The sequence below is a fragment of the Pseudomonas sp. NPDC090752 genome (assembly GCF_055584805.1).
Genome location: NZ_JBVJLI010000011.1, coordinates 147,252 through 197,723, shown reverse-complemented (window position 1 = coordinate 197,723; position 50,472 = coordinate 147,252). Strand labels below are relative to the sequence as shown.

Sequence of the window (50,472 nt, the reverse complement as noted above, 5' to 3'; positions counted from 1 at the left end):
GGCTACACCTTCGCCAACGTCAACGGCGTGCCACAGCCCAATGACGAAGATCACACCGTCGACATCATGTTCGTCGTCGACCCGGGCAAGCGTGCTTACGTCAACCGCATCAACTACCGCGGCAACACCAAGACCGAAGACGAAGTGCTGCGCCGCGAAATGCGCCAGATGGAAGGTGGCTGGGCCTCGACCTACCTGATCGACCAGTCCAAGACCCGTCTGGAGCGCCTGGGCTTCTTCAAGGAAGTCAACGTCGAAACCCCGCCGGTGCCGGGCACCGACGACCAGGTCGACGTCAACTACAGCGTCGAAGAGCAGGCTTCCGGTTCGATCACCGCCAGCGTCGGCTTTGCCCAGAGCGCCGGCCTGATCCTCGGTGGTTCGATCAGCCAGACCAACTTCCTCGGTACCGGTAACAAGGTGTCGATCGGCCTGACCCGCTCCGAATACCAGACCCGCTACAACTTCGGCTTCGTTGACCCCTACTTCACGGCTGACGGTGTCAGCCTGGGCTACAACGCGTTCTACCGCAGCACCGACTATGATGACCTCGACGTTGACGTGGCCAGCTATGCGGTCGACAGCCTGGGTGCCGGTGTCAGCCTGGGCTACCCGATCAGCGAAACCTCGCGCCTGACCTACGGCTTGAGCGTACAACAGGACAAGATCAAGACCGGTCGTTACACCGTCAACGAGATCTTCGACTTCCTCGATGAAGAGGGTGACAACTTCCTGAACTTCAAGGCCTCGGTCGGCTGGTCCGAATCGACCCTGAACAAGGGCGTGCTGGCTACGCGTGGTCACTCCCAGAGCCTGACGCTGGAGTCCACCATTCCGGGCAGCGACCTGTCGTTCTTCAAGCTCGACTATCGCGGTCAGCTGTTCAAGCCAATCAACAACGACTACACCCTGCGCCTGCACACCGAACTGGGCTATGGTGATGGTTTCGGTGGGACTTCGGGCTTGCCGTTCTATGAAAACTACTATGCGGGTGGCTTCAACTCCGTTCGTGGCTTCAAAGACAGCAGCCTGGGCCCGCGCAGTACGCCGAGTACCGGACCAGATAACCCAAATCATCGACCCGGTACTATCGAGGACCCGGATCAGGATCCGCTGCCGTTCGGCGGTAACGTACTGGTCCAGGGTGGCGTCGAGCTGCTGTTCCCGCTGCCGTTCGTCAAGGACCAGCGTTCGCTGCGCACCTCCGTGTTCTGGGATGTGGGTAACGTGTTCGACACCAATTGCGGCAGCAAGCCGGATTGCGAAAAGGTCGGTTTCTCGGGCATGGCGAGCTCCGTCGGCCTGGGCGTCACCTGGATTACTGCCCTGGGCCCGTTGAGCTTCAGCCTGGCAATGCCGGTGAAGAAGCCGGACGATGCCGATACTCAGGTGTTCCAATTCTCTCTGGGCCAGACCTTCTAAGGTCGGCCCTAGCTTAACGACAACGGTTTATCCAGGAGTGCATCGTGCGTAAATTGGCTCAACTGGCCGTAGTGGCCGCGGCGCTGGTCGCCACCCCGGCTTTCGCCGAAATGAAGGTTGCCGTGCTGAACTATCAGATGGCCCTGCTTGAATCCGATGCCGCCAAGAAATACGCGGTGGATGCCGAGAAGAAGTTCGGCCCGCAGCTGACCAAGCTCAAGGGCTTGGAAAGCAGCGCCAAGGGCATCCAGGATCGCCTGATCAAGGGCGGTGACAAAATGGCTCAGCCCGAGCGTGAGCGCCTGGAACTTGAGTTCAAGCAGAAGGCCCGTGACTTCCAGTTCCAGTCCAAGGAACTGAACGAAGCCAAAGCTGTGGCCGACCGCGACATGCTCAAGCAGCTCAAGCCGAAGCTCGATGGCGCTGTCGAAGAAGTGATCAAGAAGGGCGGTTACGACCTGGTTCTCGAGCGTGGTGCGGTCATCGATGTCAAACCTCAGTACGACATCACCCGCCAAGTCATCGAGCGCATGAACCAAGCCCGTTGATATGACCGTGACCATGACGCTCGGCCAGTTGGCCGAGGCCCTAGGGGCCACGCTGAAAGGCTCCGAGGCGCAGCAGATTACCGGGCTGGCTACCTTGCAGGAGGCCGGCCCCGGTCAATTGAGCTTCCTCGCCAACCCGCAGTACCGCAAATACCTGGATAACTGCCAGGCAGCAGCGGTGCTGCTCAAGGCTGCGGACGCCGAAGCCTTTGCCGGCAACGCCTTGATCGTGCCCGACCCGTATCTGGCGTATGCGCGGATCTCCCACCTGTTCGACCCGAAACCCAAGGCTGTGGCGGGAATTCATCCCAGCGCCGTGGTGGCCGAGGACGCACAGGTCGATGCCAGCGCCAGCATTGGGCCGTTTGCGGTCATTGAGAGCGGCGCACGCATCGGTGCCAACGTCAGCATCGGCGCGCATTGCGTGATCGGAGCGCGTTGCGTGGTCGGTGAGGGCGGCTGGTTGGCGCCGCGGGTCACGCTGTATCACGACGTGACCATCGGCAAGCGTGTGGTTATCCAGTCGGGCGCCGTGATCGGCGGCGAGGGCTTCGGCTTCGCCAATGAGAAGGGTGTTTGGCGCAAGATCGCCCAGATTGGCGGGGTCTCCATTGGTGATGATGTCGAAATCGGCGTCAACACCGCCGTAGACCGTGGCGCGCTGTCCGACACGCGGATCGCCGACGGGGTCAAGCTCGACAACCAGATCCAGATCGCGCACAACGTGCAGATCGGCGAGCACACGGCCATGGCCGCCTGCGTCGGGATTTCCGGCAGCACGCGCATCGGCAAGCACTGCACCATTGCCGGCGGTGTCGGCATGGTGGGCCATATCGATGTGTGCGATAACGTATTCGTTTCCGGAATGACCATGGTCACCCGTTCGATCACTGAACCGGGTGCTTATTCTTCCGGTACTGCCATGCAGCCACTGGCTGACTGGCGCAAGAGCGCCGCGCGTATCCGCCAGTTGGATGACATGTCCAAGCGTCTTCAGCAGCTGGAAAAACGTGTCAATACCGTGACCTCAGGTGGCCAGCCGACATCAGAAGGCTGATACCATTTCCTGAGCGAGAGTGAACAGTCGCTAGCTGGCTCCTCTTTGGATTGCAAAAGGAGCGTGTGTTCAGCACCTGCGCTCCCTATTCTTATTACAGGCTTCCCCCCGAAATGATGGACATCAACGAGATTCGCGAATACCTGCCTCACCGCTACCCGTTTCTGCTGGTAGACCGTGTGACGGATCTGGACTTCGAGGCCCAGAGCATTCGTGCCTACAAGAATGTCAGCATCAACGAGCCATTCTTCAACGGGCATTTTCCGGAACACCCGGTAATGCCTGGTGTGCTGATCATCGAAGCCATGGCCCAGGCCGCAGGCATTCTCGGTTTCAAGATGCTCGACACCAAGCCGGCCGACGGCACGCTTTACTACTTCGTCGGCTCCGACAAGCTGCGTTTCCGTCAGCCGGTATTGCCGGGCGACCAGCTGGTGCTGGAAGCCAAGTTCATCGGTCGCAAGAAGACCATCTGGAAATTCGAATGCCGGGCCCTGGTCGACGGTAAGCCTGTGTGCTCGGCCGAGATCACCTGCGCGGAACGTGAGCTATGAATTCGATTGATCCGCGGGCGATCATCGACCCGTCGGCCAAGCTGGCCGACGGCGTTGAGGTCGGTCCGTGGTCGATCGTTGGTCCCGACGTTGAAATCGGGGAGGGCACCGTCATCGGTCCCCACGTTGTGCTGAAGGGGCCGACCCGGATTGGCAAGTACAACCGCATCTACCAGTTTTCCTCGATCGGCGAAGACACCCCTGACCTCAAGTACAAGGGTGAACCGACGCGCCTGGTGATCGGTGATCACAACGTGATCCGCGAAGGTGTGACCATTCACCGTGGCACCGTCCAGGATCGCGCTGAAACCACCCTGGGCGATCACAATCTGATCATGGCCTATGCCCATATCGGCCATGACAGCGTGATCGGCAACCATTGCATCCTGGTCAACAACACGGCGCTGGCCGGGCACGTGCATGTCGGTGACTGGGCGATCCTGTCCGGCTTTACCCTGGTGCACCAGTACTGCCATATCGGTGCTCACGCGTTTTCCGGCATGGGTACAGCGATCGGCAAGGACGTTCCGGCCTTCGTCACGGTATTCGGCAGCCCCGCCGAAGCCCGCAGCATGAACTTCGAAGGCATGCGCCGCCGTGGCTTCAGCGACGATGCGATTCGCGAACTGCGCCGTTCGTACAAGATCGTCTACCGCCAGGGCCTAACCGTGGAAGAGGCGATCAAGGAACTCGACGAACTGGCTTGCAAACACCCTGAGGTCGAACTGTTCCGCCAGTCGATCGTGAATTCCGCTCGCGGCATCACCCGCTGACATGGCCCAGCTTTGCGTAGCCCTGGTCGCGGGTGAGGCCAGCGGCGATATTCTCGGTTCCGGTTTGATGCGCGCCTTGAAGGCGCGCCATCCCGATGTGCGGTTCATCGGTGTCGGTGGCCCACTGATGGAGGCCGAAGGCCTGCAGTCGTATTTCCCTATGGAACGCCTTGCGGTCATGGGCCTGGTCGAGGTGCTGGGGCGCCTGCGCGAGCTGCTCAAGCGGCGCAATGCACTGATTCAAACCCTGATCGCCGAGCAGCCCGATGTGTTCATTGGCATCGACGCACCCGATTTCACCCTTAATATCGAATTGAAGCTGCGCCAGGCCGGCATCAAGACGGTGCATTACGTCAGCCCGTCGGTCTGGGCCTGGCGGCAGAAACGTGTGCTGAAGATCCGCGAAGGCTGCGACCTGATGCTGACGCTGCTGCCCTTCGAAGCGCGCTTCTACGAAGAGCAGGGCGTGCCGGTGCGATTCGTTGGTCATCCGTTGGCCGATACCATTCCACTGGCCGCTGATCGGCAGGCTGCACGCGCTGTGCTGGGCCTGGGTGCCGGGCCGGTGGTCGCGCTGATGCCCGGTAGCCGAGGTGGCGAAGTGGGGCGCCTGGGTGCACTGTTCCTCGACGCTGCCCAGCGCCTGCAGGAAATGGTGCCTGGCGTGCGCTTCGTACTGCCCTGCGCCAACGCGGCGCGGCGTGCCCAGGTCGAACAGATGCTCGAAGGACGCGACTTGCCTTTGACGTTGCTCGATGGTCAGTCGCATCAGGCCCTGGCCGCCTGTGACGCAGTGCTTATCGCCTCGGGCACCGCCACGCTGGAGGCCATGTTGTACAAGCGCCCCATGGTCGTGGCCTATCGCCTTGCACCGCTGACCTACTGGATCCTCAAGCGTCTGGTAAAAAGCCCCTACGTGTCGTTGCCGAACTTGCTGGCCCAACGTGAGCTGGTGCCTGAGCTGCTGCAAGACGCCGCCACCAGCGAAGCCCTGGCGCAATCCCTGGCGCCGCTGGTGGCCGATGGCAGCCAGCAGACCGAGCGTTTCGACGAGATCCATCGTACCCTGCGCCGCGACGCCTCCAACCAGGCGGCAGACGCGGTGCTCGCTTTGCTGAAGGACCGCTGACATGCAGATAGGACTGGACTTCAACCTGGTCGAAGACCTGGTTGCCGGCGTCGACGAAGTCGGCCGCGGGCCACTGTGCGGTGCGGTGGTCACGGCGGCGGTGATTCTCGACCCGGCACGGCCGATCCTGGGTCTGAACGATTCGAAGAAACTCACCGAGGCCAAGCGTGAAGCGCTGTTCGACGAGATCTGCGAAAAAGCCCTGAGTTTTTGCATTGCCCGCGCCGAGGTCGAGGAAATCGACCGGCTGAATATCCTTCAGGCGACGATGCTGGCCATGCAGCGCGCGGTGGAGGGCTTGAGCGTCACGCCCAAGCTTGCGCTGATCGACGGTAATCGTTGCCCTAAACTGACGGTGCCGGCCGCGCCGGTAGTCAAGGGCGATAGCCAGGTACCGGCCATTGCTGCCGCGTCGATCCTGGCCAAGGTCACGCGTGACCGCGAGATGAGCGCGTTCGAGTTGATCTACCCGGGATACGGCATGGGTGGGCATAAGGGTTATCCGACTCCGGTACATCTTGAAGCCTTGGCGTGGCTTGGGCCAACGCCCATCCATCGGCGCTCATTCGCACCGGTGCGCGCTGCCTGGGAAGCCCGTGAGGGTATTACGGATTCTCTGATCTGAAACATTGGGGCCGCTATGCGGCCCCAAATGCTTTGCGCATTTACGTTACAATCCCGCCCTTGTCGTTCAGCACTGCTACAGGATCTTCCATGTCGGTTCCCTTCGTTCACCTGCGCGTCCACTCCGAATTCTCGCTGGTCGACGGCCTGGTGCGGATCAAACCGCTGGCCAAGGCGCTGGCCGGGATGAACATGCCGGCGGTGGCGATCACCGACCAGAGCAACATGTGTTCGCTGGTGAAGTTCTACAAGACCGCCATGGGCGCGGGCATCAAGCCGATCTGCGGCGCCGACCTGTGGCTGGCCGGGGCGGACCCAGAGGCCCCGCTGTCGCGTATCTGTTTCCTGGCCACGAATCCCAAGGGTTATCGCAACCTCACCGAGTTGATTTCGCGCGGCTGGACCGACGGCCAGCGTAACGGCCTGGTCATTCTCCAGCGTGAGTGGATCGCCCCGGCCAGCGAAGGGCTGATTGCCTTGTCCGCCGGCAAGCAAGGGGACATCGGCATGGCCTTGATGGCAGGACGGGCCGACGAGGCTGAGGCGCTGCTGCATGATTGGCTGGGCATGTTCCCTGAGCGCTTCTACGTCGAAGTACAGCGCACCAACCGTGCTGGCGACGAAGAATACGTCCACGCCGCTGTAGCGCTGGCAGACAAAGTCGGGGCGCCGTTGGTGGCGACCAACGATGTGCGATTCATCAAGCAGTCCGACTTCGACGCCCACGAAAGCCGCGTTTGCATCGGTGAAGGCTGGACGCTGGACGATCCACGTCGCCCGCGCCTGTACAGCGACCAGCAATACCTCAAGAGCGCTGAGGAAATGGCCGAGCTGTTCAGCGACCTGCCCGACGCCATCGCCAACACCGTCGAGATCGCCAAGCGCTGCAACATCCAGGTGCAACTGGGCAAGCACTTCCTGCCCGACTTCCCGACACCCAATGGCATGGGTATCGACGACTACCTGCGCCACGTGTCCCACGAAGGCCTGGAGGAGCGCCTGGCGGTACTGTGGCCGAAGGAAACCACGCCCAATTACGAAGAGAAGCGCCAGGTTTACCTGGACCGCCTGACGTTCGAGCTGGATATCATCATCCAGATGGGCTTCCCCGGTTACTTCCTGATCGTAATGGACTTCATCAAGTGGGCGAAGAACAACGACGTGCCTGTTGGCCCGGGCCGGGGGTCGGGCGCCGGCTCGCTGGTGGCCTACGTACTGAAGATTACCGACCTCGACCCGCTGGCGTACGACCTGCTGTTCGAGCGCTTCCTTAACCCTGAACGTGTTTCCATGCCCGACTTCGACGTCGACTTTTGCATGGATGGCCGTGACCGGGTGATCGAGTATGTTGCCGATGCCTACGGGCGCAACGCGGTCAGCCAGATCATCACCTTCGGCACCATGGCCGCCAAGGCCGTAGTGCGTGACGTGGCGCGGGTGCAGGGCAAGTCCTATGGGTTGGCCGACCGCCTGTCGAAGATGATTCCGTTCGAAGTGGGCATGACCCTGGAGAAGGCCTACGAACAGGAAGAAATCCTGCGCGACTTCCTCAAGGGCGACGAAGATGCGCGTGAAATCTGGGACATGGCGCTCAAGCTCGAAGGCGTGACCCGGGGTACCGGCAAGCACGCCGGTGGCGTGGTCATCGCCCCGACCAAACTCACCGACTTCTCGCCGATCGCCTGCGACGAAGAGGGCGGCGGCCTGGTGACCCAGTTCGACAAGGACGACGTCGAGGCCGCCGGCCTGGTCAAGTTCGACTTCCTCGGCCTGCGCACCCTGACCATCATCAAGTGGGCGATGGAGATCATCAACCGCGAGCAGGCCAAGAACAACCTGCCCGATCTCAATATCGACTTCATCCCGCTGGACGATCGCAAGACCTACGAGCTGCTGCAGAAGGCCGAGACCACGGCGGTCTTCCAGCTCGAATCGCGCGGCATGAAGGAGCTGATCAAGAAACTCAAGCCCGACTGTCTGGAAGACCTCATCGCACTGGTGGCATTGTTCCGTCCAGGCCCGCTGCAGTCGGGCATGGTGGACGACTTCATCAACCGCAAGCACGGGCGCGCCGAGCTGGCCTATCCCCATGCGGACTATCAGTACGAAGGCCTGAAGCCGGTGTTGGCACCTACGTACGGCATCATTCTGTACCAGGAACAGGTGATGCAGATTGCCCAGGTCATGGCGGGCTATACCCTTGGCGGCGCCGACATGCTGCGCCGGGCCATGGGTAAGAAAAAGCCCGAGGAAATGGCCAAGCAGCGCGGTGGCTTCATCGAAGGCTGCGTGGCCAACAATATCGACGCTGATCTTGCGGGTAACATCTTCGACCTGGTGGAGAAGTTCGCTGGATACGGCTTTAACAAATCCCACTCCGCGGCCTATGGCCTGGTGTCGTACCAGACCGCCTGGTTGAAGACCCACTACCCGGCGCCGTTCATGGCTGCGGTTCTGTCGGCGGATATGCACAACACCGACAAGGTCGTGGTACTTGTCGAGGAAGTGCGCAGCATGAAGCTGCGCCTCGATGCGCCGGACGTGAACTTCTCCGACTTCAAATTCACCGTCAACAACGAGGGTCGCATCGTCTACGGCCTGGGGGCGATCAAGGGTGTCGGTGAAGGGCCGGTGGAAGCCATCGTCGAAGCGCGTGCCCAGGGCGGCCCGTTCAAGGACCTGTTCGACTTCTGCGTGCGCATCGACCTCAAGCGCGTCAACAAGCGGACCCTCGATGCGCTGATTCGCAGTGGCGCACTGGACCGGCTCGGCCCGCACTTCCATGACGAGATCAAGGCTTACCACGCCAATATCGACATCAACCGTGCGACGCTGCTCTCGGCATTGGGCGAGGCCGTCAAGGCCGCCGAGCAAGCGGCTCATACCGCCGACAGTGGCCACGTCGACCTGTTCGGTGGCATGTTCGACGCCCCGGATGTCGACGTCTACGTCAACCACCGCAAGGTGCGTGAGCTGACGCTGAAGGAACGCCTGAAGGGCGAGAAGGACACCCTCGGCCTTTACCTCACCGGCCACCCGATCGATGAATACGAGGCCGAGGTCCGCCGCTTCGCCCGCCAGCGCATCGTCGACCTGAAGCCGTCGCGCGAGACCCAGACCATCGCCGGGATGATCATTGCCCTGCGGGTGATGAAGAACAAAAAGGGCGACAAGATGGGCTTCGTCACCCTCGACGACCGTTCCGGGCGCATCGAAGCCTCGCTGTTCGCGGACGCGTTCATGGGTGCACAAGCTTTGTTGCAGAATGATGCGATGGTCGTCGTCGAAGGCGAAATCAGCAATGACGACTTCTCCGGCGGCCTGCGCCTGCGCGTGAAGCAGGTGATGACCCTGGAAGATGCCCGCACCAAGCTGGCCGAAAGCCTGCGCCTAAAGATCACCCACGAGGCGCTCAAGGGCGATCGCTTGAACTGGCTGGGCGAGCTGATCACCCGCCATCGCGGCGGTTGCCCGATCACCCTCGAATACACCGGCAGCGACGCCAAGGCCATGCTGCAGTTCGGCGAGCAGTGGTCGATCGACCCGGCCGACGGCTTGATTCAGGCGCTGCGTGACCAGTTCGGGCGTGAGAACGTCTTCCTGCAATATCGTTGAACCGACGCAATTTAATCTCGACCTGAATGCGCCTGATCCCTTAAGGTAGGGCGCCAAACGGATCAACCGGCCGGCCGCCTGGCCGTAGACCCAAGACGGATGACTATGAACCCGAATTTTCTCGATTTCGAACAGCCGATTGCCGACCTGCAAGCCAAGATTGAAGGGCTGCGCCTGGTGGGTAACGACAACTCGCTGAACATCAGCGATGAAATTGCCCGTCTGCAAGACAAGAGCAACACCCTGACCGAAAGCATCTTCGGCAACCTGACCAGCTGGCAGATCGCCCGCCTGGCCCGCCACCCACGTCGTCCTTACACCCTGGACTACCTGGAGCACATCTTCACCGAGTTCGAAGAGCTGCACGGCGACCGCCACTTCTCCGACGATGCCGCCATCGTCGGTGGTACCGCCCGCCTGGATGGCAAGCCGGTCATGGTCATTGGCCACCAGAAGGGTCGTGAAGTACGCGAAAAGGTACGTCGCAACTTCGGCATGCCGCGCCCAGAAGGCTACCGCAAGGCGTGCCGTCTGATGGAAATGGCCGAGCGCTTCAAGATGCCGATCCTGACCTTCATCGATACCCCGGGCGCCTACCCAGGCATCGACGCCGAAGAACGCAACCAGAGCGAAGCGATCGCCTGGAACCTGCGTGTCATGGCGCGCCTGAAGACGCCGATCATCGCCACTGTGATCGGTGAAGGTGGTTCAGGCGGTGCGCTGGCCATCGGTGTGTGCGACCAGCTGAACATGCTGCAGTACTCCACCTACGCGGTCATTTCGCCGGAAGGCTGCGCTTCGATCCTGTGGAAGACCGCCGACAAGGCGGCCGACGCGGCCGAGGCCATGGGCATCACCGCCGAGCGCCTGAAAAGCCTGAACATTGTCGACAAGGTCATTCAAGAGCCGCTGGGCGGCGCCCACCGCGATCCGGCAAAAATGTCCGAGAACATCCGCGCCGACCTGGTTCAGCAGCTGGACATGCTTGGCAAGTTCGACAATGACGCGCTGCTGGCCCGTCGTTATGAGCGCCTGATGAGCTACGGCCTCTGATGGAAAATGCTGGGGCCGCCGTGCGGCCCCGGCATTTTCGAGTGATGTGAGGCTTCCATGATCAACCTCACCCCCTGGCTCAATGCCCCTGCCTGGCACATCGCCTTCTCTGGCGGCCTCGATTCCACCGTCCTCCTGCATTTGCTGGCTGATTACGCCCGTACTCACTCAGCGCCTCCGCTACATGCCATCCATATCCACCACGGCCTGCAACCTGCGGCCGACAGCTGGCCAGATCATTGCCAAGCGGTGTGCGAACGTCTGGGTGTCAAACTCTCCATCATCCGCGTCCAGATAGTCGCGGGCGCCAGCCTGGAGCAGGCAGCCCGTGATGCCCGCTATTCGGCATTTCAGGAGATCCTCGGTCCAGGTGATGTGCTGTTCACCGGCCAACACCGCGATGATCAGGCCGAAACATTGCTTTTCCGCCTTTTGCGCGGTGCCGGCTTGCGTGGGCTGTGCGCAATGCCAGCACAGCGGCCATTGGGGCAGGGCGTCCTGGCCAGGCCGATGCTGACGGTTTCACGTTCGCAATTGCATCACTATGCGCACGCGCACGGGTTGACCTGGGTCGAAGACCCGTCCAACAGCGACATGGCCTTTGCCCGCAATTTCCTGCGTGGCGAAGTGTTGCCGTTGCTGCAGCAGCGCTGGCCGCAGGCAAGCCAGAACCTTGCCCGTAGCGCCGAGCATCTGGGCGAAGCGCTGGGCCTGCTCGAGGAGTTGGCCCAGTCTGACCTGGCCGTGGCCGGGGAGGGCGCGCCCGCCACCTGGTCAGGCCTCGACTCCCTGGACCTGGCGACGCTCGCGGCGCTTTCTCCAGCGCGTCAGCGCAATGCCTTGCAGTACTGGCTGAGTCTACGCACCCGCCTGCCCGACAGTCGGCACTGGGCGGGCTGGACGGACCTGCGTGATGCCGCGATCGATGCCCAGCCCGTCTGGCAGCTGACCGACGGCAAGCTTGCGCGCAGCCACGGGCGTATCTGGTGGTTGAGTGGCGACTGGCTACAGCCGGTTGCCGGTGCGCTGCGCTGGGAGCAGCCGGCCAGCCCGCTGGCATTGCCTGGCAACGGCACTGTTCGCCTGCAAGGCAGTACCCAGGGCGACTTGCGCATTGCTTACCGTCGAGGCGGCGAAGTGCTGGATATTCCGGGCCGTGGCAAGCGTGACTTGAAGCGCCTGCTCAATGAGCTGCACGTCCCGCACTTCATGCGCGCGCGCTTGCCGTTGCTGTACAGCGGCGAGCGCTTGCTGGCCGTGGCCAATTTGCCCGAATTGGGACGGGCGGATTGCCAGCTGCATTGGCAAGCCCCGACGAACGCGCAAGGTTTGAGCTGAAGGGTACATTCCGGTAGACTACCCTCCCTTCTTGATACAACTTCTGTGCGTTCCTCGGAAACACGGCAGTTGCCGATTACCAAGCAGTTTTTTGCTGAGCTGATTCTGGAAATGACGAGCGAGTTCCATGCCGGGAATATCCCTGGCCTGTACCGACGCGGCAGTTTTTCGAGATGCACTGTGATTGACGCAGGTGATCGGGGGCTTCGGCCTTCCTTCGCTTTCTCCGGCGGCGCTGGCCGCCTTAACGCAGACTTCTAGGGTTTTTCATGACGCGCTACATATTCGTCACGGGCGGTGTTGTTTCTTCATTGGGGAAAGGCATTGCCTCGGCTTCCCTGGCGGCCATCCTGGAAGCGCGGGGCCTGAAGGTCACCATGCTGAAGCTGGATCCGTACATCAACGTCGATCCTGGCACCATGAGTCCGTTCCAGCACGGTGAGGTCTTCGTCACCCACGATGGCGCCGAGACCGACCTCGACCTGGGCCACTACGAGCGGTTCATCCGCACGACCATGACCCAGAACAACAACTTCACCACCGGCCGCGTGTACGAGCACGTGCTGCGCAAAGAGCGCCGCGGTGACTACCTGGGCGCGACCATTCAGGTCATCCCGCACATCACCGACGAAATCAAGCGCCGCATCATCAAAGGTGCTGGCGACGCTGACGTGGCGATGGTCGAAATTGGTGGCACGGTGGGTGACATCGAGTCGCAGCCGTTCCTTGAAGCCATCCGCCAGCTGCGTTTCGAAGTCGGTGCCAAGCGTGCCATGCTGATGCATCTGACGCTGGTGCCGTACATCGCCACTGCAGGCGAGACCAAGACCAAGCCGACTCAGCACTCGGTCAAGGAACTGCGCTCCATCGGCTTGCAGCCAGATGTATTGGTGTGCCGCTCCGACCACCCGATCGACAGCTCGTCGCGCCGCAAGATCGCCCAGTTCACCAACGTTGAAGAACGTGCGGTGATCGCGCTGGAAGATGCCGACACCATCTACAAGATCCCGGGCATCCTGCATTCGCAAGGCCTGGATGATTTCGTCGTCGAGCGTTTCGGCCTGCAGTGCGAGAGTGCCGATCTGTCCGAATGGGACGCAGTGGTCGACGCCAAGCTCAACCCTGAGCAGGAAGTCACCATTGCCATGGTCGGCAAATACATGGAACTGCTGGATGCCTACAAGTCGCTGATCGAAGCGATGAGCCATGCCGGCATCAGCAACCGCACAAAGGTCAACCTGCGCTACATCGATTCCGAAGACATCGAGAACCAGGGCACCAGCCTGCTCGAAGGTGCCGATGCCATCCTGGTGCCGGGCGGTTTCGGCCTGCGTGGCGTGGAAGGCAAGATCACCGCGGTGCAATACGCCCGTGAAAACAAGGTGCCGTACCTGGGTATCTGCCTGGGTATGCAGGTGGCCGTGATCGAGTTCGCCCGTAACGTGATGGGCTGGAAAGACGCCAACTCGACCGAGTTCGACCGCAATAGCGGCCACCCGGTGGTGGGTCTGATCACCGAGTGGGCCGACGCCACGGGTGCCGTCGAGACCCGTACTGAAGCTTCCGACCTGGGCGGCACCATGCGCCTGGGCGCACAGGACTGCCAGCTGGCTGCCGGTTCCAAGGTGCATGACTGCTACGGCAAGGACGTGATCACCGAGCGTCACCGTCACCGCTATGAAGTGAACAACAACCTGCTGCCGCAGCTGGTTGACGCGGGCCTGCTGGTTTCCGGTCGTTCCGAAGACGGCGCGTTGGTTGAAGTGGTCGAGTCCAAGGATCATCCATGGTTCGTCGCTTGCCAGTTCCACCCGGAGTTCACTTCCACTCCGCGTGATGGTCACCCGCTGTTCAGCGGCTTCGTCAAGGCGGCCCTGGCCCAGAAGAACAAGGCCTGAAGCTGGGCTTTGATGAGTTTTCCGACGGTTAAAACCGCGCAAGGCTCATTTCTCGGGTAAAGTACGCCCCGATCTGCCCCTGACCGCACGGTCAGGGGCTGCTTTCGCCCGGCCCTGCCTGCTGTATCCTCGCCTGGTGAAAGGCAAGAATTCCCTAAAGCTGCGTTGTTTTCGTCAATTCTGGAGTGCTTACAACAATGGCAAAAATCGTCGACATCAAAGGTCGTGAAGTTCTCGATTCGCGTGGCAACCCCACCGTGGAAGCCGATGTACTGCTCGACAACGGCATCATCGGCAGCGCTTGCGCGCCGTCCGGTGCTTCCACCGGCTCGCGCGAAGCGCTGGAGCTGCGTGATGGCGACAAGAGCCGTTACCTGGGCAAGGGCGTGCTGAAGGCTGTCGGCAACATCAACGGCCCGATCCGTGAGCTGCTGCTGGGCAAGGATCCTTCCGACCAGAAAGCCCTGGACCGCGCCATGATCGACCTGGACGGTACCGAGAACAAAGCCAAGCTGGGCGCCAACGCCATCCTGGCTGTTTCCCTGGCTGCCGCCAAGGCCGCTGCCCAGGATCAGGACCTGCCGCTGTACGCGCACATCGCCAACCTCAACGGCACCCCGGGCCAGTACTCGATGCCGGTTCCGATGATGAACATCATCAACGGTGGCGAGCACGCCGACAACAACGTCGACATCCAGGAGTTCATGGTTCAGCCGGTTGGCGCCAAGACCTTCTCCGACGGCCTGCGCATGGGCACCGAGATCTTCCATCACCTCAAAGCCGTGCTCAAGGCCCGTGGCCTGAACACTGCCGTGGGTGACGAAGGTGGCTTCGCGCCGAACCTGGCTTCCAACGAAGACGCCCTGGCCGCCATCGCCGAAGCCGTTGAAAAAGCTGGCTACAAGCTGGGCACCGACGTGACCCTGGCCCTGGACTGCGCGGCTTCCGAATTCTTTGAGGACGGCAAGTACAACCTGTCCGGCGAAGGCAAGTCGTTCGACGCCGAAGGTTTTGCCGACTACCTCAAAGGCCTGACCGAGCGCTTCCCGATCATCTCGATCGAAGACGGCCTGGACGAGTCCGACTGGGCTGGCTGGAAAATCCTCACCGACAAGATCGGCGAGAAGGTGCAGCTGGTCGGTGACGACCTGTTCGTGACCAACACCAAGATCCTCAAGGAAGGCATCGAAAAGGGCATCGGTAACTCGATCCTGATCAAGTTCAACCAGATCGGCTCGCTGACCGAGACCCTGGAAGCCATCCAGATGGCCAAGGCTGCCGGCTACACCGCAGTGATCTCGCACCGCTCCGGTGAAACCGAAGACTCGACCATCGCTGACCTGGCCGTGGGCACCGCTGCTGGCCAGATCAAGACCGGCTCGCTGTGCCGTTCCGACCGCGTCTCGAAGTACAACCAGCTGCTGCGCATCGAAGAGCAACTGGGTGCGAAAGCGGTGTACCGTGGCCGTACCGAGTTTCGCGGCTAAGCAAGAGATGGTAAAAAGACAGCAGCCGAGGCTGTCGGATTTTTCGAACTGAAATATCCGGCGCTTCATGCGGGTTTCTGTCAACGAAGCCTGGCCTCGGCCAGGCTTCGTGCTATTTGAGGCCTGCCCGTTGCTGGCGGTCTTTTTAATCTGGATACCTTGATGCGCAGTCCCTATTGGTTGTTTCTTGTCCTGCTCTTGCTGCTCGGTGGCCTGCAGTACCGCCTGTGGGTGGGTAACGGCAGCCTGGCGCACGTGGCCGAGCTCAAGCAGCAGATCGACGAGCAGCATGCCGAAAACGAGCGGCTGCTGGAGCGTAACCGCGTGCTCGACGCCGAGGTGCTGGAGTTGAAGAAAGGTATGGAGACCGTTGAAGAGCGGGCTCGTCATGAACTGGGAATGGTCAAAGAGGGCGAAACCCTCTTCCAACTGCCGCAAAAATGATCGATATGCTACCGGCTTTCTGGGCCGTGATTCCCGCCGCGGGTGTGGGTGCCCGCATGGCTGCCGACCGCCCCAAGCAATACTTGCAATTGGGTGGGCAGACCCTTATCGAGCATAGCCTCGACTGTTTTCTTGGCCACCCTGCGCTCAAAGGCGTGGTGGTCAGCGTTGCCGAAGATGATCCGTACTGGCCTGGCTTGCGATGCGCCAGCGATCCGCGCATCCAGCGGGCCCGGGGTGGGCGCGAGCGCGCCGACTCGGTGCTCAATGCTCTGCTGCTGTTGCATGCCCAAGGGGCGGCAGACAGCGACTGGGTACTGGTGCACGATGCGGCGCGGCCGAACCTGGCGCGTAGCGACCTGGACAAGTTGTTGTCGGAACTGGCCGATGACCCGGTAGGTGGGCTGCTGGCGGTCCCGGCGCGCGATACGCTCAAGCGGGCCGATGCCAGCGGGCGCGTCAGTGCCACCGTGGATCGCAGCACCATCTGGCAGGCTTACACGCCGCAGATGTTCCGCCTGGGCGCTTTGCACCGGGCATTGGCCGAGTGCCTGGTGTCCGATGTGCTGGTTACCGATGAGGCGTCGGCCATCGAATGGTCCGGCCAGGCGCCGCGGCTGATCGAGGGGCGCAGCGACAATATCAAGGTGACCCGCCCTGAAGACCTGGAATGGTTGCGTCAGCGTTGGGCAAACCGGCATTGAGTTGTCCGTACTGGCCTCTTCGCGGGCGGTCCGACGTCTCGGCAAGCCCGCTCCCACAGAATCTCCGTCGTCTCTGAATTCTGTGCGGTACCTGTGGGAGCGGGCTGGTCCCGCGAAGAGGTCGGTAAAGCCAGCACATCAATCCTGCTTGTACTCCGGCAACCCTGCCAACCCTTCCTTCAGATAATCCACTAGCCGTCGAACCTTGGGCGACAGATGCCGCTGCTGCGGATACAGCGCCCATACTGCCGTGTTCGGCGGCTGATGCGCCTCCAGTAACGACACCAGCGCCCCGCTGTTGAAGTGCTCCCGCACGTAGTAATCCGGCAACTGGCACAACCCCATCCCCAGCAGCGCCGCATCAAGCACTGCCTGCCCACTGTTGCAGCGCCAGTTGCCCTGTACCCGCTGGCTGATCTCGCGCCCATCCTGCTGCAACGCCCACAGGTCGGAGCTGCCCACCAGGCAGTTGTGCCGGGCCAGCTCGGAAAGGCTGTGCGGCCTGCCATAACGTTCCAGATAGGCAGGCGAGGCACACAGGTACATGCGCCGCGGCGCCAGGCGTGTGGCCACCAGTCGAGAGTCGGCCAGCCGGCCCAGGCGAATCGCCAGGTCCATGCCTTCGTGCAGGAGGTCCAGGGTGCGGTTGCTCAGTTCCACTTCGACCCGTAACTGCGGATACAAGCCCATGAAACGCGTCACCAGCGGCACGATGAAGCGCTCCCCGTAAGCCACGGCGCAGGTCATGCGCAGCAGCCCTTTGGGTTCGCTGGCCAGGTCGCCCATGGCGCGCAGGGCTTCCTCGCGGCCGTCCTGCAGGCGCTGGCAGTGCTGCAGGAAGGTCTGACCGGCTTCGCTCAAGGTGACGCGGCGGGTGCTGCGATACAGCAGGCGGGTCTGCAGGCGCTCTTCAAGTCGGGCGATTTGCCGGCTGATATGCGATGACGACACCCCCATGCGCTCAGCCGCCGCCGTGAACTGACCCGACTCGGCAACGGCGACGAATTCGTCGATGCCTTCCCAGCGACTGCTCATTGATTATCCCTGTATGGCAATAATGTTTTGTCCTGGTCAGGATTATTCATCAAAAACAGCTGAATTACACTGTGGGACTGAATCGACCCTCTGTTTGGAGACCTTTGATGATCAAGTCCCGTGCCGCCGTTGCCTTCGAGGCCAAGAAACCCCTGGAAATCGTCGAAGTCGACGTGGCCATGCCGAAGGCCGGCGAAGTGCTGCTGCGCGTGGTCGCCAGCGGTGTCTGCCATACCGACGCCTACACCCTGTCGGGCGCCGACCCGGAAGGCATCTTCCCGGCGATCCTCGGCCATGAGGGCGGGGCGATTGTCGAGGCCATCGGCGAGGGCGTGACCTCGGTGGCTGTCGGCGACCACGTGATCCCGCTGTACACCCCGGAGTGTGGCCAGTGCAAATTCTGCCGCTCGGGCAAAACCAACCTGTGCCAGGCCATCCGCGCTACCCAGGGCAAAGGCTTGATGCCGGACGGCACCACCCGCTTCTCGTACAAGGGCCAGCAGCTGTTCCACTACATGGGCACCTCGACGTTCTCCGAGTACACCGTGCTGCCGGAAATTTCCGTGGCCAAGATTCAGAAAGAAGCACCGCTGGAGAAGGTCTGCCTGCTCGGTTGCGGTGTAACCACCGGTATCGGCGCGGTCATCAACACCGCCAAGGTCAAGCCGGGTGACACCGTGGCCATCTTCGGCCTGGGCGGCATCGGCCTGTCGGCGATCATCGGCGCGGTCAAGGCCAAAGCCTCGCGCATCATCGCCATCGACATCAACCCGGCCAAGTTCGAGATCGCCCGTCAACTGGGCGCCACCGACTGCATCAACCCGAAGGAATACGACCGTCCGATCCAGGAAGTGATTGTCGACCTCACCGACGGTGGCGTGGACTTCTCGTTCGAATGCATCGGCAACGTGCAACTGATGCGTGCTGCCCTGGAGTGCTGCCACAAGGGGTGGGGTGAGTCGGTGATCATCGGCGTCGCTGGTGCCGGCCAGGAAATCGCCACCCGTCCGTTCCAGCTGGTGACCGGTCGCGTCTGGCGCGGTTCTGCCTTCGGCGGCGTGCGCGGCCGCAGCGAGCTGCCCAGCTACGTGGAAATGGCCGAGAAGGGCGAGATTCCGCTGGATACCTTCATCACCCACACCATGGGCCTGGAGGACATCAACAAAGCCTTCGACCTGATGCACGAAGGCAAAAGCATCCGCAGCGTGATCCACTTCTGAGGTCAGTCATGAGCCTGGATAACATCTCCTGCCAGAAAAGCTTCGGCGGCTGGCACAAGCGTTACCGGCATCAGTCCAAGGTGCTGGGCTGCGACATGGTGTTCGCCGTCTACCTGCCGCCGCAGGCCGAGCAGGGCGAGAAGCTTCCGGTACTGTACTGGCTGAGCGGCCTGACCTGTACTGACGAAAACTTCATGCAGAAGGCCGGTGCCCAGCGGCTGGCCGCCGAGCTCGGCCTGATCATCGTTGCGCCCGACACCAGCCCGCGTGGCGAACAGGTGCCGGGCGACCCGGACGGTGCCTGGGACTTTGGCCTGGGGGCGGGCTTCTACCTCAATGCCACTCAGCAGCCCTGGGCACAGCACTACCGCATGCATGATTATGTAGTAGATGAACTGCCAGCACTGATCGAGGCGCACTTCCCGGCCTCCGATCAGCGCAGCATCAGTGGTCATTCCATGGGCGGGCACGGTGCGCTGGTTTGCGCCTTGCGCAACCCGGGGCGCTATCGCTCGATCTCGGCGTTTTCGCCGATCAGCAACCCCATGGATTGCCCGTGGGGCGAAAAGGCCTTCAACCGCTACCTGGGTGAAGACCGCACGCGCTGGCGCGAGTGGGATGCCAGCGTGCTGCTGGCCGATACACCCAACGGTGAGTGCCCGCCGTTGCTGGTGGACCAGGGTGACCGTGACGACTTCCTCGAGAAGCAGCTCAAGCCTGAAGTGCTGGAACAGGCCGCACGCAAAGGGGGGCATGAGCTGACCTTGCGCCTGCAGCCTGGCTATGACCATAGCTACTATTTCATCGCCAGCTTCATTGATGACCATCTGCGCCATCATGCAGTGGCACTCGGAAGGGTTTAACGACCTGGTCCAAAAGCCGCCCAACCACCTGCAAAGCAGGTAGAATCACGCCCTGACTCAATCAGGGCGTTTTTCTATGCGTATTGGCCACGGCTACGATGTGCACCGCTTCTGCGACGGTGATTTCATTACCCTGGGTGGGGTGCGTATCCCTCACAAATACGGCCTCCTGGCCCATTCCGACGGTGATGTGCTGCTGCATGCCTTGAGCGATGCCTTGCTCGGCGCCGCGGCGCTGGGTGACATCGGCAAGCACTTCCCCGATACCGACCCGCAGTTCAAGGGTGCCGACAGCCGCGTGCTGCTGCGCCATGTGCTCGGCATCGTCCAGGCAAAAGGCTGGAAGGTCGGTAACGTCGACGCTACCATCGTTGCCCAGGCGCCGAAGATGGCCCCGCACATCGAGACCATGCGCCAACTGATCGCAGAAGACCTGCAGGTCGAGCTCGACCAGGTCAACGTCAAGGCCACCACCACCGAGAAGCTGGGCTTCACGGGCCGTGAGGAGGGCATCGCCGTACACGCGGTCGCCCTGCTGCTGCCAGCATGACCGAACTGGAACTGCTGGGCCCGCGCGCATCGGGCGAGCCACTGGGCACTGCGGTGCTCAAGGCCGTGGCGGAAGACTTCCAGGTCGACGAAGTGCTCGACATTCCGTTATCTGGCCAAGGCGAGCATTTGTGGCTGTGGGTCGAGAAGCGCGATCTGAACACCGAAGAGGCTGCCCGCCGCCTGGCGCGTGCCGCAGGCGTGCCGGTGCGCTCGATCAGCTATGCCGGCCTCAAGGACCGCCAGGCGCTGACCCGCCAGTGGTTCAGCCTGCACTTGCCGGGCAAGGCCGACCCAGACCTTTCGCGTGCTGAAGATGACACCTTGCGTGTGCTCAAGCAGGTGCGTCACTCGCGCAAGCTGCAGCGCGGCGCCCACTCGGCCAACGGCTTCACCTTGCGCTTGACGGCACTGGCGGCGGACCACCAGGCACTGGATATACGCCTGCAAGCGCTCAAGCACCAGGGTGTGCCCAACTACTTTGGCAGCCAGCGTTTCGGGCATGGCGGCGGCAACGTTCAGGATGCTCAGCACTGGGCCGAGCGCAAGGCGCTGCCAGAGCAACGCAACGTACGTTCCCGGTTGCTTTCTGCCGCGCGCAGCTACGTCTTCAACCAGGTCTTGGCCGCCCGCGTCGCCGACGGCAGTTGGCAGCGTGCGCAGGTCGGCGACCTGTTGGCGTTTACCGATAGCCGCAGCTTCTTTCCTGCAGGTGAGCAGGAATGTGCCGATCCGCGCCTGGATATTCTCGACTTGCACCCCACCGGCCCGATGTGGGGCGAAGGCCCTTCGCCCACAGCCGGCGCGGCTTACGCGCTGGAGTCGGCGATTGGCGAGCAGCATGCGGCACTGTGCCAATGGCTCGCCAATGCGGGCATGAGTCACGAACGGCGCATCCTGCGGCTCCCTATTGGCGGCCTGACGTGGCATTATCCCGAGCCTGATATCCTGCAACTGGAATTCGTCCTTCCGGCCGGATGCTTCGCCACCGTCGTGGTGCGCGAACTCGTCGATCTGGTGCCGGCAGGGCAGACGGACAGCCCATGCGTATTCTGATTTCGAATGATGACGGTGTTACTGCACCCGGCCTCGCCGCGCTCCACGGAGCGCTGGTGGATTATGCCGAGTGCGTGGTGATCGCCCCGGATCAAGACAAGAGCGGCGCCGGCAGTTCGCTGACGCTGGACCGGCCGCTGCACCCGCAAACCCTGGCCAACGGCTTCATCAGCCTCAATGGCACGCCCACCGATTGCGTCCACCTGGGCCTTAACGGCCTGTTGCCGGAACCGCCGGACATGGTCGTTTCGGGGATCAACCTGGGTGCCAACCTGGGCGATGACGTCATCTATTCCGGTACGGTGGCCGCCGCACTGGAGGGCCGCTTTCTGGGCGGCACGTCCTTGGCATTCTCGTTGCTCTCGCGGCTGCCCGACAACTTGCCTACCGCAGCCTTTATCGCCCGTCGCCTGGTCGAGGCGCAGTCGCGCCTTGAGCTGCCGCCGCGCACCGTGCTCAACGTCAACATTCCCAACCTGCCGCTGGAGCACATCCGCGGCATCCAGCTCACTCGCCTCGGTCATCGGGCGCGAGCAGCCGCGCCGACCAAGGTGGTCAACCCGCGCGGCAAGGAAGGTTACTGGATTGCCGTGGCCGGCGATGCCGAGGATGGCGGGCCGGGCACGGACTTCCACGCGGTGATGCAAGGCTACGTGTCGATCACCCCGCTGCAGCTGGACCGCACCTTCAACGATGCCTTCGAGCAGCTCGACGGCTGGCTGGAGGGCCTGCTCTGATGCGCGAACAGGACGATTTGCAGCGTCGTGGTATCGGCATGACCTCCCAGCGTACCCGGGAGCGGTTGATCCAGCGTCTGTGCGAGGAGGGCGTCTCGAACCCCAAGGTGCTCGATGCCATCCGCCGCACGCCGCGCCATCTGTTCGTCGATGAGGCCCTGGCCCACCGCGCCTACGAGGACACCGCGTTGCCCATCGGGCACAACCAGACCATCTCGCAGCCGTTCATGGTCGCGCACATGAGTGAGTTGCTGTTGGAGGCCGGGCCACTGGACAAGGTGCTGGAGATCGGCACTGGCTCTGGCTACCAGACGGCGATTCTGGCACAGCTGGTAGAGCGGGTATTTTCGGTGGAGCGGATCAAGGTGCTGCAGGACCGGGCCAAGGAGCGCCTGGTAGAGCTGAACCTGCGTAACGTGGTGTTTCGCTGGGGCGACGGTTGCGATGGCTGGCAGGCGCTGGCGCCCTACAACGGCATTATCGTCACCGCCGTGGCACCCGAAGTGCCGCAGGCATTGCTCGACCAACTGGCACCGGGCGGCCGCATGGTGATCCCCGTGGGGCCGGCCGGCGAGGTCCAGCAACTGATGCTGATCGTCCGTGAGGAACAGGGTTTTTCTCGCCACGTGTTGGGGGCCGTGCGCTTCGTACCGCTGCTCAATGGTCCATTGGCATGAGCGGCAGGTAATATTTGCAGCGGCAACGAATTCTTGCCGCTTCGCCGTGTCTATCTGGCGGGGTATTCGGCTCTTCAGGGAGCCTTTTCAGCGAGCCTGCCAATGCAGCGTCGCTCGGTTATAATTGCAACATTATTGCATTTCATATCGTATTATCGTTTTCGGCACCATGAGGGGAGCGCGGGTGGGGCACACAGTCATTCGGCAGCGCAAGGATCGGTCGGGTTTCAAGCTTCTGGTGATTGCACTGGCCATAGGCACTCTGCTGACAGGTTGCTCCAGCACCAGCTCGAGCGGTGCGCGCGTGGTCGATCGCAACAATGCGGCGCCCAAGCGACCCACCGTGACTTCTGGCCAGTATGTGGTCAAGCCCGGCGACACGCTGTTCTCCATCGCCTTCCGCTACGGCTGGGATTACAAAGAGCTCGCCGCACGTAACGGTATCGCTCCCCCTTACACCATTCGGCCAGGCCAGGCGATCCGCTTCAACAGCGGCTCGACCGGCAGTACCACGGTGGTGTCCAGCCCGTCCTCTTCGAGCAAGACAACGGTCATTCGTCGCCCTGTTGGATCACCTATCACCCCACCTGCCAGCGGCGGAAAAACGACGCCAACTTCACCAACCACGCCTGCGCCGGTGGTTACCACGGTGCCCGCCGCAGAGCGGGCCGTGGGGGGCTGGACATGGCCGGCCAACGGTGTGCTGATTGGTAAATTTGCTTCAAACGGTAGTTTGAATAAAGGCATTGATATCGCCGGTGATTTGGGACAGCCTGTTTTTGCTGCGTCTGATGGTGCGGTGGTCTACGCCGGGAGTGGCTTGAGGGGCTACGGCGAGCTAATCATCATCAAGCACAGCGACACCTATGTCAGTGCCTACGGCCACAACCGCAGGCTGTTGGTTCGGGAGGGGCAGCAGGTCAAGGCAGGGCAGTCGATTGCTGAAATGGGGTCCACGGGCACTGATCGGGTGAAGCTGCATTTCGAGATTCGCCGCCAGGGCAAACCGGTCGATCCACTCCAGTTCCTGCCACGTCGTTGATTGTTGTACCCGGCCTGTTCCTCTGATGTAGAGGGGACGGGCTCCAGCGATGCCAGGGATGCAGGCGCCGCTCGAGTCTGAGTTCGAACTCAGCAAAGGACTATAACAATGGCTCTCAATAAAGAAGCGCCGGAGTTTGACATCGACGATGACGTCCTCCTGATGGAGACGGGTATCGTTTTGGAAACGGATGTGGTGTCAGACGAACCTGCTGTACCGTCGGTTCGGACCAGGGCCAAATCAGGCTCTTCGCTCAAGCAGCACAAGTACATCGATTATAGCCGGGCGCTCGATGCTACCCAGCTGTATCTCAACGAGATCGGCTTCTCGCCTCTGCTTTCGCCGGAAGAGGAGGTGCACTTCGCGCGCCTGTCGCAGAAGGGCGACCCCGCTGGCCGCAAGCGCATGATCGAAAGCAACCTGCGCCTGGTTGTGAAAATTGCTCGTCGCTACGTCAATCGCGGCCTGTCGTTGCTCGACTTGATCGAGGAAGGCAACCTGGGGCTGATTCGCGCGGTCGAGAAGTTTGACCCGGAGCGCGGTTTCCGTTTCTCGACCTATGCGACCTGGTGGATCCGCCAGACCATCGAGCGGGCGATCATGAACCAGACCCGCACCATTCGCCTGCCGATCCATGTGGTCAAGGAACTCAACGTCTACCTGCGTGCCGCGCGGGAACTGACCCAGAAGCTCGATCACGAGCCCTCTCCCGAAGAAATCGCCACCCTGCTTGAGAAGCCCGTTGCCGAGGTCAAGCGCATGCTCGGCCTCAACGAGCGGGTGTCGTCGGTCGACGTATCGCTCGGCCCGGATTCGGACAAGACCCTGCTCGACACACTCACCGATGATCGGCCCACCGACCCGTGCGAGCTGCTGCAGGATGACGACCTGTCGCAGAGCATCGACCAGTGGCTCGGCGAGCTGACCGACAAGCAACGCGAAGTGGTAGTGCGCCGTTTTGGCCTGCGTGGCCATGAGAGCAGCACGCTGGAAGACGTTGGCCTGGAGATCGGCCTTACCCGCGAACGGGTTCGGCAGATTCAGGTGGAAGGTCTCAAGCGCCTGCGCGAGATCCTGGAAAAGAACGGCTTGTCCAGCGAGTCACTGTTCCAGTAAGCCTTGCCGGTTGCATCCCAAACGCCCCGATCACCTCGGGGCGTTTTTTATTGGTGCAATCTAAGCGAAGGAGCCGGCAATATGTACGGCGCTACCCTGGATACATCGCGTGTAAGCCTTTGCTTACTCCTTCTGTAAGCCTTCCGTGTAACCAGTAGTAAATCATTGTCGTTTCCAAAGGCTGCCTAATCATAACTTCATGAAATAAAAGGTTTTTTTGGATGTGTAGAAGTGTGTCTCCGGTAATGTTTTGAGAGATCTCGCAGTTGCCTGCCCTCCAGAAATCGCTAGTATTCGAACTGTGCACACGGACATGCACAGGCTTTCAGGGAGAAGGCCAAGGACATCGCAAGAAGCGATTTCATTAAGGACGATGTTTGGGACAAGCAGGGACTACGGAAAAAATGTGGGCGGGTCAAACCGCCCCTTTTTTTTTGCCTGCGGAAAATGAAAAAAGGCCCGTTGCGGGCCTTTTTCGTATCCGGACGCTTAGCGCTCCAGATCAGCGATCTTGCCGGTCTTGCCATCCCACTCTTCGGCGTCTGGCAAAGCATCCTTACGCTCGGTGATGTTCGGCCAGATTTCCGCCAGCTCAGCGTTGAGCTCCAGGAAGTTCTCCATGCCAGCAGGTACTTCGTCTTCCGAGAAGATGGCCTGGGCCGGGCACTCAGGCTCGCACAGTGCACAGTCGATGCACTCGTCCGGGTGAATCACCAGGAAGTTCGGGCCTTCGTAGAAGCAGTCCACCGGGCAGACTTCCACGCAGTCGGTGTATTTGCATTTGATGCAGTTGTCGGTGACGACGAAGGTCATTTCTAGTTCTCTCCTCAGGCAACGGCGGCGGCCCTTCCTCTCAGGGCCGCGCGGTTTACGGGCATATGGCTGCAGGCCAGGCTAATAACCTGCAGCACCAGCAAACCGCGGCGGATTCTACCAGCTTGTAGTGGGCGCCGTTATAACAGGTTCTTTAGTTGATATAGCATTTCGATAGCTTGACGGGGGGTCATGTCGTCAAGGTCCAGCTTGCCCAGCTTGTCGATTGCCGGGTGCGGCAGGCTGGCGAACAGATCGCTCTGGTGCGGTGCTTGTGGCTCGCCCTTGGCTTTTTTCGAGACGGGTAATTCATGCGGCAGGCTGCTGGTTTCCAAGCGGCCCAGGTGCTCACGCGCTCGCTGGATGACTGGGGACGGGACGCCGGCCAATTGAGCCACGGCCAGACCGTAGCTTTGGCTGGCCGGGCCAGGCAGCACGTGGTGTAGAAACACGATGCGCTCGTTGTGCTCGGTGGCGTTCAGGTGCACGTTGGCTACCAGCGGCTCGCTTTCCGGCAGCACGGTCAGCTCGAAGTAGTGAGTGGCGAACAATGTGTAGGCGCGCAGCTGTGCCAAGCGCTCGGCGGCCGCCCATGCCAGGGAAAGGCCGTCGAAGGTACTGGTGCCGCGGCCCACTTCGTCCATCAGCACCAGGCTGCGGTCAGTGGCATTGTGCAGGATGTTGGCGGTCTCGCTCATCTCGACCATGAAGGTCGAGCGCCCGCCGGCCAGGTCGTCGCTGGAGCCGATGCGGGTGAAGATGCGGTCGACCAGCGACAGCTCGCAGTTGGCCGCCGGGACGAAACTGCCGATATGGGCCATCAGCACGATCAGCGCGGTCTGGCGCATATAGGTAGACTTACCACCCATGTTCGGGCCGGTAATGATCAGCATGCGGGTACTGTTGTCCAGGCCCAGGTCGTTGGCCACGAACGGCGTGGTCAGCACCTGCTCGACCACTGGATGACGGCCCTGGTCGATGCGCAGGCAAGGCTCGTCGACGAAGCGTGGGCAGTTCAGGTCGAGGTTCAGCGCACGTTCGCCGAGGTTGCTCAGCACGTCCAGCTCGGCCAGCGCGGCGGCGCTGTCTTGCAGTGGCGCGAGGTGACTGATGAGGGTTTCCAGCAGCGCGTCGTAGAGCATCTTCTCGCGGGCCAGGGCGCGGCTCTTGGCCGACAGCGCCTTGTCCTCGAATGCCTTGAGCTCCGGGGTGATGAAGCGCTCGGCACCCTTGAGGGTTTGCCGACGAATGTAGTCGCCCGGGGCTTGTTCGGCCTGTTTGGTTGGCAGCTCGATGAAGTAGCCGTGAACACGGTTGTAGCCGACCTTGAGGTTGGCAAGACCGGTGCGGGCCTTCTCGCGTGCTTCCAGGTCGATGAGGAACTGGCCAGCGTTTTCACTGATGGCCAGCAACTCGTCCAATTCGCTGTCGTAGCCGGCCTTCAATACGCCGCCGTCGCGGATCACCGCCGGCGGGTTGTCGATAATCGCCCGCTCCAGCAGGCTTGCCAGTTCCGGATAGGTGCCGGTGATGGCCGCCAGCCGCGCCAGGTGCGGCGCCTCCAGCTCGGACATGGCGTTCTGCAGTTCGGGCAGGGCGCCGAGTGCATCGCGCAAGCGCGCCAGGTCGCGTGGGCGGGCGTTGCGCAGGCCGATACGAGCGAGAATCCGCTCGATATCGCCGATATCCTTGAGCTGCGGCTGTAGTTTTTCGAACCGGTAGCCATCGAGCAGGCAGCGGATAGAGTTCTGGCGCGCCTGCAGGACCTTGAGATCACGCAGCGGGCGATTCAGCCAACGGCTCAGCAAGCGGCTGGCCATGGGGGTCTGGCAGCGGTCGATCACCGACTGCAGGGTATTGTCGCGCCCGCCGGCGAGATTGATGTCCAGCTCCAGGTTGCGGCGGCTGGCGCCGTCGAGGATCACTGTGTCGTCCAGACGCTCGTGGCGCAGGCTGCGCAGGTGTGGCAGGGCGGTGCGCTGGGTTTCTTTGGCGTAGGTCAGCAGGCAGCCAGCGGCGCCGATGGCCAGGGTCAGTTTGTCGCAGCCAAAGCCCTTGAGGTCTTTGGTCGCGAACTGCTGGCAGAGCGCTTTGCGCCCTGAATCGCGGTCGAAGTCCCAGGGGGCACGGCGGTGCGCGCCGCGACGTTTCTCAGCCGGAAGATCACGTGGCCAGTCGTCAGGGATCAACAACTCGACTGGATTGAGGCGTTCGAGTTCGGCCAGCAGGTTCTCCCAGCCTTTGATCTCCTGCACGCTGAAGTTGCCACTGGTGATGTCCAGCACCGCCAGGCCGAACAGGCGCTCGTCGCCTAGCAGCGCGGCAATCAGGTTGTCGCGGCGCTCATCGAGCAGCGCTTCGTCACTGACTGTGCCAGGGGTGATGATGCGCACAACCTGGCGCTCCACCGGGCCTTTGCTGGTAGCAGGGTCGCCAATCTGTTCGCAGATCACCACCGACTCGCCGAGCTTGACCAATTTGGCCAGGTAGCCTTCCAGCGAATGGAACGGAATCCCGCACATGGGGATCGACTGGCCAGCCGACTGACCGCGCGCCGTCAGTGTGATATCCAGCAGTTTCGCGGCTTTTTTTGCGTCTTCGTAGAAGATTTCGTAGAAGTCGCCCATGCGGTAGAACATCAGCTGGTCCGGGTGCTGGTTTTTCAGCTTCCAGTACTGCTGCATCATCGGGGTGTGTGCGGAAAGATCAGACATTCAGGGCCTTACAGCGGATGATCTGGTTGGCGATTGTGAAACCCGCAATGGTACAGGCTTTTTCAGCGAGATGCAGGCGGCGCAGGGCTGAGCATGAAGGTCGCGCAAGTCGGCGGGCAATGGTGGTGAAGCCCCCACCACTTCACTACAATGTGCGCCCCTCGGCGAGCCTGCTCCGGCAGATGTGTGATGAACGTGCACAGCAGCACCTCCTTCGTTAAGCAGCAACTGATCTATCTGCTTTATGGTCAGCGCCGCATCTATCAGCTTGAAGCCAAATTCAGCATCCTCACTGCAATTGCCCGCAGCAAGCCGGGGGAACTGCCGGTGATCCGCGTGCTGACCGATCAGCCACAGGCGTTCGAGGGCTGGCCCGTGGAGGTGGTGGCGCTGGATGCGCAATTGCTCGAAGACTGGACGGGCAACGGCGGCTATACCCATCGACGCAAGGCCTGTGCCATCGCGCATGCCTCCGCTTGGGCAGAAAAGACCGTCTTCATTGATACCGATACGGTGTTCCTGCAAGCACCGCACAAGCTGTTCAAGCAAGTGGATGCCGAGCATTTTCTGGTCGACGAGGTCGAGATGAGTTGGGCCGAGGCGTCGCAAAGTGCCTATTACTCGGCGTTTACCCGTGGACTCGCGTTGTCTGGTGACGCACCGACAGAGGACTTGCTGCTGTGCAACAGTGGCGTCATGGGCTTTGCCCTTGAAAACGCCGGGGTCGCCGAGCGTGCCATCCAGCGCATCGACGCCTGGACGCCCTATGCATCGGCTCTGCATACCATCGAGCAGATCGCCTTTTCGTTCGAGTTGCACGGTAAGCACATCAATCAAGCGCGTGGGGTGATCAGCCACTACTACGCAATGAAGCAGTACATCCACGCCATCCTGGAGATTTTCTTCGGCCGCAGCGGTGACCGCTTCGAGCCGAGCATGTGCCGGCAAGCCCTCAAGGTGCCGATGCAGCGCCCGGTACCTTCCTGGGTGGGCCGGCTCGCGGTGAAGTGGAGCCTCAAACGCGTGCCGCCGGAGTTGCGTGGCGTCGGCCGCAAGTTGTTATATGGCAGCGCCATTGGCGGCGACGCCTATCAACGTGCCTGCAAAGTGATCTGGTGGCGTTCAGCGATCGAGGACATGCGACGGATCGACACGCTCGATTGGTCGAGCGAGTGGCCGCAAGGGTTGCCGCGACTGGGCCGGCAAGACGAACGTGCATTCAGTGCAATCGTCCGGGAAAGCCTGAAAGCGGGGTGATGCGGTAACTCGGCAATGCATTGCTTTTGCTGCTGAGTGCTTGCATTATGCATGCTATGCAAAAACGCAATGTAGCCACAGTCCTCAAAGAGCTGCTCGACCGTCACGGCCTGTCACCGACAGAGCTGCATCGGCGTACGGGTGTGCCTCAATCTACCCTGTCGCGGATCCTCAGCGAGAAGATCGTCGACCCTTCTGATAAGCACGTGTCGAAGCTCGCCGAGTACTTCGGTGTCAGCACCGAGCAGTTGCGTGGCCGTGCCGGCTTAGGCGCATGGCGCGAGTCGGTGTTGTCGGCGCGCGGCCATGCGCACCTCAGCGACATCAGCCTGTGGGACGATGAAACGCCCGTCGAAGACGACGAGGTGTCGGTCCCCTTTCTTCGCGAGGTCGAATTGGCAGCAGGATCAGGAAGATTCGTCATCGAAGAAAGCGAGCGTGCGCGACTGCGCTTCGGCAAGCGAAGCTTGCGCCATAACGGCGTGCAGTTCGATCAGGCCAAGTGCGTGACGGTGCGTGGCAACAGCATGCTGCCGGTGTTGCGCGACGGCGCGACGGTGGGCGTCAACACCGGCAAATGCTCGATTGGCGAGATCATCGATGGTGACCTCTACGCGATTAACCATAATGGCCAGTTGCGTGTTAAGCAGGTCTATCGGCTGCCCATCGGTATCCGTTTGCGCAGCTTCAACCGCGATGAGCACCCCGATGAAGACTACAGCTTCCAACAAATGCAGGAAGAGCAGATACGCCTGCTCGGACATGTGTTCTGGTGGGGGATGTATGCCCGCTGATGCATGCCCCTGTAAAAACCGCCTTGCCTGGAAATGTGAAGTCGCGCATTGACTGTTTATGCATAAATGCATAAATTGAATTTGACTGGCTGCCTTGTCTTGGCTTCACAATTCATCGCAGCTCACCTGTCGGTCAACGCCGTCGGGCACCATAACAGGAGGCAGGCGCGTGATGAGCGAACAGCAAGTGTTGCTGGATATGCCGCTTTGGGTGTCGTTCGCTCTCGCATTATTGGCCGGCCTCAGCGGCGAAATGTGGCGGGCTGACAAAGCCGGGGCCAGCGGGTGGACACTGCTGCGTCGGCTGGTGCTGCGCTCCGGCGCCTGTGTGGTCTGTGGATTATCGATGGGGATGCTGCTGTATGCCGCTGGCCTGTCCGTCTGGGCGGCCAGCGCATTTGGCTGCCTGACAGCCGTGGGTGGGGCGGATGTTGCGATGCGCCTTTATGAGCGTTGGGCAGCCAGGCGGTTGGGGTTGGCAGAGATGAACCAGGCTGATGATCAACACGGCGGTTAAGCTCGATAACCGCTGCCGGTTGATCCAGCAGACCCGTCGGTTCATTCAGTCGGCCCTGATACCCATAAGGCCAGGGGCGCAGAAATTACTCCAGCGAGCGGGTGAGGCAGCATGAAGTCAAAAAGGATGTTCTTGCCACAAACGGTGCTGGGTCGCGTCACGCTGATCAGTGTACTTCCCATTTTGCTTATCGCTTTGGGGGTGTTCGCCCTGTCGGCTGACGAATCTCGGTTCGCTCTTGAAACATTTGTTGATCACCATTTGTTGGGCAGGGTTGGGCCTTGGTCATCGCAATTTCCACTGCAATCCAAGCTGACTGCCCATTACATGGCGGGTGCCGCTCCGTTTATTGGCCTGGTGCTTATCCTGCACTGGCGTAGGCGTGGGCCTCGCCCGACGGAGCAACTGCTGGCGATGGGGCGACGCCAGTTGGCGCTGCTGTTCCCCTCGATGGTGATAGCCATTGCCCTAGCGGTTTATTTTCACTATTTCAGTTATTACGACCTCGCCGGCGGGCGCTCGAAGTACCGCGTCTATGGCGAAAGCCGGCTGATGTATGCCGTTTTCGCCGGCATGATGATGGTGGTGCTCGAATATGCATTACTCGGGGTGTACGTGCTGTTCATTCATTACCCCGCCTGGCTGTTGGCGAAGCGCCGTGCCAGCACTTGATTGCGTTTGATTGGCCTACTGCAGGCATCTTGATGTCTGGGCTATTGCTATTTTTCATGAGGAACCGAGCATGGACCCGATCACTTCTCTATCCACCCGTCTTGGCGAACACCTGCGCCGCTTCAACGCTCAGGTCACCACTGCCGAATCCTGCACCGGCGGGGGTATTGCCGAGGCCATCACCCGTGTGCCCGGCAGTTCGGCCTGGTTCGAGGCCGGTTACGTGACCTATTCCAATGCCCAGAAAACCCGTCAGCTTGGGGTTTCTGAAAACCTGTTCAACCAAGTCGGCGCCGTCAGTCAGGAAGTGGTCGAAGCCATGGCCCGTGGCGCCCAGGCTGCCAGCGGCGCGCGCTTCGCCGTTGCCGTCAGCGGCGTGGCCGGTCCCGACGGAGGCTCGCCGGCCAAACCGGTGGGTACCGTGTGGCTGGCCTGGGCCGATGGCGACCGAGTATCCAGTGAGCGCCGCCACTTCGATGGAGACCGCGAAACGGTGCGCCGACAGACGGTGATCGCCGCGTTAGACGGCTTGTTACAGCTTGGTGCCGAGTAATTCGACGACAGGGGTTTGCTCAAACGCTTCGCTGTGGAATAATACTGGCTACTTATACAGGTATTCCGGCCGTCAGGGCCAAGTCGAACACGTGAGGATTTCAATGGACGACAACAAGAAGCGCGCCTTGGCTGCGGCCCTGGGTCAGATCGAACGCCAATTCGGCAAGGGCGCGGTCATGCGCATGGGCGACCATGAGCGCACCGGAATCCCGGCCATTTCCACCGGCTCGCTGGGCCTGGATATCGCGCTCGGCATCGGCGGCCTGCCAAAAGGCCGTATCGTCGAGATCTACGGCCCGGAATCGTCGGGTAAAACCACGCTGACCCTGTCGGTTATCGCCGAAGCCCAGAAGGCCGGCGCTACCTGCGCCTTCGTCGACGCCGAGCACGCCCTCGATCCAGAATACGCTGGCAAGCTGGGCGTCAACGTCGACGACCTGCTGGTTTCGCAGCCGGATACCGGCGAGCAGGCCCTGGAAATCACCGACATGCTGGTGCGTTCCAACGCGGTAGACGTGATCATCGTCGACTCCGTGGCAGCCCTGGTACCCAAGGCCGAAATCGAAGGCGAAATGGGTGACATGCACGTTGGTCTGCAGGCCCGTCTGATGTCCCAGGCGCTGCGCAAGATTACCGGTAACATCAAGAACGCCAACTGCTTGGTCATCTTCATCAACCAGATCCGTATGAAGATCGGCGTGATGTTCGGCAGCCCGGAAACCACCACCGGTGGTAACGCCTTGAAGTTTTACGCCTCGGTGCGCCTGGACATTCGCCGTACCGGCGCGGTCAAGGAAGGCGACGAAGTGGTCGGCAGCGAAACTCGCGTCAAGATCGTCAAGAACAAGGTTTCGCCGCCATTCCGTCAAGCCGAGTTCCAGATTCTCTACGGCAAGGGCATCTATCGTAACGGTGAAATCATCGACCTGGGCGTGTCTCAAGGCCTGGTCGAGAAGTCGGGTGCCTGGTACGCCTACCAAGGCAACAAGATCGGCCAGGGCAAGGCAAATGCCGCCAAATATCTGCAGGAAAACCCTGCGATCGGTGCCGAGATCGAGAAGCAGATTCGCGAGAAGCTGCTCAAGGCGGGCGCTGTTGCCGAAGCCGGCAAGGCTGCTGCAGCCGACGCCAAAGCCGACGACGTGGCTGACGCCGACGCCGGTTATTGATAGCTGCCTGATCGCTTATGTCCGTTGTACTCGACACCCCCGTCGCCGTTCGACGGACAGCCATGGACCTGCTCGCGCGACGTGAGCATGGTCGCGTGGAGCTCACACGAAAACTGCGTCAGCGCGGTGCCTCGGATGAGCTGATTGAGCCCGCGCTCGATCGGCTCGCCGAAGAAGGATTGCTTAGCGAAGCCCGCTATCTGGAAAGTTTTATTCGATACCGATCCAACGCAGGTTACGGCCCTGCTCGCATTCGCGAGGAATTGGGGCAGCGTGGCTTGAATCGTGGCGACATCGACCAGGCATTGCGTGACAGTGGTGTTGACTGGGCGGAGCGATTACAGGAAGCCTGGCAGCGCAAATATGCCGGGGAGCGTCCACATGACCCCCGCAGCCGTGCCCAGCAGACCCGCTTTCTCGCTTACCGTGGCTTCCCGATGGACATGATCGGCCGCCTGCTCAGCGGCCGAGATCTATACGATTAGGTTTGCCTAGCTGACCTTCAATGCTTCGCGAGCTCTCTGCGTTGTATGCATTGGCTGTGGCTTGGCCCAATTTTCCGGAAGATTGATAAAGTCCACCAGCTCCCGCAGGCGCCCCTGATCACGCCCATTAAAAGCAAAAGTCAGGCGAGTCAGATGACTGTAACTGCCTGTCTCATGTTCCACGCCAGTGTCAGCATGCTGGTGATATTTGCCGCTGAGGCGCAAATCGGCAAATCCGTCCTCGATCTCTTGCACTGCGGCATCGCTGAGCCGGTGGTGCATGCGTATCACGAACTGGTTCTTCAGCCAGCGGCTGGAGTGATAATTGCTGTAGAACTGGTTGATCTCTTCTACGGCATCGTCGGCGCTGTGTACCAGACGCACCAGCTTGAGGTCAGTGGGCAAGATGTAGCGATTTTCTTCCAGCTGCCTGCTGATGAATTTCAGGCAATCACTCCAGAAGGTGCCACCTGGTGAGTCCAGTAAGACCACCGGTACCAGCGGGCTTTTACCGGTCTGGATCAGCGTCAGCACTTCCAGCGCTTCATCCAGCGTGCCGAAACCACCGGGGCAGAGCACCAGACCGTCCGCTTCCTTGACGAAGAACAGCTTGCGAATGAAGAAGAAGTGGAAGGGCAGCAGCTTATCGGTGCCATCCACCGTGGGGTTGGCATGCTGTTCGAATGGCAGGGTGATATTGAACCCCAGGCTGTGATCGCTGCCAGCACCTTCATGGGCCGCCGCCATAATGCCGCCACCGGCGCCGGTGATGACCATGAGATCTGAGCGTGCCAGGGTAGCACCCAGTTCGCGGGCCAGCGCATACATCGGGTGTTCAAGCGGTGTGCGCGCGGAGCCGAACACCGTGACTTTGCGACGGCCCTTGTAGCGTTGCAGGATGCGGAAGGAGTGATCCAGTTCGCGCAGTGCCTGCAGGGTTATCTTGGCACTCCAACGGTCACTGTCATCGTGGGCCATGCGCAAGACGGTCAACATCATGTCGCGGTAGAGCGGTAAGTTGGGGCTGTCTGGCGCGACCAGTTGCAGTTGCTGATCGATCTTGCTCAGGTCGATACCGCTATCCCTGAAGTGATTGAACAACGCTTCATTCAGTTGGTAAGGCATTCAACGTCTCCTTCTGCAGCAAAACCTCTGACCGAGCCGATGGCCTGGCTCGGCCGCGACACTACGTGCGTCGCTGGCTGCTCTGGCTCGAGTGTGTACCTCGAGCATTGCAGTAGGCCTTCAAGGCCATGATGCAGTTTGTTTTATCGTCGGTACTCGCTATCAATCTAGACCCTCGCGCCCATTCATGCTGGCTGGATTCGTTTGGCCGCTCGTCGGCGTGCGACCATTGACGGTGAGGGTTTGGTTAACTGGAGAAGCGAAACGTGTCGATGCAGGAGGTGGCGCTATGCATCGCTTGGTCATCGAGGTAGACCGGCAGCTTTATCAGCAGCTGGAAAATGCGGCGCAGGTTCACCATGTGAGCCTGGAGGAAGAGTGCCGTCGGCGGTTGACAGCGCCTGAGTGCCAGTCACCTTACCTGAAGGCGTTACTGGCGGAAATGCGCGCCGACGAAGAGCCGCAGCGCGCGGAGGACGAACGGGTCAGCTGATTACTTTTTCTTGTTGCCGGCGGTGCAACTGGCAGCGTCAAAGGCCTGGTCCATGACGGGCTCATTGGTCTTGTAGACGGTAAAACGGTAGACCATTACTGCCCCTTTGGACATCAGGTTACGGTAGCCGCTGTTACGGCATACGCTGTCACCCAGTTGGCTGCGCACCTGATCAGGATTTGATTGCATGCGCGCCGCATGTTCAGGGCGCACGCTCAGATGGTTGACCAAAGCCTTACCTTCGGCCGTGTAGCCTTGGTCGAGTATGTCTTCATTGATGGCACGAGGGGTACCGACGCTGCTTTCCTTGGCGACCTTCTGCAGCATCTTGTTCAGCTCGAACTCCTGCTTGGAGGCCGCGTTGGCTGCCAGGGGCAGGGTGAGCAACAGGCTCAGGGTCGGGACGATAAAACGCAGCATGAATCTCTCCTGGTTCGATGACTGGCGCTTTGACATGCGCTGGCGACTGGCGTTCCATGAAAACGGCCGCCAAAGCGCAGATTATAAGGGACCACCCCGTCCGCCTGCACGGCAAAAGATGTCAGCTCTGGTAGACTGGCGCTTTGCTTCCTCCGAGTTATCGCAGTGTCCAGTCACCCATCCCTAGGTTTGCCAGCATGAGCCATGCGGTAGCGCGCCTGCGCGCCGAACGCCTGGCTCGCAGCATCAAGCCGTTCATCGCCCGTGGTTCACGTGCCGAGCGTTGTACCGACTGCCGGGTCATTGCGACCCATTGCCTGTGCGCCTGGAAGCCTCGCGTGCAGGCAGACTCAGGCGTATGCCTGTTGATGCATGATACCGAGCCACTGAAACCGACCAATACAGGTTGGCTGATCGCCGACCTGATCGAAGATACTTCGGCCTTCGGCTGGTTGCGCACGTCGGTGGATGAACGCTTGCTGGCGTTGCTTGATGATCCGCAATGGCAGCCGTACATCGTCTTCCCCGGCGAATTCGTCGCTCAGGAGCGAGTGGTCAGCGAGGTCGTACGCGAGCCAGGCAAGCGCCCGTTGTTCATCCTGCTGGATGCGACCTGGACCGAAGCCAGAAAGATGTTCCGCAAGAGTCCGTATCTTGAGCGTTTCCCAGTGCTGAGCCTGCAAGCCGAGCAGATGTCGCGCTATCGCTTGCGCCGCTCCAAGCGCGACGATCACTTCTGTACCGCAGAGGTCGCCGCCATGTGCCTTGACCTTGCGGGCGACAGTCAGGCCTCGCAGGCGTTGGATGCCTACCTGGATGTATTCAGCCTGCATTATCTCAGTGGCAAACGTCGTCTGCCGCTGGACGAACAGGACGATACCCACCAGCGTTTGCATACCTTCCTATAGTCCAAGGGGCACAAGCCCTGCTTTGGTTCATAATGAAGCGCTTGCCACTGAACAGGATCCACAGATCGATGGCCACTTACGAAATCCTGATTGCCGATGACCACCCGCTGTTCCGCAGCGCTTTGCGCCAGGCCGTTACCCTCGGCCTGGGCGCGGATGTGCGCCTGGTTGAGGTAGCCAGTATCGCCGAGCTGGAAACCCGACTGAGCGAAAAAGCCGATTGGGACCTGGTTCTGCTTGACCTGAACATGCCAGGTGCCTACGGCTTCTCCGGGCTGGTGCTATTGCGCGGCCAGTATCCGCAGATCCCGGTAGTGATGGTCTCGGCCCAGGAAGAGGCGGCCGTGGTGGTCAAGTCCCGCGAGTTTGGCGCCAGTGGTTTCATCCCCAAGTCCAGCGGCCTGGAAGTGATTCAGGATGCAGTGCGCAAGGTGCTCGATGGCGAGGTCTGGTGGCCGCCGCAGGCATTCGAGAAGGTTGATGTTTCGGCCGAGGCCAAAGCCGCAAGCGAAGGCCTGGCCAGCCTCACGCCCCAGCAGTTCCGCGTGCTGACCATGGTCTGTGAGGGCTTGCTGAACAAGCAGATCGCCTATGAGCTGAGTGTGTCGGAAGCGACCATCAAAGCCCATGTGACTGCGATCTTCCGTAAGCTGGGGGTGCGCACGCGTACTCAGGCAGCACTGTTGCTGCAACAACTTGAATCGGTTGCAAGCAGCTAATCACCTGCGTCTTCACGCTTTTTTGATGCGTTTTCAACTAGTCTGCTGGCCTTTCATCGGTGAAGTGACGCACATGTCGCCATTCAAAGGCCAGACCGGCCTCAAACGTATCTTCAACGCCGCCGGCTACTCGCTGGACGGCCTGCGCGCCGCTTTCAAGGGTGAGGCTGCCTTCCGTCAATTGGTACTGCTCAATGTACTGCTGATTCCGATTGCCTTCTGGCTGCCGGTCAGCCGTGCGGAGCGGGCGATCATGATCGCTGTGTGCCTGCTCGGCCTGATCGTCGAGCTGTTCAACTCGGCGGTGGAGGCGGCCATCGACCGCATATCGCTGGAGCGCCATCCACTGTCGAAAAATGCCAAAGACATGGGCAGCGCCGCGCAGCTGGTGGCGCTGACCATGGTCGCGCTGGTCTGGGGCGTGATTCTGCTTTAGGCAATTGGCGGCAAGACGATTTCATCGCTGCGGGTAACCCCCGCGGTAAAGTTGCGGCACAGCTCAAGAAACTCGCGCATGGCCGAAGTCTGGTATTTCTGTTTGTGCCAGATGAAATAGAACTGGCGCATCAAGTCCAGCTCCGGGGTATCGACCGGGACCAGGCTGCCGCGGCGAAAGGCATCGCGCAGCGCTAGGCGCGAAATGCAGCCGATACCCAGTCCGGACTCCACGGCGCGCTTGATCGCTTCGGTGTGCTCCAGCTCCAGGCGGATGTTCAGGTTGGCGCGATGGTGCCGCATGGCCTGGTCGAAGGTCAGGCGGGTGCCTGAGCCTTGCTCGCGCAGAATCCAGGCTTCCTGCGACAGGCTTTCGATATCCGCACGGCCCAGCCGGGCCAGTGGATGTTGCGGCGCGCAGAACACCACGAGCTCGTCCTCGACCCAAGGCTGCACTTCAAGGTCGGGGTGGTTGCAGTCGCCTTCGATTAGACCCAGATCAATTTCGTACTGCGCGACCTGATGCACGATATGTGCAGTGTTCTGCACATGCAGCTTTACCTGGCTTTCCGGGTGCACCTGCATGAAGCTGCCGATCAGCAGGGTGGCCAGGTAATTGCCGATGGTCAGCGTGGCGCCGACGGCCAGCGAGCCAAAACCGGACTTGCCGTTGAGCAGATCTTCGATTTCCTTGGCCTGGTCGAGCAGCGCAACGGCTTGTGGCAGCAATTGATGACCCAAAGCATTAAGGGCCAGGCGCTTGCCCGCACGGTCGAACAGCTGGCAACTCGACTGGCGCTCCAATTCGGTGATTGACGTACTGGCAGCCGACTGCGACAGGGCCAGCAAACTGGCGGCCCGCGAGACGCTCTGATGCTGGGCCACGGCGACGAAGACCTGTAGTTGACGTAGTGTAAATCGCATATCTATATAACCGATAACACATATCTTGATAATTCAGTTAACAGATATTGTCGCTGCCCCTAAACTATCGCGCAACTGTGCGCTGTGCGCGCTGCGTTTTCTTCAGGAGCCCCATCGATGAGCAACATGAACCACGAACGTGTCCTCAGTGTGCATCACTGGAATGACACTCTGTTCAGCTTCAAGTGCACCCGCGACCCGGGCCTGCGCTTTGAGAACGGTCAGTTCGTGATGATCGGCCTGCAGCAGGAAACTGGCCGCCCGCTCATGCGCGCCTATTCCATCGCCTCGCCGAACTGGGAAGAGCACCTGGAATTCTTCAGCATCAAAGTGCCAGACGGCCCGCTGACTTCTCAGTTGCAGCACCTGAAGGAAGGCGACGAGATCATCATCAGCAAGAAGCCTACCGGTACCCTGGTACTCGATGACCTGAACCCAGGCAAGCATCTGTACTTGCTGAGCACCGGCACTGGCCTGGCGCCATTCATGAGCGTCATCCAGGACCCGGAAACCTACGAGCGCTTCGAAAAAGTGATCCTGGTGCACGGCGTGCGCTACGTGAACGAAGTGGCCTATCGCGAGTTCATCACCGAGCACCTGCCGCAGAACGAGTTCTTCGGTGAGGCGGTGCGTGACAAGTTGATCTACTACCCGACCGTGACCCGTGAGCCGTTCGAGAACCAAGGCCGCCTGACCGACCTGATGCGCAGCGGCAAGCTGTTCAGCGACATTGGCCTGCCGCCGATCAACCCTCAGGACGACCGCGCGATGATCTGCGGCAGTCCGAGCATGCTCGACGAGACCAGCGAAGTGCTCGACAGCTTCGGCCTGAAAGTCTCAGCCCGCATGCGCGAGCCGGGTGACTACCTGATCGAGCGTGCCTTCGTCGAGAAGTAAGGCGAACGCGCTCACAAAAAACGCAGACTCAGGTCTGCGTTTTTTTATTCCTGCGATTCAGGTGTGGTCAGTCGGCGGCGACCTCAAGCACCCGAATCATGTCCGGCTGCGGGTAGTGCCATCGGACCTGCACATCCCAGAACTTCACCCCGTAGACCCGCTCTGGCGGCGGCACCTGATAGGCTGGACGCGGATCTTGTGCCAAGCACTGCTCGATCAACTCTACCAGTGGTTCGCTCAGGCGCAGCGCATGCTCACGGGCTTGGCGCAGGGCGCTTTCGCTCCACTGCACGGCGATTGCCTCAGGCGCATCGCTGGCCATCAGGTTGCTCGCCCCGAGGATGCTGTCGGCGTATGGCACGTAGGGCTTGATATCCAGTATCGGCGTGCCATCGAGCAGGTCGATCCCGGACAGCAACAAGCGTCCCGGTTCCACGCGCTCCAGCTTGACCACCGACTGGCCGATGCCATTTGGCCGATGGGTAGCCCGTGTGGCGAACACGCCCATGCTCTTGTTGCCGCCCAGGCGCGGCGGGCGCACTTTCAAGCGGGGTTTGTCTTCCAGGGCCTGGTGGAACAGAAACAGCAGCCACACGTGGCTGACCTGCTCCAGCCCCTCGACGGCATCGCCCTGGTCGAACGGCGGCAGCAGCTCAAGCACCCCGCGTGCTGCCGGTGCCAGCTGGGGCTGACGCGGGATGGCGAATTTTTCCTTGAAGCAGGAGCGCACGATGCCGACGGGGGAAACCCTATGCTGCATGGCCAATCAGCCGCGCACGCGCAGAGTCAGGCCCTTGAGGAAGTTGCGCAGCAGTTGGTCGCCGCAAGGCCGATAGTTGTCGTGGCCGACTTTGCGGAACAGCGCGCTGAGCTCGGGCTTGGACACCGGGAAGTTGACTGACTTGAGAATTGCATGCAGGTCGTCTTCCTTGAGCTCGAAGGCCACGCGCAGCTTCTTCAGCACGGTGTTGTTGGTCACCGGCAGCTCGACAGGCTGCGCCGGACGGCTGTCATCCTTGCCACGGCGGTGGGTGACCAGGCCGTCGAGAAAGTGCGCCATGACCCGCTCAGGGCAACTTACAAAGCCCGGCTCGTCTTCTTTCTTCAGATAAGTGGCGAGCACCACCGGGTTTACCTCCAGGCCCGACAGCGCGATGATCTCGGCCATCTTGGCGTCGTTCACCTTGAGCATGTAGCGCAGGCTGCGCAGGACATCATTGTGGTTCATTGCTGCAAAATCCTGTTCAGAAGCCACGCCGCGGCGTGGCGTATTGCTTAGAAACGTTCGGTGCCGGCCAAGTAGCGCCACTGGCCCACGGCCAGCTTGCCCATGGACACACCGCCCAGGCGGATGCGGCGCATGCTGCGTATTTCCAGGCGCAGATAGGCGCATATCTCGGAAATCTGCCCGGGTTGCGGGTTTTTCAGGGCCAGGCGCAGGTGGGTTTCGTTCTGCCAGCTGGCCTTGGCCTTGGGCAGTTCCCGGTCATTGCGTGCTGCCGTGCCGCGCGCCAGGCGCTCAAGCGCTTGGGGCGTGGTTTCACCACGCACTTCGATGATGTATTCCTGTTCCAGGCGGCGTAGGTCGGCGTCGATCTTGCGGGTCACCCGCCAGTCCTGGGTGAACACCTGGAGGCCGCTGGCGCCGCGCTCTAGCGGGGCCGAACAGGTCAACCGGGCGAAATGCCCGTGCAGCGGTCGCACACCTTCGCGGTGCGCTTCGCTCAGACTGGCCATGCTCATGCTGTCGCGGGCGCTGTCGGTATCGATGCCGGCCGGCTGGTTAAGCAGCAGGGTAACCGGCTCCAGCGCCTCGGCGGTGGCGCCGGGCAACAATGCGACAGCCTGGTTCTCGACCTTGAACTGAGGCTGTTCGACTACCACGCCATCGACCGTGACCCAGCCCCCTTCGATATACAGCTCGGCCTCACGGCGGGAGCAACCGAGCTGCTCGATGAGGCGTTTGGACAGGCGGATGGGTTCGGACATGGCGGGCAATTCGCAAGGCTGGAAAAGTCTTACATTGTACCTGCCCATGCGCAGTTCATGACGTAAATCTATGTCAAATGCGCCATTTCGGAGTATTCCTAAATTGATGTAGGAATTAATTTCATGTGTAGCAATGGATAAGGCTGCCCCAAACCGTCGGTTTCCGAGCGGCCGATCACTTTGAAACCTTCGTGCAAGTAGAAGCCCAACGCTTGCGGATTTTGCTCGTTTACATCCAGGTATTCGGCATTCAGCTCATCGATGGCATAGCGCAGCAGACGCTTGCCGACCCCTCGGCCACGGTACTGCGGTGTAACGAACAGCATGTCCACGCGGCCATTGGCGACTCCAGCGAAGCCACAGATACCCTGACGGTCTTTGCAGCACACCAGCATGACCGCGTCGAGGTATTTGTGCAGCACATGCTCACGCAGCAGCACGATGTAGGCATCCGGCAGGAAATCGTGGGTCGCGCGCACCGAGTCTTCCCAGACCTGAACCAGCGCTGGATAGTCGCTCAGGTGGGGCGTTTGCAGCGTCAAGGCCGAATGCATGCCAGTGTTCCTCGATGGCTATTGAGGAAACCATAGATGCAAAAAAAAGCCCCGCCAGTGGGCGGGGCTTGATCATGTCATTCCAAGCCTCAGACAGGCTCGGCCCACATGTCGTATTCGTCGGCATCGACCACGCGGCAACGGACCTTGTCGCCTGGTTTGAAGCCGTGGTCGCCATCGATGAACACGCTGCCGTCGATTTCCGGTGCGTCGAAGAAGCTGCGGCCTACCGAGCCTTGCTCTTCAACTTCGTCGATCAGCACTTCGATTTCCTTGCCGATGCGCAGCTGCAAACGCGCACTGCTGATGGCCTGCTGGTGGGCCATGAAGCGGTCCCAGCGCGCTTGCTTGACATCATCCGGCACTTCTTCGAGACCCAGGTCGTTGGCGGGGGCGCCTTCGACCGGCGAGTACTGGAAGCAGCCGACGCGGTCGAGCTGAGCTTCGGTCAGCCAGTCCAGCAGGTACTGGAAGTCTTCTTCGGTTTCGCCCGGGAAGCCGACGATGAAGGTCGAACGGATCACCAGTTCCGGGCACTGCTCGCGCCAATTCTTGATACGCGCCAGGGTGCGGTCTTCGAAGGCTGGACGCTTCATGGATTTCAGCACTTTCGGGCTGGCGTGCTGGAACGGGATGTCCAGGTAGGGCAGGATCTTGCCGGCGGCCATCAGTGGGATCACGTCGTCGACGTTCGGGTAGGGGTAGACATAGTGCAAGCGGACCCAGGCGCCGAGACTGCTCAGCGCCTCGCACAGTTCGAGCATGCGGGTCTTGACCGGGCGGCCGTTCCAGAAGTCGGTCTTGTACTTGACGTCGACGCCGTAGGCGCTGGTGTCCTGGGAGATCACCAAGATCTCCTTGACGCCGGCCTTGACCAGGCGCTCGGCCTCGCTCAGCACTTCACCAACCGGGCGGCTGACCAGCTTGCCGCGCATAGACGGGATGATGCAGAAGCTGCAGCTGTGGTTGCAGCCTTCGGAAATCTTCAGGTAGGCGTAATGGCGCGGAGTCAGCTTGACGCCCTGTGGCGGCACCAGGTCGATCAGCGGGTTGTGGTCCTGGCGCGGTGGCACCACTTCGTGGACGGCATTGACCACCTGCTCGTACTGCTGGGGGCCAGTGACCGACAGCACGCTCGGGTGCACGTCACGAATGCTGCCTTCCTCGACACCCATGCAGCCGGTGACGATGACCTTGCCGTTTTCCTTGATCGCTTCGCCGATCACTTCCAGCGACTCGGCTTTGGCGCTGTCGATGAAGCCGCAGGTGTTGACCACCACCACGTCGGCGTCCTCGTAGGTGGGCACGACTTCATAACCTTCCATGCGCAGCTGGGTCAGAATGCGCTCGGAATCGACCAGGGCTTTCGGGCAGCCCAGGCTGACGAATCCTACCTTGGGGGTGGCGGGAGTGGTGGACATGACTAACCTCGGTATTGAATGCAGGCCGCACGGCCGGAAACGGCGGCGGTCTTGACGGGCGCTTTTTGGCGCCTCTGATCAAAAAGTGCGCAATTCTAGCGAGCGCACGGTCGCTTGACCAGCACAAATGCGACGAACGCTGCGCTATGCTTCGCGCCGTTGCCTCAGTGGGTCAGCGATGCCCCGGCGCGCGTGTGAATTCTACCGGCCTCGATGGCCGTTTGCGGGAGTGGTCGATGGTTCAGGCAAGCAGTCACACCGAGGGCGGGCAGGCGGGAAAGCAAGGCGCGGCCAGGTCGCTGGGCCTGCTGGTGGCAGCTGTTGGGGTGGTCTATGGCGATATCGGGACGAGCCCGCTCTACACCCTCAAAGAAGTCTTTAGCGGCGGTTACGGAGTGCCGGTCAACCATGACGGGGTGCTGGGGATCCTTTCGCTGATCCTCTGGTCGTTGCTGTGGGTGGTGTCGTTCAAGTACGTGATGTTCATCCTGCGCGCCGACAACGGAGGTGAAGGCGGCACCATGGCCCTGACCGCACTTGCCCGACGGGCCACGGCGGCCTATCCGCGCTTGCGCACGTTGATGGTCATCTGCGGGCTGATCGGCGCTTCGCTGTTCTATGGCGATAGCATGATCACCCCGGCGGTGTCGGTGTTGTCGGCGGTGGAGGGCATGGGCCTGGCGTTCGAAGGTATCGACCACTGGGTGGTGCCGATTTCGCTGGTGGTGCTGGTGGCGCTGTTCCTGGTACAAAAGCACGGCACCGAGAAGATCGGCAAGCTGTTCGGCCCGATCATGGTCACCTGGTTCGTGGTGCTCGGCGCGCTGGGCGTGCATGGCATCTCGCAGAGCCCGGAAGTGCTGAAGGCGTTCAACCCGGGCTGGGCAGTTAACTTCTTCATCGTTCACCCAGGCATGGGCGTGGCGATTCTAGGCGCGGTGGTGCTGGCTTTGACCGGGGCCGAGGCGCTGTATGCCGACATGGGCCACTTCGGGCGCAAGCCGATCGCCCGCGCCTGGTTCGCCTTGGTGCTGCCGGCGTTGGTGCTCAACTATTTCGGCCAGGGCGCGATCCTGCTGCAAAACCCCGATGCTGCGCGCAACCCGTTCTACCTGCTGGCGCCGGGTTGGGCGCTGCTGCCGCTGGTGGGGCTGGCGACCATGGCCACGGTGATCGCTTCGCAGGCGGTGATCTCGGGGGCCTTCTCCCTGACTCGCCAGGCCATCCAGCTTGGCTACATTCCGCGCATGCAGATCCAGCACACCTCCAGCGATGAGCAGGGTCAGATCTATATTGCAGCGGTAAATTGGACGCTGATGGTCGGCGTGGTGCTGCTGGTGATCGGCTTCGAGTCTTCCGGCGCGCTGGCTGCGGCTTATGGCGTGGCGGTCACCGGCACCATGCTGATGACCACCATCCTGGTAGCGTCGGTGATGTTGCTGTTGTGGAAATGGCCGCCGGTGCTGGCGGTGCCGATCCTGCTGGGTTTTCTCTTCGTCGACGGGCTGTTCTTCGCCGCCAACGTGCCGAAAATCGTCCAAGGTGGGGCGTTCCCGGTGCTGGCAGGCGGTGTGCTGTTCCTGCTGATGAGCACCTGGAAACGTGGCAAGCAAATCCTCGTCGAGCGCATCGATGAGGGCGGGCTGCCGCTAGACTTGTTCATCAGTAGCATCCACCTGCAGCCGCCGCACCGCGTCGAAGGTACAGCCGTGTTTCTTACCGCGCGACCGAATGCAGTGCCCCATGCGCTGCTGCACAACATGTTGCACAACCAGGTACTGCACAGCCAGGTGGTGCTGTTGACGGTGGTTAGTGAAGATCAGCCGCGGGTACCGGAGCACAAGCGCTTCGAGGTGGAGGCCTTTGGTGATGGCTTTTTCCGCGTCTTGCTGCACTTTGGCTTCATGGATGAACCGGACGTGCCGGCGGCGCTGAAACTGTGCCATCTGGACGAGCTGGATTTCAGCCCGATGCGCACGACCTACTTTCTCAGCCGTGAAACGGTGATCGCAACGCGTCTGGAAGGGATGTCGCGCTGGCGGGGGAATTTGTTTGCCTTCTTGCTGAAGAATGCCAACGGTAATCTGCGCTTCTTCAATCTGCCGCTCAACCGGGTGATCGAGCTGGGGACACAGGTCGAGATCTGACCGAACTTGGGGCCGCTTTGCGGCCCTTTCGCGGGGCCAGCCCGCTCCCACAGATTCAAATCCACTGAACTCGAAAACTGTGATGTATCTGTGGGAGCGGGCTTGCCCCGCGAATGGGCTGCAAAGCAGCCCCCCGGTTCAGCTCAATTCTGCTCCGCCACGCTGGACTTGCCCTGGCGGGTCTCGATCTCGCCAATCAAGCGTTTGGCCAGCGCCGGGTAGTTCTCGTCGAAGTGGTGCCCACCTGGCAACTTCATGCGCTCACCTACGGCGGTCTTGTCGGTACAACCGCTTTCGTCGGCCTCTTCCAGGCCATACACGCAGACTACTTTTGAGGACGGCAGCTTGGCCATTTCCGGTCCGGTAGGCGCTTCCTGGCCTTCTTTGCCCAGCCAGCCCTCGACTTCGATCTCGAAGCTGCCGCTGCGGGCGAAGGCCAACAGCATCACGGCGTCGATACGCTGCTGGTCTTCGGCCGGCAGGCGGTTGTAAATCGCCGGCAGCACGTCGGCACCAAACGAATAACCGGTCAGTACAAAGCGCTTGGTGCCCCATTTCTGACGATAGTGCTGCATCAGTTCCGAAAGGTCGGCGGCACTTTGCTCGGGGGTCTTGTGCTGCCAGTAATAACGCAGGGTATCGATGCCGACGACCGGATAACCGAGCTTGGCCATTTCACCCGCCACGTCGCGGTCCAGGTCGCGCCAGCCGCCGTCACCGGAGAGGAACAGGGTCACGGTGTCGGTGGTCTGTCCGGCGGGTACTTCCACCACCGGGATGGCCAGAGCATTGCCATCTCGGCCGACCAGCGCCTGGGTCAGCTGCGCTTTGAGCACTTGCGGCAGATGGATGTCGTAGTCGCTGATGCTGGTTTCGGCATTGGTCTGGTCGCGCACGAAGGCGGCGCTGGCGTCGTCCGGGTTGTCGTTCCAGGCGACATTCCAATGGCCATGGGCGGCGGATTTTGGCAGGGCAGCGCAGCCGGGTTGCTCGACGTTGAAGTCGACGGAGATGGCGCGGGCCTTTTCGTCCGTCTGCGCGGCAAGCCAGCGCCAGGCTTGGGCAGCACCTGGGCCTATACCGGCGACCAGGGTCGGCTTGTCAGCCAGCAGGCCTTGCGCCTGGTCCATTGCCTGCTGCTGCTTGCTGCAGTCGCCAGGTGGCAGGATGACCTGCACCAGTTGAGCTTCGCCAGCCTGGCTCAGGTCCAGCAGCTGCTTGTCGGTCAGGGCTTGGTCCACGGGCACGCCGATGGCGACCCGGGCCTTGGCGTGGACGCCGGGCGTGACTCGGGTGATGCTGATGTCATTGAGGCTCAGTTGCTCCAGGCGAGCGTCGGGGGCCGGGCGCGTCCATAGCCAGAAGGCAGCGGCACCGGCGAGGGCGGCCACGAGCAAGGGGATCAAGATGTACTGCCAATAGCGTCGGATCATCAACGTTTCACCAATCCAGTCAGGCCGCCTGCAATCAGGGCGGCGGTGTCGGCCAGTGCCACCAACGGGTCGAGCCCGGCTGGCACGGCCATGTAACGAGGTTCCCAGTCCGGCTGGAACTTGTCCTTGAAGCGCCGCAGGCCCTGGAAGTTGTAAAGCTGTTCGCCGCGGCGGAACACCATGGAGCCCAAGCGTTGAGTCAGAGGTGCGCCACGCCGTGGCTGCAGGCCGGAAAGCGGGACCATACCCAGGCTGAAGCGCCCGTAGTCATGGCTTTTGTAGTGCAGGATCAGGCCGATCATCATGAATTCCATGGTCAGCTTCGGCGCCTCGGGGTGGGCGCGCATCAGGTCGAGACTGGCCAGCTCGTTGACATGGGTTTCCAGCAAGTTGGCAAACGCCACCGGCCGGCCCTGGAAGCGGATCAGGGCAATGCGGAAGTGTTGCAGGTACTCGGGGCTGAAGCGTCCCAGCGAAAAGCCCTTTTCGCGCACGTTCTTGCCGCCCAGCCAGGCGTCGGATATTTCCTTGAGTTCGGCCAGGGGCGCCTCGCCCGGTTCGTGGATCTCCAGGCTCAGGCCATCGCGTCCGCCACGGTTCCAGGTATAACGCAGGTCTTTCATTTCCTTGCCCTTGGCTTCGAGGTCGAAGCGGCGCAGGTCGACCCGGGCTTCCTCGCCGAGCTTGAGGGCGGACAGGCCAATGTCCATGTAGAACGGCAGGTTCTCCGCGCGTACCTGGTAGAAGACCGGGCGGGCGTGGTGCAAGTCGCACAGGTCGCGGAACTGCCAGATCATCTCGGCGCGCTCCTGGGCCGGGCCGATGGGGTCGTACAGCGCCACCAGGCTACGGCCACGGCGGGCATACATGAGGAAGGCGTTGTCGCTTGGGTGGAACAACAGCGCCTTGTCACCGGTCAGGGCAAGGCCGCCATCGGGTTGCTCGGACGCCAGCAGGATACGGTTGGCACGCTGCAGCTCTTCGCCATCGGGCAGGTGAATGACCGGGCGGGCGGTGCGCAGCAGCCAGGTGAGGGCGACGATCACCAGCAGCACTGCGCTGCCCATGGCTGCGCGCAGGCCACGGGGGGCATCGGCGTCGAGGGTGAACTGCCACCACAGCTGGTGACTGTACGGCACGTCCTGGTAGGCGAATAACAAAAGCCATACTGAAGCGCCGACCACGCAGGCGCTGGCCACCAGGTATACCGGTGAGAACGGCAGCTCCAGTAGCCGGCTTGGCCGATAGAATGAACGGCGGAACAAGGCGAGCAGGGCGGCGGTGCAGATCAGCAGGCTGGCTTCTTCCCAGTCGAAGCCTTTGAGCAACGACAGCAGGGCACCCACCAGCAACAGCACGGTGGTCAGTAACCAGGCCGCGGAAAGCCGGCGACGCAGGCCCTGAGCCAGCAACAGGCACAACACGCCGATCAGGCTGGCGCCGAAGTGCGAGGCGTCGATCAGGCGGTGTGGCACAAGGAAACCCATGTGCTCCAGGCGGGTGTCGATCTCGGGTGTAGCGCCCGAGAACAGCAGTACCACGCCGGAGAGAAACACGAGGATCGCCAGGATTGGCGCGGCCAGCCCGGAGGCGGCCTTGATCGCCTGCTGTGCGAACAGCAGACGCTTAGCCTCGTTGCCCAGCAGCAGTGCGCACGCCAGCAGCAGTGGCAGTACTACGTAGATCAAGCGGTACAGCAGCAGGGCGGCGGCCAGTGGCGCGGCGCCCAGCTGGTCGGCGAAGGCAGCCAGCAAGATCGCTTCGAAGACCCCGACCCCGCCTGGCACATGGCTGAGCACGCCAGCGGCCAGCGCCAGCAGGTAGACCAGGATGAACGCGCCGAATGGCGGGGCTTCTGGCAGCAGCAGATAGAGCACGGTAGCAGCGGCAACAACGTCCAGTGCGGTGATGACCAGTTGCAGTGCCGTCAGCCGCGCGCCGGGCAGGCGCAAGGTGCGCCGACCGATCTGCACCAGCAGGCTGTCGGTCAAGGGCTGATCTGGCAACCGTCGGCGATACAGCCCGATCACCAGCACGGCCGACAGGGCCAGCACGGCAACGGCGATCCCGGCCAGTACGCTCGCGGGCAAACGCAGGGCCGTTGCGGCGGCGGGCAGGTTGCTCAAGGTGGCAAGCGCTGCCAGCGGGGGCAGGGCGCAACCCAGTGACAGGCTGGCAAACACTGTCATGCGCGCGACTTCGGCGGCGCCTAGGCCTTGGCGAGCGTACAGGCGATAACGCACCGAACCGCCAGAGAGCATCGACAGGCCGATGGCGTTACCGATGGCGAACGCGCTGAAGCCGCCGAATACTAGTGTCCGGGCAGGCAACTTCACCGCGGCATAACGACTGGCCGACCATTCGTAACCGAGCAGGATCACAAACCCGATGACCGTCGCCAGCAAGGCGCCGATCAGTGATTGGGCTGGCACGCTGAGCATGGCATCGTGCAGCGCATAGATGTCTAATTCGCTCAGTAAGTGGCGGCAGGCAATCAGGGCCATGGCGAACAGCACCAGGGTCACGCCGAGGCCGATGGGTTGGCGGTAACGGCTCAGGCGCTCCAGCCAGGGCAGACGCTGCGCGGCTACAGGCAATGCCGAGGCGAGTGGCTCCTGGGGGGCTGGGTTCTGGGAAGTCATGAGTTACCTCGGGCTTTCAGCGCGAGGTGAGGGGAAGGTGCGGCCAAGTGAAAGTCCCTTTGGAAACGTATCCAGATATTACTCCGGGCAACATGACTTTCAGTCGTCCGGCACGGTTAAAGATAGTTCATCCAGAGGACGACCTCTCAAACTCGAGGGCTGGCCGATACAGCAAAGGTTTTCAGTCGACGAAAAACAACAAACCCCGCGCTGCTGTTACACAGGCGGGGTTTGTTCTGACGAATATGGTTGCGGGAGCCGGATTTGAACCGACGACCTTCGGGTTATGAGCCCGACGAGCTACCAGACTGCTCCATCCCGCGTCAGAGGTGCGCATTCTACAGCTTAGAGCTGAGGGGTCAAGCACTAAATCGTGATCGTGCAATATTCCTGTAGGGCCTGCTTTTTCCAGGCCAAAGAAAAAGGCCACTGCGTTAACAGTGGCCTA

Annotated in this window: 48 protein-coding genes and 1 tRNA gene; 35 read left to right on the top strand and 14 right to left on the bottom strand. The window is 61.4% G+C overall.

Going from position 1 to position 50,472, the window contains the following annotated elements:
* The 14 genes from bamA to ispD all read left to right on the top strand — a co-directional run.
* Positions 1-1,422 (top strand): outer membrane protein assembly factor BamA (bamA, locus tag ACZ6YA_RS16810; RefSeq protein WP_465898229.1); only part of this gene is annotated, 1,422 nt, incomplete at its 5' end.
* Between the two features lie 44 nt (positions 1,423-1,466).
* A complete protein-coding gene (locus ACZ6YA_RS16805; protein ID WP_167069119.1) occupies positions 1,467-1,970 on the top strand; it encodes an OmpH family outer membrane protein in 504 nt (167 codons plus the stop codon).
* A 1-nt stretch (position 1,971) separates the two neighbouring features.
* Positions 1,972-3,027: a UDP-3-O-(3-hydroxymyristoyl)glucosamine N-acyltransferase gene (gene lpxD / locus ACZ6YA_RS16800; RefSeq protein ID WP_465898228.1), complete on the top strand. Its 1,056-nt coding sequence runs from the start codon at positions 1,972-1,974 to the stop codon at positions 3,025-3,027.
* A gap of 113 nt (positions 3,028-3,140) precedes the next feature.
* Entirely contained in the window at positions 3,141-3,581 is a 441-nt protein-coding gene (fabZ, locus tag ACZ6YA_RS16795; RefSeq protein ID WP_346611787.1) for a 3-hydroxyacyl-ACP dehydratase FabZ, read from the top strand.
* Positions 3,578-4,354: an acyl-ACP--UDP-N-acetylglucosamine O-acyltransferase gene (lpxA, locus tag ACZ6YA_RS16790; RefSeq protein ID WP_465898227.1), complete on the top strand. Its 777-nt coding sequence runs from the start codon at positions 3,578-3,580 to the stop codon at positions 4,352-4,354. The genes fabZ and lpxA overlap by 4 nt, the downstream gene beginning before the upstream one ends.
* A 1-nt stretch (position 4,355) precedes the next feature.
* Positions 4,356-5,483: a lipid-A-disaccharide synthase gene (lpxB, locus tag ACZ6YA_RS16785; RefSeq protein WP_465898226.1), complete on the top strand. Its 1,128-nt coding sequence runs from the start codon at positions 4,356-4,358 to the stop codon at positions 5,481-5,483.
* A gap of 1 nt (position 5,484) precedes the next feature.
* Positions 5,485-6,108 (top strand): ribonuclease HII, encoded by a 624-nt coding sequence (gene rnhB, locus ACZ6YA_RS16780; RefSeq protein WP_465898225.1) that lies wholly within the window; start codon positions 5,485-5,487, stop codon positions 6,106-6,108.
* An 89-nt stretch (positions 6,109-6,197) separates the two neighbouring features.
* Complete coding sequence (gene dnaE, locus ACZ6YA_RS16775) at positions 6,198-9,722, top strand: DNA polymerase III subunit alpha (protein WP_465898224.1); 3,525 nt, start codon at positions 6,198-6,200, stop codon at positions 9,720-9,722.
* 105 nt (positions 9,723-9,827) lie between these two features.
* Positions 9,828-10,775, top strand: a complete 948-nt coding sequence (locus tag ACZ6YA_RS16770) for an acetyl-CoA carboxylase carboxyltransferase subunit alpha (protein WP_465898223.1) — start codon at positions 9,828-9,830, stop codon at positions 10,773-10,775.
* Between the two features lie 57 nt (positions 10,776-10,832).
* Positions 10,833-12,113 (top strand): tRNA lysidine(34) synthetase TilS, encoded by a 1,281-nt coding sequence (gene tilS, locus ACZ6YA_RS16765; protein WP_465898222.1) that lies wholly within the window; start codon positions 10,833-10,835, stop codon positions 12,111-12,113.
* Positions 12,114-12,382: 269 nt separating this feature from the next.
* A complete protein-coding gene (locus tag ACZ6YA_RS16760; protein ID WP_465898221.1) occupies positions 12,383-14,011 on the top strand; it encodes a CTP synthase in 1,629 nt (542 codons plus the stop codon).
* Between the two features lie 197 nt (positions 14,012-14,208).
* Positions 14,209-15,498, top strand: a complete 1,290-nt coding sequence (gene eno / locus ACZ6YA_RS16755) for a phosphopyruvate hydratase (protein WP_465898220.1) — start codon at positions 14,209-14,211, stop codon at positions 15,496-15,498.
* Between the two features lie 162 nt (positions 15,499-15,660).
* Positions 15,661-15,942 (top strand): cell division protein FtsB, encoded by a 282-nt coding sequence (gene ftsB / locus ACZ6YA_RS16750; protein ID WP_400796042.1) that lies wholly within the window; start codon positions 15,661-15,663, stop codon positions 15,940-15,942.
* On the top strand, positions 15,939-16,646 hold the full coding sequence (gene ispD / locus ACZ6YA_RS16745) for a 2-C-methyl-D-erythritol 4-phosphate cytidylyltransferase (RefSeq protein ID WP_465898219.1): 708 nt from the start codon (positions 15,939-15,941) through the stop codon (positions 16,644-16,646). Before ftsB ends, ispD begins: the two co-directional genes overlap by 4 nt.
* A gap of 138 nt (positions 16,647-16,784) precedes the next feature.
* Here the strand turns inward: ispD and ACZ6YA_RS16740 are convergent, their stop codons facing one another.
* Positions 16,785-17,681, bottom strand: coding sequence for a LysR substrate-binding domain-containing protein (locus ACZ6YA_RS16740; RefSeq protein WP_403130603.1), 897 nt, complete (start codon positions 17,679-17,681; stop codon positions 16,785-16,787).
* 107 nt (positions 17,682-17,788) lie between these two features.
* Between ACZ6YA_RS16740 and ACZ6YA_RS16735 the strand changes: the two genes are divergently transcribed.
* The 8 genes from ACZ6YA_RS16735 (at position 17,789) to rpoS (ending at position 24,941) form a co-directional block, all read left to right on the top strand.
* Complete coding sequence (locus tag ACZ6YA_RS16735; RefSeq protein WP_465898218.1) at positions 17,789-18,901, top strand: S-(hydroxymethyl)glutathione dehydrogenase/class III alcohol dehydrogenase; 1,113 nt, start codon at positions 17,789-17,791, stop codon at positions 18,899-18,901.
* Positions 18,902-18,909: 8 nt separating this feature from the next.
* Positions 18,910-19,764 carry an S-formylglutathione hydrolase gene (fghA, locus tag ACZ6YA_RS16730; protein ID WP_465898217.1) on the top strand — a complete coding sequence of 285 codons (855 nt, stop codon included), beginning with the start codon at positions 18,910-18,912 and terminating at the stop codon, positions 19,762-19,764.
* Between the two features lie 76 nt (positions 19,765-19,840).
* Positions 19,841-20,314 carry a 2-C-methyl-D-erythritol 2,4-cyclodiphosphate synthase gene (ispF, locus tag ACZ6YA_RS16725; protein WP_403130596.1) on the top strand — a complete coding sequence of 158 codons (474 nt, stop codon included), beginning with the start codon at positions 19,841-19,843 and terminating at the stop codon, positions 20,312-20,314.
* Complete coding sequence (gene truD / locus ACZ6YA_RS16720) at positions 20,311-21,369, top strand: tRNA pseudouridine(13) synthase TruD (RefSeq protein WP_465898216.1); 1,059 nt, start codon at positions 20,311-20,313, stop codon at positions 21,367-21,369. Before ispF ends, truD begins: the two co-directional genes overlap by 4 nt.
* Positions 21,357-22,106 (top strand): 5'/3'-nucleotidase SurE, encoded by a 750-nt coding sequence (surE, locus tag ACZ6YA_RS16715; protein WP_465898215.1) that lies wholly within the window; start codon positions 21,357-21,359, stop codon positions 22,104-22,106. Before truD ends, surE begins: the two co-directional genes overlap by 13 nt.
* A gap of 38 nt (positions 22,107-22,144) precedes the next feature.
* On the top strand, positions 22,145-22,783 hold the full coding sequence (locus tag ACZ6YA_RS16710; RefSeq protein WP_465898233.1) for a protein-L-isoaspartate(D-aspartate) O-methyltransferase: 639 nt from the start codon (positions 22,145-22,147) through the stop codon (positions 22,781-22,783).
* A gap of 184 nt (positions 22,784-22,967) precedes the next feature.
* A complete protein-coding gene (locus ACZ6YA_RS16705) occupies positions 22,968-23,825 on the top strand; it encodes a peptidoglycan DD-metalloendopeptidase family protein (RefSeq protein WP_465898214.1) in 858 nt (285 codons plus the stop codon).
* A 108-nt stretch (positions 23,826-23,933) separates the two neighbouring features.
* Positions 23,934-24,941: an RNA polymerase sigma factor RpoS gene (gene rpoS / locus ACZ6YA_RS16700; RefSeq protein WP_008099655.1), complete on the top strand. Its 1,008-nt coding sequence runs from the start codon at positions 23,934-23,936 to the stop codon at positions 24,939-24,941.
* A gap of 489 nt (positions 24,942-25,430) precedes the next feature.
* On the opposite strand, the gene fdxA is transcribed toward rpoS, so the two are convergent.
* Together fdxA and mutS are read right to left on the bottom strand one after the other, a co-directional pair.
* Positions 25,431-25,754, bottom strand: coding sequence for a ferredoxin FdxA (fdxA, locus tag ACZ6YA_RS16695; protein ID WP_449434519.1), 324 nt, complete (start codon positions 25,752-25,754; stop codon positions 25,431-25,433).
* Between the two features lie 140 nt (positions 25,755-25,894).
* Positions 25,895-28,468: a DNA mismatch repair protein MutS gene (gene mutS / locus ACZ6YA_RS16690; RefSeq protein ID WP_465898213.1), complete on the bottom strand. Its 2,574-nt coding sequence runs from the start codon at positions 28,466-28,468 to the stop codon at positions 25,895-25,897.
* Between the two features lie 189 nt (positions 28,469-28,657).
* Here mutS and ACZ6YA_RS16685 point away from each other — a divergent pair, with 189 nt between their 5' ends.
* The 7 genes from ACZ6YA_RS16685 to recX all read left to right on the top strand — a co-directional run bounded on the left by ACZ6YA_RS16685 (position 28,658) and on the right by recX (position 33,917).
* Positions 28,658-29,725 carry a hypothetical protein gene (locus ACZ6YA_RS16685; RefSeq protein ID WP_465898212.1) on the top strand — a complete coding sequence of 356 codons (1,068 nt, stop codon included), beginning with the start codon at positions 28,658-28,660 and terminating at the stop codon, positions 29,723-29,725.
* A 47-nt stretch (positions 29,726-29,772) separates the two neighbouring features.
* Entirely contained in the window at positions 29,773-30,519 is a 747-nt protein-coding gene (locus ACZ6YA_RS16680) for a LexA family transcriptional regulator (protein WP_465898211.1), read from the top strand.
* A gap of 169 nt (positions 30,520-30,688) precedes the next feature.
* Positions 30,689-31,036 carry a phage holin family protein gene (locus ACZ6YA_RS16675; RefSeq protein WP_465898210.1) on the top strand — a complete coding sequence of 116 codons (348 nt, stop codon included), beginning with the start codon at positions 30,689-30,691 and terminating at the stop codon, positions 31,034-31,036.
* A 111-nt stretch (positions 31,037-31,147) separates the two neighbouring features.
* Positions 31,148-31,708, top strand: coding sequence for a hypothetical protein (locus ACZ6YA_RS16670; RefSeq protein WP_465898209.1), 561 nt, complete (start codon positions 31,148-31,150; stop codon positions 31,706-31,708).
* A gap of 70 nt (positions 31,709-31,778) precedes the next feature.
* The gene (locus tag ACZ6YA_RS16665; RefSeq protein WP_465898208.1) at positions 31,779-32,261 is read left to right on the top strand and encodes a CinA family protein; all 483 of its coding nucleotides are present in this window, start codon (positions 31,779-31,781) and stop codon (positions 32,259-32,261) included.
* Positions 32,262-32,364: 103 nt separating this feature from the next.
* The gene (recA, locus tag ACZ6YA_RS16660) at positions 32,365-33,432 is read left to right on the top strand and encodes a recombinase RecA (protein WP_465898207.1); all 1,068 of its coding nucleotides are present in this window, start codon (positions 32,365-32,367) and stop codon (positions 33,430-33,432) included.
* Positions 33,433-33,449: 17 nt separating this feature from the next.
* Complete coding sequence (gene recX / locus ACZ6YA_RS16655) at positions 33,450-33,917, top strand: recombination regulator RecX (RefSeq protein ID WP_465898206.1); 468 nt, start codon at positions 33,450-33,452, stop codon at positions 33,915-33,917.
* 6 nt (positions 33,918-33,923) lie between these two features.
* Here recX and ACZ6YA_RS16650 read toward each other — a convergent pair whose 3' ends face one another.
* Positions 33,924-35,042, bottom strand: a complete 1,119-nt coding sequence (locus ACZ6YA_RS16650) for an LOG family protein (protein WP_465898205.1) — start codon at positions 35,040-35,042, stop codon at positions 33,924-33,926.
* A 289-nt stretch (positions 35,043-35,331) separates the two neighbouring features.
* On the opposite strand from ACZ6YA_RS16650, the gene ACZ6YA_RS16645 reads away from it, so the two are divergent.
* The gene (locus ACZ6YA_RS16645) at positions 35,332-35,535 is read left to right on the top strand and encodes a hypothetical protein (RefSeq protein ID WP_465898204.1); all 204 of its coding nucleotides are present in this window, start codon (positions 35,332-35,334) and stop codon (positions 35,533-35,535) included.
* Here ACZ6YA_RS16645 and ACZ6YA_RS16640 read toward each other — a convergent pair whose 3' ends face one another.
* Positions 35,536-35,955 carry a quorum-sensing-regulated virulence factor family protein gene (locus ACZ6YA_RS16640; protein ID WP_465898203.1) on the bottom strand — a complete coding sequence of 140 codons (420 nt, stop codon included), beginning with the start codon at positions 35,953-35,955 and terminating at the stop codon, positions 35,536-35,538. It abuts the gene before it with no gap.
* 197 nt (positions 35,956-36,152) lie between these two features.
* Here ACZ6YA_RS16640 and ACZ6YA_RS16635 point away from each other — a divergent pair, with 197 nt between their 5' ends.
* From ACZ6YA_RS16635 to ACZ6YA_RS16625, 3 genes are all read left to right on the top strand, one after another.
* Positions 36,153-36,863, top strand: a complete 711-nt coding sequence (locus ACZ6YA_RS16635) for a tRNA-uridine aminocarboxypropyltransferase (protein WP_465898202.1) — start codon at positions 36,153-36,155, stop codon at positions 36,861-36,863.
* Between the two features lie 68 nt (positions 36,864-36,931).
* Positions 36,932-37,582 carry a response regulator transcription factor ErdR gene (gene erdR, locus ACZ6YA_RS16630; RefSeq protein WP_152956425.1) on the top strand — a complete coding sequence of 217 codons (651 nt, stop codon included), beginning with the start codon at positions 36,932-36,934 and terminating at the stop codon, positions 37,580-37,582.
* A 73-nt stretch (positions 37,583-37,655) separates the two neighbouring features.
* Positions 37,656-38,018, top strand: a complete 363-nt coding sequence (locus tag ACZ6YA_RS16625) for a diacylglycerol kinase (protein WP_008094698.1) — start codon at positions 37,656-37,658, stop codon at positions 38,016-38,018.
* Here the strand turns inward: ACZ6YA_RS16625 and finR are convergent.
* Entirely contained in the window at positions 38,015-38,941 is a 927-nt protein-coding gene (gene finR, locus ACZ6YA_RS16620; protein WP_465898201.1) for a LysR family transcriptional regulator FinR, read from the bottom strand. The genes ACZ6YA_RS16625 and finR overlap by 4 nt on opposite strands.
* Positions 38,942-39,058: 117 nt before the next feature.
* On the opposite strand from finR, the gene fpr reads away from it, so the two are divergent.
* Entirely contained in the window at positions 39,059-39,838 is a 780-nt protein-coding gene (fpr, locus tag ACZ6YA_RS16615) for a ferredoxin-NADP reductase (RefSeq protein WP_274906921.1), read from the top strand.
* 67 nt (positions 39,839-39,905) lie between these two features.
* Here fpr and tsaA read toward each other — a convergent pair whose 3' ends face one another.
* The 5 genes from tsaA to rimO all read right to left on the bottom strand — a co-directional run bounded on the left by tsaA (position 39,906) and on the right by rimO (position 43,802).
* On the bottom strand, positions 39,906-40,598 hold the full coding sequence (tsaA, locus tag ACZ6YA_RS16610) for a tRNA (N6-threonylcarbamoyladenosine(37)-N6)-methyltransferase TrmO (RefSeq protein WP_465898200.1): 693 nt from the start codon (positions 40,596-40,598) through the stop codon (positions 39,906-39,908).
* A 6-nt stretch (positions 40,599-40,604) separates the two neighbouring features.
* On the bottom strand, positions 40,605-41,066 hold the full coding sequence (locus ACZ6YA_RS16605) for a YehS family protein (protein WP_465898199.1): 462 nt from the start codon (positions 41,064-41,066) through the stop codon (positions 40,605-40,607).
* A 47-nt stretch (positions 41,067-41,113) separates the two neighbouring features.
* Positions 41,114-41,827, bottom strand: a complete 714-nt coding sequence (locus tag ACZ6YA_RS16600) for an rRNA pseudouridine synthase (protein WP_465898198.1) — start codon at positions 41,825-41,827, stop codon at positions 41,114-41,116.
* Positions 41,828-41,925: 98 nt separating this feature from the next.
* A complete protein-coding gene (locus ACZ6YA_RS16595) occupies positions 41,926-42,381 on the bottom strand; it encodes a GNAT family N-acetyltransferase (RefSeq protein WP_465898197.1) in 456 nt (151 codons plus the stop codon).
* Between the two features lie 89 nt (positions 42,382-42,470).
* On the bottom strand, positions 42,471-43,802 hold the full coding sequence (gene rimO / locus ACZ6YA_RS16590) for a 30S ribosomal protein S12 methylthiotransferase RimO (protein ID WP_387528544.1): 1,332 nt from the start codon (positions 43,800-43,802) through the stop codon (positions 42,471-42,473).
* Positions 43,803-44,038: 236 nt separating this feature from the next.
* On the opposite strand from rimO, the gene ACZ6YA_RS16585 reads away from it, so the two are divergent.
* Entirely contained in the window at positions 44,039-45,949 is a 1,911-nt protein-coding gene (locus ACZ6YA_RS16585) for a potassium transporter Kup (protein ID WP_465898196.1), read from the top strand.
* Between the two features lie 143 nt (positions 45,950-46,092).
* On the opposite strand, the gene ACZ6YA_RS16580 is transcribed toward ACZ6YA_RS16585, so the two are convergent.
* The 3 genes from ACZ6YA_RS16580 to ACZ6YA_RS16570 all read right to left on the bottom strand — a co-directional run bounded on the left by ACZ6YA_RS16580 (position 46,093) and on the right by ACZ6YA_RS16570 (position 50,347).
* Complete coding sequence (locus ACZ6YA_RS16580; RefSeq protein WP_465898195.1) at positions 46,093-47,382, bottom strand: virulence factor family protein; 1,290 nt, start codon at positions 47,380-47,382, stop codon at positions 46,093-46,095.
* Positions 47,382-50,024, bottom strand: a complete 2,643-nt coding sequence (mprF, locus tag ACZ6YA_RS16575) for a bifunctional lysylphosphatidylglycerol flippase/synthetase MprF (protein ID WP_465898193.1) — start codon at positions 50,022-50,024, stop codon at positions 47,382-47,384. The genes ACZ6YA_RS16580 and mprF overlap by 1 nt, the downstream gene beginning before the upstream one ends.
* A gap of 246 nt (positions 50,025-50,270) precedes the next feature.
* Positions 50,271-50,347, bottom strand: a tRNA-Met gene (locus ACZ6YA_RS16570).
* Positions 50,348-50,472 lie beyond the last annotated feature (125 nt).

Excerpts from the sequence above, each read along its gene's own strand:
- ACZ6YA_RS16685 (WP_465898212.1), top strand. The coding sequence starts at position 28,658 with ATGAACGTGCACAGCAGCACCTCCTTCGTTAAGCAGCAACTGATCTAT.
- tsaA (WP_465898200.1), bottom strand. The coding sequence starts at position 40,598 with ATGCAGCATAGGGTTTCCCCCGTCGGCATCGTGCGCTCCTGCTTCAAG.
- ACZ6YA_RS16625 (WP_008094698.1), top strand. The coding sequence starts at position 37,656 with ATGTCGCCATTCAAAGGCCAGACCGGCCTCAAACGTATCTTCAACGCC.
- ACZ6YA_RS16670 (WP_465898209.1), top strand. The coding sequence starts at position 31,148 with ATGAAGTCAAAAAGGATGTTCTTGCCACAAACGGTGCTGGGTCGCGTC.
- ACZ6YA_RS16645 (WP_465898204.1), top strand. The coding sequence starts at position 35,332 with ATGCATCGCTTGGTCATCGAGGTAGACCGGCAGCTTTATCAGCAGCTG.
- fpr (WP_274906921.1), top strand. The coding sequence starts at position 39,059 with ATGAGCAACATGAACCACGAACGTGTCCTCAGTGTGCATCACTGGAAT.
- lpxA (WP_465898227.1), top strand. The coding sequence starts at position 3,578 with ATGAATTCGATTGATCCGCGGGCGATCATCGACCCGTCGGCCAAGCTG.
- surE (WP_465898215.1), top strand. The coding sequence starts at position 21,357 with ATGCGTATTCTGATTTCGAATGATGACGGTGTTACTGCACCCGGCCTC.
- mprF (WP_465898193.1), bottom strand. The coding sequence starts at position 50,024 with ATGACTTCCCAGAACCCAGCCCCCCAGGAGCCACTCGCCTCGGCATTG.
- ACZ6YA_RS16585 (WP_465898196.1), top strand. The coding sequence starts at position 44,039 with ATGGTTCAGGCAAGCAGTCACACCGAGGGCGGGCAGGCGGGAAAGCAA.
- rpoS (WP_008099655.1), top strand. The coding sequence starts at position 23,934 with ATGGCTCTCAATAAAGAAGCGCCGGAGTTTGACATCGACGATGACGTC.
- ACZ6YA_RS16710 (WP_465898233.1), top strand. The coding sequence starts at position 22,145 with ATGACCTCCCAGCGTACCCGGGAGCGGTTGATCCAGCGTCTGTGCGAG.
- rnhB (WP_465898225.1), top strand. The coding sequence starts at position 5,485 with ATGCAGATAGGACTGGACTTCAACCTGGTCGAAGACCTGGTTGCCGGC.
- truD (WP_465898216.1), top strand. The coding sequence starts at position 20,311 with ATGACCGAACTGGAACTGCTGGGCCCGCGCGCATCGGGCGAGCCACTG.
- rimO (WP_387528544.1), bottom strand. The coding sequence starts at position 43,802 with ATGTCCACCACTCCCGCCACCCCCAAGGTAGGATTCGTCAGCCTGGGC.
- recX (WP_465898206.1), top strand. The coding sequence starts at position 33,450 with ATGTCCGTTGTACTCGACACCCCCGTCGCCGTTCGACGGACAGCCATG.
- ACZ6YA_RS16595 (WP_465898197.1), bottom strand. The coding sequence starts at position 42,381 with ATGCATTCGGCCTTGACGCTGCAAACGCCCCACCTGAGCGACTATCCA.
- ACZ6YA_RS16665 (WP_465898208.1), top strand. The coding sequence starts at position 31,779 with ATGGACCCGATCACTTCTCTATCCACCCGTCTTGGCGAACACCTGCGC.
- ftsB (WP_400796042.1), top strand. The coding sequence starts at position 15,661 with ATGCGCAGTCCCTATTGGTTGTTTCTTGTCCTGCTCTTGCTGCTCGGT.
- ACZ6YA_RS16680 (WP_465898211.1), top strand. The coding sequence starts at position 29,773 with ATGCATGCTATGCAAAAACGCAATGTAGCCACAGTCCTCAAAGAGCTG.
- fghA (WP_465898217.1), top strand. The coding sequence starts at position 18,910 with ATGAGCCTGGATAACATCTCCTGCCAGAAAAGCTTCGGCGGCTGGCAC.
- mutS (WP_465898213.1), bottom strand. The coding sequence starts at position 28,468 with ATGTCTGATCTTTCCGCACACACCCCGATGATGCAGCAGTACTGGAAG.
- ACZ6YA_RS16735 (WP_465898218.1), top strand. The coding sequence starts at position 17,789 with ATGATCAAGTCCCGTGCCGCCGTTGCCTTCGAGGCCAAGAAACCCCTG.
- eno (WP_465898220.1), top strand. The coding sequence starts at position 14,209 with ATGGCAAAAATCGTCGACATCAAAGGTCGTGAAGTTCTCGATTCGCGT.
- ACZ6YA_RS16580 (WP_465898195.1), bottom strand. The coding sequence starts at position 47,382 with ATGATCCGACGCTATTGGCAGTACATCTTGATCCCCTTGCTCGTGGCC.
- fabZ (WP_346611787.1), top strand. The coding sequence starts at position 3,141 with ATGATGGACATCAACGAGATTCGCGAATACCTGCCTCACCGCTACCCG.
- ACZ6YA_RS16650 (WP_465898205.1), bottom strand. The coding sequence starts at position 35,042 with ATGCCTTACCAACTGAATGAAGCGTTGTTCAATCACTTCAGGGATAGC.
- fdxA (WP_449434519.1), bottom strand. The coding sequence starts at position 25,754 with ATGACCTTCGTCGTCACCGACAACTGCATCAAATGCAAATACACCGAC.
- ACZ6YA_RS16770 (WP_465898223.1), top strand. The coding sequence starts at position 9,828 with ATGAACCCGAATTTTCTCGATTTCGAACAGCCGATTGCCGACCTGCAA.
- ACZ6YA_RS16640 (WP_465898203.1), bottom strand. The coding sequence starts at position 35,955 with ATGCTGCGTTTTATCGTCCCGACCCTGAGCCTGTTGCTCACCCTGCCC.
- dnaE (WP_465898224.1), top strand. The coding sequence starts at position 6,198 with ATGTCGGTTCCCTTCGTTCACCTGCGCGTCCACTCCGAATTCTCGCTG.
- ispD (WP_465898219.1), top strand. The coding sequence starts at position 15,939 with ATGATCGATATGCTACCGGCTTTCTGGGCCGTGATTCCCGCCGCGGGT.
- ispF (WP_403130596.1), top strand. The coding sequence starts at position 19,841 with ATGCGTATTGGCCACGGCTACGATGTGCACCGCTTCTGCGACGGTGAT.
- lpxB (WP_465898226.1), top strand. The coding sequence starts at position 4,356 with ATGGCCCAGCTTTGCGTAGCCCTGGTCGCGGGTGAGGCCAGCGGCGAT.
- ACZ6YA_RS16600 (WP_465898198.1), bottom strand. The coding sequence starts at position 41,827 with ATGTCCGAACCCATCCGCCTGTCCAAACGCCTCATCGAGCAGCTCGGT.
- erdR (WP_152956425.1), top strand. The coding sequence starts at position 36,932 with ATGGCCACTTACGAAATCCTGATTGCCGATGACCACCCGCTGTTCCGC.
- ACZ6YA_RS16760 (WP_465898221.1), top strand. The coding sequence starts at position 12,383 with ATGACGCGCTACATATTCGTCACGGGCGGTGTTGTTTCTTCATTGGGG.
- ACZ6YA_RS16740 (WP_403130603.1), bottom strand. The coding sequence starts at position 17,681 with ATGAGCAGTCGCTGGGAAGGCATCGACGAATTCGTCGCCGTTGCCGAG.
- finR (WP_465898201.1), bottom strand. The coding sequence starts at position 38,941 with ATGCGATTTACACTACGTCAACTACAGGTCTTCGTCGCCGTGGCCCAG.
- ACZ6YA_RS16605 (WP_465898199.1), bottom strand. The coding sequence starts at position 41,066 with ATGAACCACAATGATGTCCTGCGCAGCCTGCGCTACATGCTCAAGGTG.
- tilS (WP_465898222.1), top strand. The coding sequence starts at position 10,833 with ATGATCAACCTCACCCCCTGGCTCAATGCCCCTGCCTGGCACATCGCC.
- ACZ6YA_RS16635 (WP_465898202.1), top strand. The coding sequence starts at position 36,153 with ATGAGCCATGCGGTAGCGCGCCTGCGCGCCGAACGCCTGGCTCGCAGC.
- recA (WP_465898207.1), top strand. The coding sequence starts at position 32,365 with ATGGACGACAACAAGAAGCGCGCCTTGGCTGCGGCCCTGGGTCAGATC.
- lpxD (WP_465898228.1), top strand. The coding sequence starts at position 1,972 with ATGACCGTGACCATGACGCTCGGCCAGTTGGCCGAGGCCCTAGGGGCC.